Annotated in this window: 49 protein-coding genes and 1 tRNA gene (2 of these 50 running past the window's edge); 22 read left to right on the top strand and 28 right to left on the bottom strand. The window is 62.4% G+C overall.

The genetic code is table 11. The features are described from left to right. The 19 genes from THPRO_RS03360 to ispG all read right to left on the bottom strand — a co-directional run. Positions 1-71: the 5' end (the start) of a DegQ family serine endoprotease gene (locus THPRO_RS03360; RefSeq protein WP_082954402.1), read on the bottom strand. It extends 1,432 nt beyond the left edge of the window; 71 of the gene's 1,503 nt are visible here — the first part of the coding sequence; the start codon lies at positions 69-71; its stop codon lies beyond the left edge, outside the window. 398 nt (positions 72-469) lie between these two features. Next, positions 470-682, bottom strand: a complete 213-nt coding sequence (locus THPRO_RS16595; RefSeq protein WP_145930678.1) for a hypothetical protein — start codon at positions 680-682, stop codon at positions 470-472. Beyond that, positions 655-861: a hypothetical protein gene (locus THPRO_RS03355; RefSeq protein ID WP_038086646.1), complete on the bottom strand. Its 207-nt coding sequence runs from the start codon at positions 859-861 to the stop codon at positions 655-657. Before THPRO_RS03355 ends, THPRO_RS16595 begins: the two co-directional genes overlap by 28 nt. A 65-nt stretch (positions 862-926) precedes the next feature. Next, the gene (locus THPRO_RS03350; RefSeq protein WP_038086645.1) at positions 927-1,247 is read right to left on the bottom strand and encodes a DUF883 family protein; all 321 of its coding nucleotides are present in this window, start codon (positions 1,245-1,247) and stop codon (positions 927-929) included. 111 nt (positions 1,248-1,358) lie between these two features. Continuing rightward, positions 1,359-3,080 carry a thiol reductant ABC exporter subunit CydC gene (cydC, locus tag THPRO_RS03345; RefSeq protein ID WP_052064013.1) on the bottom strand — a complete coding sequence of 574 codons (1,722 nt, stop codon included), beginning with the start codon at positions 3,078-3,080 and terminating at the stop codon, positions 1,359-1,361. Next, on the bottom strand, positions 3,077-4,849 hold the full coding sequence (cydD, locus tag THPRO_RS03340) for a thiol reductant ABC exporter subunit CydD (RefSeq protein ID WP_038086643.1): 1,773 nt from the start codon (positions 4,847-4,849) through the stop codon (positions 3,077-3,079). Before cydD ends, cydC begins: the two co-directional genes overlap by 4 nt. Before the next feature lie 18 nt (positions 4,850-4,867). Further along, on the bottom strand, positions 4,868-6,295 hold the full coding sequence (locus THPRO_RS03335) for a sigma-54-dependent transcriptional regulator (protein ID WP_330219978.1): 1,428 nt from the start codon (positions 6,293-6,295) through the stop codon (positions 4,868-4,870). 36 nt (positions 6,296-6,331) lie between these two features. Then, on the bottom strand, positions 6,332-7,726 hold the full coding sequence (locus THPRO_RS03330) for a sensor histidine kinase (RefSeq protein WP_161489923.1): 1,395 nt from the start codon (positions 7,724-7,726) through the stop codon (positions 6,332-6,334). 152 nt (positions 7,727-7,878) lie between these two features. Then, a complete protein-coding gene (locus THPRO_RS03325) occupies positions 7,879-8,124 on the bottom strand; it encodes a hypothetical protein (protein WP_145930677.1) in 246 nt (81 codons plus the stop codon). Positions 8,125-8,187: 63 nt separating this feature from the next. After that, entirely contained in the window at positions 8,188-9,225 is a 1,038-nt protein-coding gene (locus THPRO_RS03320) for a cytochrome d ubiquinol oxidase subunit II (RefSeq protein ID WP_038086640.1), read from the bottom strand. A gap of 32 nt (positions 9,226-9,257) precedes the next feature. Continuing rightward, positions 9,258-10,700, bottom strand: coding sequence for a cytochrome ubiquinol oxidase subunit I (locus THPRO_RS03315; protein WP_038086975.1), 1,443 nt, complete (start codon positions 10,698-10,700; stop codon positions 9,258-9,260). Between the two features lie 170 nt (positions 10,701-10,870). Further along, entirely contained in the window at positions 10,871-11,818 is a 948-nt protein-coding gene (locus THPRO_RS03310; protein WP_038086639.1) for a heme o synthase, read from the bottom strand. An 85-nt stretch (positions 11,819-11,903) separates the two neighbouring features. Continuing rightward, complete coding sequence (locus tag THPRO_RS03305) at positions 11,904-12,836, bottom strand: COX15/CtaA family protein (RefSeq protein ID WP_038086971.1); 933 nt, start codon at positions 12,834-12,836, stop codon at positions 11,904-11,906. A gap of 51 nt (positions 12,837-12,887) precedes the next feature. Next, entirely contained in the window at positions 12,888-13,238 is a 351-nt protein-coding gene (locus THPRO_RS03300) for a cytochrome o ubiquinol oxidase subunit IV (RefSeq protein WP_038086638.1), read from the bottom strand. After that, the gene (locus THPRO_RS03295; protein WP_065089209.1) at positions 13,238-13,867 is read right to left on the bottom strand and encodes a cytochrome c oxidase subunit 3; all 630 of its coding nucleotides are present in this window, start codon (positions 13,865-13,867) and stop codon (positions 13,238-13,240) included. Before THPRO_RS03295 ends, THPRO_RS03300 begins: the two co-directional genes overlap by 1 nt. Before the next feature lie 81 nt (positions 13,868-13,948). Then, the gene (locus tag THPRO_RS03290; protein ID WP_082954400.1) at positions 13,949-16,063 is read right to left on the bottom strand and encodes a cbb3-type cytochrome c oxidase subunit I; all 2,115 of its coding nucleotides are present in this window, start codon (positions 16,061-16,063) and stop codon (positions 13,949-13,951) included. An 18-nt stretch (positions 16,064-16,081) separates the two neighbouring features. Continuing rightward, the gene (locus THPRO_RS03285) at positions 16,082-17,032 is read right to left on the bottom strand and encodes a cytochrome ubiquinol oxidase subunit II (RefSeq protein ID WP_038086637.1); all 951 of its coding nucleotides are present in this window, start codon (positions 17,030-17,032) and stop codon (positions 16,082-16,084) included. A 437-nt stretch (positions 17,033-17,469) separates the two neighbouring features. After that, the gene (locus THPRO_RS03280; RefSeq protein ID WP_145930676.1) at positions 17,470-18,456 is read right to left on the bottom strand and encodes a hypothetical protein; all 987 of its coding nucleotides are present in this window, start codon (positions 18,454-18,456) and stop codon (positions 17,470-17,472) included. Between the two features lie 110 nt (positions 18,457-18,566). Continuing rightward, entirely contained in the window at positions 18,567-19,832 is a 1,266-nt protein-coding gene (gene ispG, locus THPRO_RS03275; protein ID WP_065089207.1) for a flavodoxin-dependent (E)-4-hydroxy-3-methylbut-2-enyl-diphosphate synthase, read from the bottom strand. 190 nt (positions 19,833-20,022) lie between these two features. Between ispG and THPRO_RS03270 the strand changes: the two genes are divergently transcribed. The 3 genes from THPRO_RS03270 to THPRO_RS03260 all read left to right on the top strand — a co-directional run bounded on the left by THPRO_RS03270 (position 20,023) and on the right by THPRO_RS03260 (position 26,229). After that, positions 20,023-22,359, top strand: a complete 2,337-nt coding sequence (locus tag THPRO_RS03270; RefSeq protein ID WP_038086635.1) for a DUF1631 domain-containing protein — start codon at positions 20,023-20,025, stop codon at positions 22,357-22,359. Continuing rightward, positions 22,360-23,673 (top strand): MFS transporter, encoded by a 1,314-nt coding sequence (locus THPRO_RS03265; RefSeq protein ID WP_330219977.1) that lies wholly within the window; start codon positions 22,360-22,362, stop codon positions 23,671-23,673. It abuts the gene before it with no gap. A 159-nt stretch (positions 23,674-23,832) separates the two neighbouring features. Continuing rightward, on the top strand, positions 23,833-26,229 hold the full coding sequence (locus THPRO_RS03260; protein ID WP_161489922.1) for an EAL domain-containing protein: 2,397 nt from the start codon (positions 23,833-23,835) through the stop codon (positions 26,227-26,229). 4 nt (positions 26,230-26,233) lie between these two features. On the opposite strand, the gene gluQRS is transcribed toward THPRO_RS03260, so the two are convergent. Together gluQRS and dksA are read right to left on the bottom strand one after the other, a co-directional pair. After that, complete coding sequence (gluQRS, locus tag THPRO_RS03255; RefSeq protein WP_236717238.1) at positions 26,234-27,217, bottom strand: tRNA glutamyl-Q(34) synthetase GluQRS; 984 nt, start codon at positions 27,215-27,217, stop codon at positions 26,234-26,236. Further along, positions 27,214-27,663 carry an RNA polymerase-binding protein DksA gene (dksA, locus tag THPRO_RS03250; RefSeq protein WP_038086634.1) on the bottom strand — a complete coding sequence of 150 codons (450 nt, stop codon included), beginning with the start codon at positions 27,661-27,663 and terminating at the stop codon, positions 27,214-27,216. The genes gluQRS and dksA overlap by 4 nt, the downstream gene beginning before the upstream one ends. 226 nt (positions 27,664-27,889) lie before the next feature. Between dksA and THPRO_RS03245 the strand changes: the two genes are divergently transcribed. Beyond that, entirely contained in the window at positions 27,890-28,666 is a 777-nt protein-coding gene (locus tag THPRO_RS03245; protein ID WP_038086633.1) for a TIGR04219 family outer membrane beta-barrel protein, read from the top strand. 79 nt (positions 28,667-28,745) lie between these two features. Then, positions 28,746-29,513 (top strand): HAD family hydrolase, encoded by a 768-nt coding sequence (locus THPRO_RS03240; RefSeq protein WP_038086632.1) that lies wholly within the window; start codon positions 28,746-28,748, stop codon positions 29,511-29,513. Here THPRO_RS03240 and xseA read toward each other — a convergent pair. Further along, positions 29,510-30,862, bottom strand: coding sequence for an exodeoxyribonuclease VII large subunit (gene xseA, locus THPRO_RS03235; protein ID WP_065089204.1), 1,353 nt, complete (start codon positions 30,860-30,862; stop codon positions 29,510-29,512). The genes THPRO_RS03240 and xseA overlap by 4 nt on opposite strands. Before the next feature lie 92 nt (positions 30,863-30,954). Between xseA and guaB the strand changes: the two genes are divergently transcribed. Genes guaB through tadA form a run of 3 tightly spaced genes read left to right on the top strand, consistent with a single transcriptional unit; the run spans position 30,955 to position 34,503 of the window. Next, the gene (guaB, locus tag THPRO_RS03230; protein ID WP_065089203.1) at positions 30,955-32,415 is read left to right on the top strand and encodes an IMP dehydrogenase; all 1,461 of its coding nucleotides are present in this window, start codon (positions 30,955-30,957) and stop codon (positions 32,413-32,415) included. Between the two features lie 40 nt (positions 32,416-32,455). Then, the gene (gene guaA, locus THPRO_RS03225; RefSeq protein ID WP_038086631.1) at positions 32,456-34,033 is read left to right on the top strand and encodes a glutamine-hydrolyzing GMP synthase; all 1,578 of its coding nucleotides are present in this window, start codon (positions 32,456-32,458) and stop codon (positions 34,031-34,033) included. After that, positions 34,030-34,503: a tRNA adenosine(34) deaminase TadA gene (gene tadA, locus THPRO_RS03220; protein ID WP_038086962.1), complete on the top strand. Its 474-nt coding sequence runs from the start codon at positions 34,030-34,032 to the stop codon at positions 34,501-34,503. Before guaA ends, tadA begins: the two co-directional genes overlap by 4 nt. Positions 34,504-34,522: 19 nt before the next feature. Here tadA and mltF read toward each other — a convergent pair whose 3' ends face one another. Further along, positions 34,523-35,983 carry a membrane-bound lytic murein transglycosylase MltF gene (gene mltF / locus THPRO_RS03215; RefSeq protein WP_236717237.1) on the bottom strand — a complete coding sequence of 487 codons (1,461 nt, stop codon included), beginning with the start codon at positions 35,981-35,983 and terminating at the stop codon, positions 34,523-34,525. A gap of 94 nt (positions 35,984-36,077) precedes the next feature. Here mltF and THPRO_RS03210 point away from each other — a divergent pair. After that, positions 36,078-36,170, top strand: a tRNA-Ser gene (locus THPRO_RS03210). 160 nt (positions 36,171-36,330) lie between these two features. Here THPRO_RS03210 and glgB read toward each other — a convergent pair. After that, positions 36,331-38,508, bottom strand: a complete 2,178-nt coding sequence (gene glgB / locus THPRO_RS03205; RefSeq protein WP_065089202.1) for a 1,4-alpha-glucan branching protein GlgB — start codon at positions 38,506-38,508, stop codon at positions 36,331-36,333. Positions 38,509-38,673: 165 nt separating this feature from the next. Here glgB and glgC point away from each other — a divergent pair, with 165 nt between their 5' ends. The 5 genes from glgC (at position 38,674) to THPRO_RS03180 (ending at position 45,296) form a co-directional block, all read left to right on the top strand. Continuing rightward, positions 38,674-39,939, top strand: coding sequence for a glucose-1-phosphate adenylyltransferase (gene glgC / locus THPRO_RS03200; RefSeq protein ID WP_038086630.1), 1,266 nt, complete (start codon positions 38,674-38,676; stop codon positions 39,937-39,939). Beyond that, a complete protein-coding gene (locus THPRO_RS03195; RefSeq protein ID WP_038086629.1) occupies positions 39,929-41,737 on the top strand; it encodes a glycoside hydrolase family 57 protein in 1,809 nt (602 codons plus the stop codon). The genes glgC and THPRO_RS03195 overlap by 11 nt, the downstream gene beginning before the upstream one ends. Further along, positions 41,734-43,218, top strand: a complete 1,485-nt coding sequence (malQ, locus tag THPRO_RS03190) for a 4-alpha-glucanotransferase (protein ID WP_065089201.1) — start codon at positions 41,734-41,736, stop codon at positions 43,216-43,218. Before THPRO_RS03195 ends, malQ begins: the two co-directional genes overlap by 4 nt. Before the next feature lie 158 nt (positions 43,219-43,376). Further along, complete coding sequence (locus THPRO_RS03185) at positions 43,377-44,729, top strand: adenosylmethionine--8-amino-7-oxononanoate transaminase (RefSeq protein ID WP_065089200.1); 1,353 nt, start codon at positions 43,377-43,379, stop codon at positions 44,727-44,729. 84 nt (positions 44,730-44,813) lie between these two features. Beyond that, positions 44,814-45,296 (top strand): low molecular weight protein-tyrosine-phosphatase, encoded by a 483-nt coding sequence (locus tag THPRO_RS03180; RefSeq protein WP_065089199.1) that lies wholly within the window; start codon positions 44,814-44,816, stop codon positions 45,294-45,296. 58 nt (positions 45,297-45,354) lie between these two features. Here THPRO_RS03180 and rne read toward each other — a convergent pair whose 3' ends face one another. Then, positions 45,355-48,144, bottom strand: coding sequence for a ribonuclease E (gene rne, locus THPRO_RS03175; protein ID WP_065089198.1), 2,790 nt, complete (start codon positions 48,142-48,144; stop codon positions 45,355-45,357). Between the two features lie 475 nt (positions 48,145-48,619). Here rne and THPRO_RS03170 point away from each other — a divergent pair, with 475 nt between their 5' ends. Beyond that, entirely contained in the window at positions 48,620-49,582 is a 963-nt protein-coding gene (locus THPRO_RS03170; RefSeq protein WP_038086628.1) for an RluA family pseudouridine synthase, read from the top strand. Continuing rightward, entirely contained in the window at positions 49,579-50,247 is a 669-nt protein-coding gene (locus THPRO_RS03165) for an HAD-IA family hydrolase (protein ID WP_065089197.1), read from the top strand. The genes THPRO_RS03170 and THPRO_RS03165 overlap by 4 nt, the downstream gene beginning before the upstream one ends. Positions 50,248-50,279: 32 nt before the next feature. Here the strand turns inward: THPRO_RS03165 and THPRO_RS03160 are convergent, their stop codons facing one another. The 3 genes from THPRO_RS03160 to THPRO_RS03150 are packed head-to-tail and all read right to left on the bottom strand — an operon-like array spanning position 50,280 to position 54,134. Beyond that, positions 50,280-50,864, bottom strand: a complete 585-nt coding sequence (locus tag THPRO_RS03160; RefSeq protein ID WP_065089196.1) for a Maf family protein — start codon at positions 50,862-50,864, stop codon at positions 50,280-50,282. Beyond that, complete coding sequence (gene oadA, locus THPRO_RS03155; RefSeq protein ID WP_065089195.1) at positions 50,861-52,699, bottom strand: sodium-extruding oxaloacetate decarboxylase subunit alpha; 1,839 nt, start codon at positions 52,697-52,699, stop codon at positions 50,861-50,863. The genes THPRO_RS03160 and oadA overlap by 4 nt, the downstream gene beginning before the upstream one ends. Positions 52,700-52,715: 16 nt before the next feature. Next, entirely contained in the window at positions 52,716-54,134 is a 1,419-nt protein-coding gene (locus THPRO_RS03150) for an acetyl-CoA carboxylase biotin carboxylase subunit (protein ID WP_065089194.1), read from the bottom strand. A 161-nt stretch (positions 54,135-54,295) separates the two neighbouring features. On the opposite strand from THPRO_RS03150, the gene THPRO_RS03145 reads away from it, so the two are divergent. The 6 genes from THPRO_RS03145 to THPRO_RS03120 all read left to right on the top strand — a co-directional run. After that, a complete protein-coding gene (locus THPRO_RS03145) occupies positions 54,296-54,817 on the top strand; it encodes a YceD family protein (protein WP_038086623.1) in 522 nt (173 codons plus the stop codon). Between the two features lie 17 nt (positions 54,818-54,834). Continuing rightward, positions 54,835-55,023, top strand: coding sequence for a 50S ribosomal protein L32 (rpmF, locus tag THPRO_RS03140; protein ID WP_038086619.1), 189 nt, complete (start codon positions 54,835-54,837; stop codon positions 55,021-55,023). A gap of 71 nt (positions 55,024-55,094) precedes the next feature. Next, positions 55,095-56,123 carry a phosphate acyltransferase PlsX gene (gene plsX, locus THPRO_RS03135; RefSeq protein ID WP_038086616.1) on the top strand — a complete coding sequence of 343 codons (1,029 nt, stop codon included), beginning with the start codon at positions 55,095-55,097 and terminating at the stop codon, positions 56,121-56,123. Continuing rightward, entirely contained in the window at positions 56,120-57,094 is a 975-nt protein-coding gene (locus THPRO_RS03130; protein WP_038086613.1) for a beta-ketoacyl-ACP synthase III, read from the top strand. The genes plsX and THPRO_RS03130 overlap by 4 nt, the downstream gene beginning before the upstream one ends. Before the next feature lie 64 nt (positions 57,095-57,158). Then, on the top strand, positions 57,159-57,650 hold the full coding sequence (locus tag THPRO_RS03125) for a CYTH domain-containing protein (RefSeq protein ID WP_065089193.1): 492 nt from the start codon (positions 57,159-57,161) through the stop codon (positions 57,648-57,650). Further along, a protein-coding gene (locus tag THPRO_RS03120; RefSeq protein ID WP_407922436.1) for a uracil-DNA glycosylase crosses the window boundary here: on the top strand, positions 57,647-57,671 show its 5' end (the start). 620 nt of this gene lie beyond the right edge of the window; 25 of the gene's 645 nt are visible here — the first part of the coding sequence; the start codon lies at positions 57,647-57,649; its stop codon lies beyond the right edge, outside the window. The genes THPRO_RS03125 and THPRO_RS03120 overlap by 4 nt, the downstream gene beginning before the upstream one ends.

Below are 57,671 nucleotides of genomic sequence, written 5' to 3'. Positions count from 1 at the left end.
GTGAGCGCGAGCAATGCGACGAACGAAAGGGAGAGCCAGCGGCGTGTCTGATGGATAAGCGTGCGATTCATGAGCGACTTCCGTTTCCTTGCGGTCAAGGTCCTGCCAGTCAGGGCGATAGCAAGCACATAATTATGAAATGTGGTAGCGATCCTTGCCTGAAAATTTATGACTACCACATCAGGGGCGAGTTCCTGAGCCCGTTGACAGGATAGCCCATCTGGTGGCCGCCCTGCACATATCGGAGGTGCCGGTGGGCTGCAGCGCGGTGGGGTTCGTCCACTTGTGTTAAGCCGGCGTGAAGGTGTCGCAAACCGGCATTGGGCCCGGTTCCCGATATGCGGTCGGATGAGGCTCGCGGAGGGCGGTTGGTGCCGGTTTTCCCCGCGCTCAAGGCCAGGAATCCTGGCGCCGTGGCGCAGGCGGACACGGCAGGCGGGTTATGGGGTAAAAATATGTAAAAGCGGGTTCAGCGTGGTGGCGGCGCGATGGCGCGTGCCAGGCGGCGGCGCAGCCAATGACGTGCGGGGTCGAAGCCGCCCAGCGCGAGTCCGCCGAAGAAGGCGAGCAGCAGCGGTCTGGACGATGGTTCGAGCAAGCGCAGCGGCCAGGGTTCACGACGGGCCAATGCCCGCAGCCGACCGCGAGCCCTGGTCAGCGAATCCGGCGGCTGGCCAGCCATCCGATGCCTCCGGCCGAAAGCAGCAGGGTACCTCCCGTCAGCAGCAGGGAGGCAACGGGTCCGAGATGGGCGCTCAGCCAGCGTTCGAAGCCCCAGGCGAGCAGCAGCAGACCGGCGAGCAGCAGGCCCGCCGCGACCAGGGCAAGCCACAGGGCAACGCCCAGGCGTAGGATCGACACCCGGAGGGACTGGCCCTCCAGATGCAGGAGATCGAGCAGCGCCAGCAGCCATTCGGTGAGATAGTTCAGCGGCGCCCTCCGAGATCGACCAGCTTGGCGAGCACGAAACCGATGCCGAAGGATATGAGCAGGCTGGTCAGCGGGCGCTCGCTGACTTGTTTTTCGATGGCATCGTAGTATTCGCGACCTTGCTCCCCGGCCTGGCTGGCCTGCTGTTTGAGGCGTTCGCGCGCTTCCGCTACGCCTGCCTTGACCTGTGCGCGGGCGTCGTCGGCGCGACTTGCAGCCACATCCTTGAGCGCGCGGGTGAGTTCGGCGACGTCCTGCCGAAGTTTGCCGAGGTCTTCCCGTATGACGTTGATTTCGTCCTTGGGACTGTCTGCCATGTCTTGGCCTCCTGCGTGATGGGGGCGGGTGCAGGCCGCCTGTCGGCGTTGCAATAGCGCTCAGCCCTGATGAGCCTAGCGCAATTGCATCGATGCTGGAATCGATCCAGATCAACCCAGTTGCGAATAGGCGGCAAAGGCCGGCATTTCGGCCAATGATGCGGGAGCCCCGTGCGCCACGACGCGGCCCTGCTCAAGTATATAGACTTCGTGCATGTGCCGGAGGGCGCGCGGCCGGTGTGTGATCAGCAAGACGCTGCGCCCCTGCATTGCGGATTCGATGGCCGCCATGACCAGGCGTTCGGCATCGGCGTCCAAGCCTTCGGTGGGTTCATCGAGGATCAGCAATGGCGTGTTTTTGAGCAGCGCGCGGGCGATGGCGACCCGGCGTGCCTGACCGCCTGACAGGCGCACGCCGGCTTCGCCGACGAAGGTGTCGTAGCCATCGGGGAAGCGCATGATCTCGTCGTGTATGCGAGCCTGTCGCGCGGCTGCGATGAGGTCTTGTTCGCCGGCATCCGGGCGGGCGAGCAGCAGGTTGGCGCGGATGGTGGTGTTGAACAGGTGAGTGCGCTGCGAGACCACGGCGCTGAAGGCGCGCAGATCCTCCCCGGTGTATTCGCGTAGTTCGCGGCCGTCGAGTTCGATACGGCCTTGCTGGTAGTCCCAGAAGCGCATCAGCACATTGATCAGCGTCGATTTGCCTGAGCCGGTGGCACCGATCAGTGCGACACGATGGCCGGCCGGCAGGTCGAGATCGAGGCCGTCCAGCGCCCAGTGTGCGTCGTCTGCGTAACGCATACGAAGCCCTCGGCAATGCAGCGCCGGCAATGCGGGCGGCGGTGCCGGATGGGCGGGGTCTTCGACCTGCGGTCGGGTGTCGATGATCTCGAAGATGCGGCCGGCTGCGGCGAGCGTTTCGCCCAGGCTCTGAAAGGCCAGCGGCAATCCGCTGACGGATTCGAAACTGGCCATCACGAACAGGGCGATCATGGCCAGGTCGGGGCCGTCGAGTGCATGGCGCGTGACCAGCGGGATTGCGATCAGCAGGGCCAGCCAGATGGACAGCTGGGTGGTCAGACTGCTGCCGGCGGCCGACAGGCCGGCTATGCGGCTGAGCCGGGCTTGTTCGCGGATCAGTGCATCGGTCAGCGTACCGATGCGTTCGATCTGCCGTGGTGCGGCACCATAGATGCGTAACTCCGCCTGCCCTTGGATACCGTCCACTACCGTGGACCGAAGCGCGGCGCGGGTTTCGACGGCTTGCAGTCCTGGGCGCCGGCCGGCGCGGTGGGCCAGATAGGGGATGGCCACGCCTGCGACGGCAAGCCCGCCGAGGTTGATCAGCGCGACGGCCGGGCTGAACAGGCTCATGAAACCGGACAGCAGGGCCACGCCGACGAAGGCTGCGACGCTGGGCGCCACGACCCGGAGATAGAAATTGTCGAGAGTGTCGATGTCCGCGCGGATGCGACTGAGCAGATCGCCGCCACGGTAGTATTGCAGACGTGCCGGCGCGAGCGGCTCCAGGTGCTGATAGAACCACACGCGCAGACGGGAGAGCAGCCGCAGGGTGGCTTCGTGAGTGACCAGACGCTCTAGATAGCGCCCGCCGGTGCGCAGGATCGCCAGCCCGCGGATGCCCGCCGCGGGCGTGAAGTAGTCCATGCTCGTATGCGCAAGGCCCGCCAATGCCATGGCCGTGATGAACCAGCCGGACAGGGCGAGCAGGCCGATGTTGGCCAGGACGACCACCAGTGTCAGCGCAATGCCACCCAGCATCCAGCGCGTATAGGGTGCGAACAGTGCCAGCAGGCGACGCAGATCCTTCATGCGGCCTCCCCGCGGTAGGCGTTGCACAGGCGGGCGTAAAGCCCGTCCGCCGCAACGAGTTGAGCGTGCGCGCCGCTTTCGACCACGCGCCCGCCGTCAAGCACCAGGATGCGGTCGGCGCGGCGGACGGTCTCCAGCCGGTGCGCCACCGTCAGGACGGTGCGCCCTTCGGCCAGACGCTCGACCGCATCGGTGATCAGGCGTTCGCTCTCGGGGTCCAGGCTGGCGGTCGGCTCGTCGAGAATCAGCAGCGGCGCATCCTTGAGGAATGCGCGCGCCAGCGCAATACGCTGCAATTGCCCGCCAGACAGCCCTTGCCCGCGATCGCCGAGCATGGTGTCGTAAGCTTGGGGGAGTCGGGCGATGAAATCGTCGGCATGCGCACGCCGTGCGGCCTCGCGTATGGCCTGCGCATCCGCAGCCGTGTGGCCGAGGCGGATGTTGTCGATCACGCTGCCATGGAACAGGGTGGGGCGTTGCGGAACCCAGGCGAGGTGGCGTAGCCAGTCCTCGGGGTCGAGCGTGTCGAGCGCGCTACCGTTGATGCGGATGATGCCGGTATCAGGTCGCAGAAAACCGAGCACGAGCTGGAGGACGGTCGTCTTGCCGGCTCCGCTGGGTCCGACCAACGCAACGCGTTCGCCTGCATTCAGCTCGAAATCGAGCGCTTGCAGTACGGGTGCGCCGCCTGGATAGCCGAACGTCACCCGCTCGAAACTCAGCGAAATCGACGCGGCCATCAGCGACTGCGCTGCATCTTCTGAAGTCGGCGCCGGCGGTTTCGCTTCCATCAGCTCGACCATGCGCTCGGCGGCGCCGATGGCCTCCATGCGGGCGTGGTATTGGGTGCCCATGTTGCGCAGCGGTAGATAGAACTCCGGCGCTAGCAGCAGCACGAAAAAACCGGGCAGATAATGGATGTCGCCGTAGAGCAGGCGGAAGCCGATGAATACCGCGACCATCGCGATGCTGAGCGTGGCCAGAAATTCCAGCGCCAGCGATGACAGGAAGGCGATCCGCAACACGGCCATGGTGCTGCGCCGGTACTGATCCGAGATGCGGGCGATGACCTCGGCTTCGGCCCGGCTGGCATTGAACAGCTTGAGGGTGGTCAGTCCCTCGATCATGTCGAGAAAATGCGCGCTCATGCGCGCGAGCCGGCGCCATTGACGCTGGTTGAGGCGTTCCGCGCCCTTGCCGATGAGGATCATGAACGCCGGAATCAAGGGCGCCGTGAGCACCATGATCAGTCCCGATACCCAGTCGGCAGGGAATACGAAGACGAGAATCGACAACGGGATCAGGGCCGCCAGCGCCGATTGCGGCAGGTAGAGCGCGTAGTATTTTTCCAAGGACTCGATGCCGTCGACCAGGGTGTTGGCCAAGTCGCCGCTGCGTTGTGTGCGCGTCCAGGCTGGACCCAGCGCTTCGACGCGCGCGTAGAGCATCGATCGGAGATGGCGTTTGATGCGCGCCGCGATCGCAAAGGCAGCAGACTCGGAAAACACGGCGAACAGTGCTCGCAGCGCGAATACGCCGAGCAGGAATCCAAGCAGTGGCGCGACCCCATCCAGTGTCTGGCCACGGATCGCGACGGCGTCGACGATCCGCGCAAGCAGCCAGGCTTGGAGGATGATCAGAAAGCCGGTGGCGAGGCCGAGCCCGGCGGTCAGCGTCACCGGCAGCCTGACCAGCGGGGCATACTGCCGGAGCCAGCGGTCCAGCGCCTTGCCGGCTTCGCGCGATCTGGGTGCTTGCGAGTTGCTCATGGGGCCCGTTCCCGGCCGTCAGCCGGATTGTCGTTGAAGTTGGTATTTCTGCATGCGGTAACGCAGTGTCTCACGCGTCGTGCGTAATGCGCGCGCGGTCGCGGAGACATTGTAGTCGTGCTGTTCCAGTGCGGCCTGGATGACGCGGCGATCGATGTCCTCGAGTGCCAGCGTGCCGTCCAGGGGCAAACAGATGCACGGCGCCGCGGTGTCCGCGTGCGGCTGGGGTTCCGTCTCCTGCGGCCGGCCCAGTTGCAGCCATTGCGCCGACAGCGTGTCGTGCTCGCTGAGCAGTACGCTGCGTTCGATGGCATTGCGCAACTCGCGCACGTTGCCGGGCCAGTCGTGGGCCTTGAGGCGCGCCATGATGGCCGGCGGGATTTTGCGGACCTGTCGTCCGGCCTTGGCGTTGAATTCGGCGACGAAGGCCGGTACCAGTTCGTCCAGGTCCTGCAGCCGTTCGCGCAATGGCGGCAGCTCGATCTGGAATACGCTCAGTCGATGATAGAGATCGGCGCGAAAAAGGCCGTCGGCTACCCGTTCGGCGAGGTTGCGATGGCTGGCCGCGATGACCTGCACGTCGATGCCGATCTCGCGGTCGCCCCCTAGACGGCGGATGCGGCGTTCCTCGATGGCGGTCAACAGCTTGGCCTGCAGGTCGATATCAAGCTCGCCGATTTCGTCGAGAAACAGGGTGCCCCCGCTGGCCTGCTCGAACAGCCCGCGATGGCGACCGCGTGCGCCGGTGAATGCGCCGGCCTCATGCCCGAACAGTTCGGATTCGAGCAGTTCGCGCGGTAGCGCGGCGCAGTTGAGTTGGACCATGGGGCCGTCCGCACGCGCGCCGACGTGATGCAGGATGCGGGCGGCGAGGCCTTTGCCGGTGCCGGTTTCGCCGAGGATCAGTAGGCTGCTGAAGGGCACGCGGGCAAGCCGTTCGAGCAGTGCCCGCACGCGCCGATTGGCTTCGCTGTTGCCGTACATGGCGGAAGGCTTGAAGCGTGCCGAGCCTTCCATCTGCTGCTGGTTCAGACGTCGCTGCGCCCGTGCGCTGCGCGCGGCGCCCGAGATCACCAGGTCGAGCCGGTCGCGATCGCAGGGCTTCTCGAGAAATTCGTGAGCGCCCAGATGTAGCGCGCGGACCGAGTCGGGCACACTGCCGTAGCCGGTCAGCAGCACCCATTCGGCGCGGTTGCCGGCCTCGCGCGCGTCGGCCAGCAGATCCAGTCCACTGCCGTCGGGCAAGCTCATGTCGGACAGTACCACCAGCGGGTCGAGCTGGCTGTCGAACAGCCAGTGGCGCGCGTCCTCCAGGGTCGTTGCCAATGTCACCTCCCATTGCTCGCGCTGGAAATGGCGCGCCAGCTCGTTACCGAGCAGGGTTTCATCCTCGATGATCAGCAAGGAGTCCGACATGGTATGGCTGCGTTCGGTTTGGGCGAGCATTATCCCTCGTGCGACGGGTTTCGTGGGGCTGGACGTTCAATCGAGTGCGCCCGGCGGCCTGCAGGGCAGGGTGAGGCGGGCGCGGGCGCCGCCTTCCGGGCGGTTGCTCAGATGCAACTGGCCGCCGCAATCGAGCGCGAAACGGCGTGCGGTGGCGAGTCCCAGGCCGGTGCCCGAGGGTTTGTCCGAGGCGAAGGCGCGAGGACCGCTGCGTAGCAGCGATGCCGGGAAACCCGGGCCGTCGTCGTCGATGACGATCGCGATCGATCCTCCGGTGCGGTGCACGCGTGCCACGACCTGACGTCCGTCGCTGGCCTCGCAGGCGTTGCTCAGCAGATTGAGCAAGGTGTGCCGGAAGGCGGTTTCCGGCAACGGACAGATCATGCCCGCTTCGGCCTCGATGACCAGGCGCAGGCTTGAGCCGTATCGAAAACGCAGCAGAGTTACGAGGCCGTGCAGCGTTTCGCCGATATCGACGCGGCGCGTCGGTTCGGGGCGATGCCGGACACGCGAGAGGTGGGTGTTGAGAGTGGTGACCAGGCGATCGATTTCACCCCCGATCAGGGTGATGCGCTCGCGGAATTCGACATCCTCGCATTCGGTTTCCAGATTGCTCAGGGCCAGTCGAATACCGGCCAGCGGGTTGCGCAGGTCGTGCGCCAGGCTGGCCGCCACTTCGCCGGCCGCGGCGAGGCGCTCCGCGCGGGTGAGGGCGGCCTGGGTGAGAAAGAGCGAGCGCGTGGCCTCGTCGATGGCTTCCGAGAGCGCCTGTTCGCGCAACGCGTGCTGATCCTCCAGCAATCGTAGCCGGGCGACCAGCTGGTTGTAGCTCGCGAACAGCGGGCGCAGCACCGGCGCGATGCCGGTCTCGTCCAGCGGTCGGTATTCGCGCCCCGCAAGTGCGGTCAGCAGGTCTGCCAGGCGGCTGAGCGGGGCGACCAGCCGGCCCTGCAATGCGCTGAGCAGCGCGATGACCAGCAGCGGAAAGGCGGTGAGCAGGGCCAGCGCCAGTTGCAGCGCGCGGCCGGCGTCCTCGCTGACCAGTTTGAGCATGGGCACGCGGGCCTGATCCTCGGCCGAGGCCGCGCGATGCAGGGTCGCGAGCGCCTGCCTGAGGCCGCTGGCCGCTGCCTGCGGCGCGGCGAGCTGGTGCAATGCGATCCGCAGGCGTCCGGGGGTGCTCTTCGCCAGCCATTCGTGACGAGCCGCCAGCGCTGCCAACCGTTCGCGCAGCTTCGGCGTGATGGCATGCCCACGTGCCAGATCTTCACCCAGCACGCTTGAGATGGCCTGCAGCGCGGCAAGGTTGCGAGCCTGTTCGTAGAGCGGGTCGAAGCGCGTCAGGCCATGGTGTATCAGGAATACCAGTATGGCCATGGCACAGACGAACAACGTGGTCGACAGTGTCACGGGGAGCCACAGTGGCTGCATGACCAGTCGCCGGAGCGCATGGCTGGGGCTGCGGATGAGCATGAAGCGTGGAGCCGGTCGGAGATGGGAATCGGATAACCGGCTGACAGCAGGCAGCGGGGGGAGTTCCCGAGGCCAGTCCGCCGCTGGCTGGCACGGGGGCACAGCGTCGCTCATCGGCGGGTGTGGCTGTGGTCGCGGCGGCGGCGCAGGGACAGCCACAGCAGCGACGACAGACTGAGAGCGAAAACGCCGCCGGCGAGCAGGATCAGGCCGGGCGGGAGGCCGAATATGGTCGCGACCAGAAGTATGCCGGCGAGCGGTCCGGCGAGAAACAGTGCGGGTAGCCCGAGAGGCGCCAGCGTGCGCAGGGACGGCAAGCGGCTTGGGCGGCGCGCGGGGGAAGAGAGGTGGCGCATGTTGTCTCGCATCATTGAACGGGGCGGCCGCAGGCCTGCGGCGCGCGGCCGCCCCGAAAGGTTTTAGTGGGCGTAGGCCGCCAGCTTGTTGATGCGCGCGCGGAAGACCCAGAATTGATACCAGTTGTACATCAGCATCACCGGGATGAACCCGCCCACCGCGAGGGTGAACGCAACTAGCGAGTTGGAGGGGTTGGCGCCGTCGTAGAGGGTCCAGGTGCCGGGGACCAGCCAGGGGTACATCGTGGCCATCATCCCGCCCCACATCAGGACGACGACGGCGGAAAGCCAGAGCATGGCCGTCATGTCCTGCTGGCGCGCCGATGCCAGGCGCATCTTCACGGCGGCGAATACGATGATGGCACCGAGCAGCAGCCAGATCCAGGCGTCGGGGCCGGTCCATTTGGAGGCCGCCCATGGGAACGCGAACAGACTCCAGATCAGAGTGACCACGACGGCCGCCAGTGCGAGGTAGAAATTGGCGGCGACCCAGTTGCCGGCCTGCTCGTACAGCGGGCAGCGACGCTCGAAGCGCGCGCGCAGGTAGAGACCACCGGCGAGCGAGGCGGCGACCACTGCTCCGACGCCGGTCCACAGGCTGAAGGCGCTGAGAAAGCGCAGGTCGCCGCCCTCGTAGTTGGGCAATACGCCGTGACTCAGGGGGAAGCCCTTGAGCACCGCACCCAGCGCCATGCCGGCGAAGAACGTCGCGCTCAGACTGCCGAGGCCGAATCCCCAGTCCCAGAAACGCTTGCTGGAATCTGAGTGCACACGGAACTCCAGGGCCACGGCGCGGATGATGATACTCAGCAAGGTGAACATGAGCGGGATCATCAGATAATGAAAGGCGGACCCGTAAACCATCGGGAAACTGCCGAACATGATGCCTCCGGCGACCACCAGCCAGGTTTCGTTGGCATCCCACGTGCCGGCCATGGAGGCCATGATCGCACCGCGTTCGTCCTCGTCGCGCACGAACAGGGAAAATATGCCGGCGCCGAGATCGGAGCCGTCCAGCACGATGTAGAGCATGAAGCTCAATCCCAGGGCAATCCACCAGATGAAGGAAAGCTCGTTTTGAATGACGGACAGACTTTGCATGACTCGATTCCTGCGTTCGGTTGACGGGGCGCTCAATAGGCGGGACGCGGGTATTCCGGCTGCTCCTGGCCTTCGTGCGGCGGTTCGAGGTGGCCGAGATGTTCGTGGCCGCCTTCGATCACCGGACTGTCCATGTCGGGTCCCTTGCGCACCACCTTGGCGAAGAAATACCAGGCGCCGCCCCACACGATCATTTCGAAGATGATGAATCCGATCAGCCATAACACCTCGGCACCGACGCTCATCTTGCTGACGCCGGCCGAGGTCCGCATGAGTCCGTAGACTACCCAGGGCTGGCGCGCGATTTCGCGTGTCCACCACCCGGTCCACACCGCGGCATACGGCAGGAAGGCGCTGAACACCGTGACTCGCAGGAAGGTGCGCGGCAGTTGCGCGCCCTGGCTGCCCAGGCGGCCTTTGAGCGCCAGGTAGGCACCCCACAGGGCGACCGCGAACAGGAAGAAGCCGATCGCCACCATAAGGCGGAAGGCGTAGAACGGAATCAGCACGGGCGGGCGGTCATCGGCTTTGAAGTGATCAAGTCCCGTGACCTTGCCGTTGAGGGTGTGCGTTTCCAGCAGGCTGAGCACGTGCGGCAGCGTGATGGCGAAGTCGTTCCTGCCCGCGGTATCGTTGGGCCAGGCGACGATGTGCCAGCCGCTGTTGACGGAACCATCCGGATTGTAGGTGTGGTAATGGCCTTCCAGGGCCGCCAGTGCGGCCGGTTGATCACGCGCGACCACGCGGCCGAGTCCGTCGCCGAGATATATCTGCAGCGGGGCCACGACCACCAGCGCGAACAGCGCATATTTGAGTGCGCGCTGGAACAGCGCGACGTGCCGCTGCTTGAGCAGATACCAGGCCGAAATGCCGGCGACGAAAAACAGCGCGAGTTCGAGCGCCGCGATCCACATGTGCGGGAAGGCCAGCAGAAAGTCCGGGTTCAGGATCGCCTTGACCCAGTTGTCGACCATGAAGATGCCGTTTTTCAGCGTGACTCCGGTCGGGGTCTGCATCCAGGAATTGGCGACCAGGATCCACATCGCCGACAGGCTCGAGGAAAGCATGACGTTGAAGGTCGCGAACAGGTGCATGCGCTTGCCGATCTTGCCCCAGCCGAAAATCATCAGTCCGACGAAGCCGGCCTCGTACATGAACGCCGTGATGGTCTCGTAGCCGAGAATGTTGCCGAAGAAGGGACCGGCGGCCTGCGAGAAGGGTCCGTAAAGGATGCCGAAGGCCATTTCCATGGTGACGCCGGTGGCGACGCCGGCGCCGAAATTGATGATGAACAGCTTTTCGAAGAAGCGCGTGAGACGGTACCAGTGCTCCTCTCCGCTTCCGACCCATCGCCATTCGGCGACGAACAGCAACAGCGAAAGACCGATGGTCAGTGGCGGATACAGGATATGCATGCTGGTGATCCATGCGAAATCCAGTCTGCTCAGCAAAACCGAGAGCGAGTTTTCGAGCATTGTTTGCGACTCCATGGCTTGACGGTGCCTGCTGAGGAGCAAGGGCCATGCCATGGCGCTGGCCCACGCCGCATCGCGGCGCAGGGCGTGTTGACCGGGGGAGATCGGTTGCAAGGGTGGTGGATATCACCCAGGCCGGGGGATATCCACCACCGCAGGCGAGTGTGGCATCAGAACAGCGACAGGCCTGCCATCTGCAGCAGGTGATCGCCGATCAGTGCGGCATAGAGGATGAACAGATAGCTGATCGAGGCGCTGAACACGCGGCGCGCGAAACGGTCCATTTCGCCGTCTACCGGCATCCGCTTGAGGCGGATGGTGAGGCCGGTGTACCAGAAACCGCTGATGGCGGCCACGGCGGCATACGCCAGACCGGCGCCGAAGAAGGCGGGCAGCAGGCTGACGACGATGGTGGCCACGGCGTATTTGACGATTTCGACGCGCGTGCGTTCGACCCCGTGGGTGACCGGGAGCATGGGGATGCAGGCCTTGGCGTAATCTTCGCGGAAATACAGCGCTAGCGGCCAGAAATGCGCCGGTGTCCAGACGAAGATCAGGGCGACCAGCAACCAGGGCAGCGGAGCGGTGATCGAAGCACCGACCGCAGTCCAGCCGATCAACGGGGGCAGCGCGCCTGCGAGCCCGCCCCAGACGATGTTCCAGGGTGTGCTGGGTTTCAGATACAGCGTGTAGATCACGCCGTAGCCGACGGTTCCGAACAGGGTGAGGATCAGCGTGGCGGGATTTGTCCAAATGGCAAGGATGGTCACGGCGCCGGCAAACAGTGCCGCGGCATATACGATGGCGCCGTTTCTCGTGATCCTGCCGTTGACCAGCGGCCGGCGTCGTGTGCGGCGCATATGCTGGTCCAGCGAGGGTTCTACCAGCTGGTTGAGGACGCCGCCCGCGCCGCCGGCTAGGGCGATGCCGGCCAGACCCGCCAAGGCGCCGCTCCAGTGCCGCCAGAACTCGGGGGCGAGCAGTTCGCCGACGATGGCGGTGAAAACCAGCAGGGATACCACCCTGGCCTTGGCCAGGGTGAGCAGGTCGCCGATCAGGCTGGGTTTGGCGCCGGGCAGGCCGGACTGTGCGCCAGTATCAAGTTCGACTTCGTTCATGGTGAATGGACCGTTCGGGTAGGCCCGGGGTGACGTCGCCGCCCCGGACTGCGCGGCCCTTTCGGGCCGTCACAGCGGTTGAGAGTCAGTAATGCCACTGCAACACGATGGCGCTGGTGATGAGTAACACCATCATCTGGTGGAAGGCGACGATCGCACCGGGCGTCTTGGGTTTCAGGTTGACGGCATGGAACAGGAAGAATCCGACAGCTGCCTGGAATACCGCCAGACCGAAGGCGACGGGGTAGGCCGCGCTCATCCAGCCGAGGGTTCCCAGTACCAACATCGCCGCGAAGCCATGGACGACGAAGATCCAGTGCGCCGTCTTCCTGGGGTGTAGAAAGGGTTCGATGGCCTGCCCGAAGCCACGTTGGCCGGTGACCATGCCGCCCATAAAAATCGTGAACAGCAGGGCGTGCAGCGCGACGGTGGCGTTTACGTAGGCAAACAAGTCGATCCCCGGATAGGCGAGTCCGACCAGGTAGTTGAGGAATACCAGGTAGGCGAGCATGCCGTGGGTGCCGTGGACGAAGGCCGGTGCCCGCCCGGCGAGGACGTACAGCGTACCCATGCCGAACAGGGCGGTGATCACGATCAGGCCGACGCCGGTAAAGGTCATCTTGTCGGGGTGCAGGACGGCGAGCGCCACTGCCGTCAGTCCAACCGCCGTGGCCAGTACGCGATGGGCGGCCTCGGGGTCGCCGCGCAGCATCAGGATGACGATATTGCGGGTATATGGCCAGCGGGTGCCCAGCGAAAGCCCGTAACCGAAACCCTCTACGATGCTGCCGAGCAGGATCAGCGCGATGGCGAAGATGACCTCCGACAGCATCAGGCCGTCGACGATCGCGCCCTTGAGTGGCAGGGGGCTTTCCAGCCCCCGCCAGATGCCCAGCACAATGGCCAACAGCACCAGACTGCCGATGCCGAGTCCGATGATGCGCACCGTGAGGGTCATTTCCCCCTCGACGACATGTTTCGGATCGGCGGCTGGCTGCGTTTCGGTCGGATTGCTCATGACGTGGTAGTCCATCGGTTAAAACCGACGATTCTACAACCAGTGCGCGCGTTACCCCAGCCCCGGGATCATCGTCCGCATGTGCAGCGTGTAGAACATCCAGATCGTGAGGCCGACAGCCATGATGAACAATGGCACGGTCATCACCAGGGCGACCGTGTGCCAGATCTGGGTTTCCGACAGATCCAGGTGGAACAGGAAGTACAGCTGCGCCAGGATCACCACCAGGGCGATGATCGAGAGCACGGTCATGAGCCCCGCCGGCGGCAGCGCATGGCTTTTTACCAGCCCCAGAGAAAGGATCATCATCGCCAGTGCGAAAACATAACCGACAAGGTAGCCGCGCGGGCTGGCCAGCTGGACCTCGGGATGATCGAGCGGATTGTCGTGTCCGTGCGACATCAGAGCACCCCCTTCAGATAAACGAACGTGAAGACGCAGACCCAGATGATGGCCTGAAAGTGCCAGAACAGGCGCAGGTTGATCAGTCGGTAGACCACGTTCTGGGTGAAGCCCTCGCGCATGACCTGGAACAGCATGACGAGCATCCACAGCAGGCCGAAGATCATGTGCAGGCCGTGGGTCAGCACGATGGTCCAGTAGGCCGACAGGAAGCCGCTGCGCTGCGGCACGGCGCCGTCCGCGATGAGGTCGGCAAATTCCTTGTATTCCATGCCCAGGAATACAAGGCCGAGCGCGAAGGCCGCCAGTAGGCCGTTGATGACGCCGGCGCGATTGCCTTTCTTGAGCGCTGCCATGCCGAGGCCATAGGCGAACACGCTGGTGAAGACCACCACGCTTTCCCACATGGCGTAGATGGGGTGGATGATGTCGGCTTCGGTGGGGCCGCCGGCGGCATTGCGCACATAGACGCCGTAGGCGGCAAACAGCGCCGCGAAGATCATGGCATCGCTGAGCATGTACAGCCAGAAACCGAGGGTCCGGGTCGAGATCGGATCGTGGCCGTGATGCTCGTAATCCCAAAGCGAGACCTTGCCGGGATCGACACTCTCAGCGGAATGTGAACTCATGAATCGATACTCCTAGCGAAAAACGTTCGTTTGGATTCGGGCGGTCGGTCGACGCCCAAGGCGCCGACCGGGTTTCCCGCATCAGTCGCCTTGGTGACGCTTAGAGGGTGCCTGTGGCGAGGCATAGGCTCCGCCGGCAGCGCCGCCGGGCGCCGGCGCATTTCCCTCGACACGCTCGGCACGCGCCAGCATCTCCTTTTCCATCCGCTCCACGTCGGACGCCGGAATGATGTAGTCCGTGTCCTTGTCGAAGGAGCGATAGATGATCACCAGGAGCATGGCGATCGCGCTGATCGCGGCCAGCCACCAGATGCGCCAGACCATGGCGAAACCGAAGGCCAGCGACAGCACGCCCAGCACCAGCGGCACCGCGGTGTTTTTAGGCATGTGGATGTCGACGTAGCGATCCGGTTTCAGGCTGGTCAGCCCATGCTTGCGACGCCAGGCCCATTCGTCACGGTCATGGATGATCGGCGTGACCGCGAAGTTGTAGTACGGCACCGGCGAATGGGTGGCCCATTCCAGCGTGCGCGAGGTGCCCCAGGCGTCGGCGCCGACCGCATTCTTCTCGCGATCGCGGATGCTGACCGCAAGCTGCATGACGAAGCAGGCGATGGAGATCGCGTACAGGCCGATACCCACCATTTCGGCGTTGAGCAGCGGCCACCAGGCGGTGTGGCTGACGTAGTCCAGGCGACGGGTCATTCCCATGAAACCGAGGGTGTACATGGGAATGAACACCATCAGCGTGCCGGCGGTGAAGAACCAGAAGAAACGCTTGCCCCAGCGCTCGTCGAGCGTGAAGCCGAATACCTTCGGGAACCAGTACGTCACCGCACCAAACGCCGCATAGACAATCAGCAGGAACATGTTGTGGAAGTGCGCGATCACGAACACGCTGTTGTGTACGATGTAGTTGATCGCGGGCACCGCCAGCATCATGCCGGTCATGCCGCCGGAGATCAGCAGGAACACGGAGCCGATCGCCCACAGCATGGGGGTGTCGAAGCGCATCCGCGAGCGGTACATGGTGAATGCCCAGTTGAACACCTTCACGCCGGTCGGGATGCCCACAAGCATGGTGGCGATGCTGAAGTAAGCGTTGACGTTGGGACCGGCACCCATGGTGAAGAAGTGGTGCAGCCACACGCTCCACGAAACCGCCGCGATGGCCATCGACGCAATCACCATGGTGACGTAGCCGAACAGCGGTTTTTCGGAAAACGTCGGGATGATCTCCGAAAGCATGCCGAAGGCCGGCAGGACCACGAAGTAGACCTCCGGATGGCCCCAGATCCAGAACAGGTTGGTGTACATCATCAGGTCGCCGCCCAGTCCCACGGTGAAGAAGTGGGTGCCGAGGTAGCGGTCGAAGGTCAGGAGGGCCAGCGTCACGCCGAGGACCGGGAACGAGGTCAGGGCGATGATGTTGGAGGCCATCGAGGTCCAGGTGAACACCGGGATGCGGCCCCAGGTCATGCCCGGCGCGCGCATCTTGATGATGGTTGCGATCAGGTTGATGGCACCCATGGTCGTGCCGACACTGCCGATCTGTATGGACCAGATCCAGTAGTCGACGCCGACGCCCGGGCTATACGGCAGCTCGGTCAATGGCGCGAGGCCCACCCAACCGGCATGCGAGAAGTCGCCGATGAACAGCGCGATCATGACCAGGGCCGCGCTGACCACGGTCAGCCACAGGCCGAGCGCGTTCAGGTAGGGGTAGGCCATGTCGCGGGCGCCGATCTGCAGCGGCACGATGATATTCATCATGCCGACGAGGATCGGGGTCGCCGCGACTAGGATCATGATCATGCCGTGGGCGGTGAATACCTGATCGAAGTGGTAGGGCGGCAGGTAACCGTGTGCCGCGCCCAGCACGCCGGGTGAATCGGGTCCGACGGCAATGGCCTGCTGCGAACGGATCATCAGGGCGTCGAAGAAGCCGCGGAACATCATCACGAGTCCGACGACGATGTACATCACGCCGATTTTCTTGTGATCGACGGTGGTGAGCCATTCGCGCCAGATATAACCCCATTTGCGCGCACAGGTTGCCCAGAACAGGAGAATCACGCCGACAACGACCGACAGCTCAAACGCGAAGAAGAGGACCGGGTTGTTGTAGTGAACCTCGAGCAGCAAGCCCAGGCGCCCGAATAACGGGTTCCATGGTCCTTGTAGATCGACAAGCATTACGGAGATCCTCCTGACTTAGTTGGAGTGCTTCAAGAATTCTTCTGACTGCATGTTTTCAGTCAGTGCATTGGGCGTCGGGTAGACCTTGCCCGCCTTGGCTGCCTTGATGACCTGCGTGAACAGACCCGGCTCCACATTGGAGAAATACGTCGTCTTGCCGCCGATGTTGACCGTGGGGCGGGCGAATTTCTCGAAGTCGGCATAGCTCATATGCGTATCGCTTTGCTGGACCTTTGCGACCCAGGTGTCAAAGTCCGATTGGCTGACGGCCTTGGTCTTGAAGTTCATCCAGGCGAATCCGCCGCCGCTCAGCGAGGCCGAGAAGCCGTGATATTCGCCGGCGTGTTCGGCGAGCAGGCTCTGCTTGGTCCGCATGCCGGGCATGATGTAGATCTGGCCGACAAGCTGCGGTATGAAGAAGTTGTTGGTCACCGAAGTGGAGGTCAGGCGGAAATCGACTTTGGTATGGGTCGGGATGACCAGCTCATTGGAAACCGCGATGTGCTGTTTGGGGTAGATGAACAGCCATTGCCAGTCGGTGGTGACGACATCGATTTCTAGCGGGTCTGCACCCGACTGTGCCTTGGAGGCGAGGATCGTGGGGTTGTAGGGATTGACCTCGTGAATGCCGACATAGGAGTAGTATCCCAGGATCGCCACGATTACTACCGGCACGCCCCAGACAATCACCTCGAGTATGTTGGAGTGAGTCCAGTTGGGATCGTAGGCAGCCTGGGTCTTGGCATTTTTGCGATAGCGCCAGAGAAACCAGATCACCATCAATGTCGTCGGAATGATGATGACGAGCATGACGGCGACATCGAGGATCAGGTAGTGCAATTCCGTTTCGCTGATCGGCCCTTTGGGGTTGAACAGCCAGAAGTGTTGGGTACTGCACCCCCCCAGGAACAGGAGCGGCATCAGCGCTAGGTAGCGAAGTGCGCCTGGGAATTTCTCTCGGGACATCTTTTGATCCTCTCTCCCTGCACGAGTGAATGGACGGACGCTCGCACCGGCGATGCTCCGCCGGCGTCTGAATCGACAACCTGACCGCATGTGCGGCGAGTTGCCTTGGTGACGACTCGACATCCTGCGGCGTCCTACCTAAACGTGTTAGACCCGCGTCGCGGGTCTAACACATCGACATCAGAACCCTCAGCGAGGCTCTATCGATTACGGTTCTGCGCTTATAAGTACGATATATAGACTTATCCTTATATTGTAATATACAAGGACGAGATTTCACCAGCCGTAAGTGCATGGGCGCGTGCAATTCGGCGCGGTCATGCGACCATGTTGGGTGGATTTTGATCTGCTGATAAAGCAGGGTTCCTAGACCATTTTTTGCTGCGGCGCCAATAATCGCAGGCTATGGCGCGGGCCGCCGTGCCATCGTCCCGGCTTCAGCCCGCGGATGCGGTGCCGACATGCTGCGACAAAGCGTCGCGGGAGCGGTGGATGCCCAAGGCCAGTTGATGCTGCAGGTGCGCTATGTCAGATAACGACAGCGGATGTTCATCTGCGACCTTGCGGAAGCGGTCGGCCAATCTGCGCATGGCTGATACGTGCTGCAGATACCAGCTCGCCTGGCCGAGCGAGCGGCGGGCATCGTACTGCCGAGGCCATTCCGCATAGGCGGCGACCGCGGCGTCGTAGGCGCGGATCATGTCGCGACCGGCGGGGCGAATCAGCCACTGCGTGTCGTGGATCGCGCGCTTGATGGCCTGGCTCGCCCCTTGCCAGTGCGGACCGCCGTGGGAAGCCGCATCGACGGCCGAGCGGACTTCCCGGCGCAGCCGTACGATGGGGAACACGTGGGCGGTGATCTCGATTTCAGAAATAAGCCGATGAATACGCAAGCGCGCGGCCTTGAACCGACCGGCTTCGGCCAGGGCCTGCCCCCGTCCCGCCGTTGACAGAAGTCGTTTGCGGGCCGAACGGTCGGCATTGGGCATGGGGAGGCGACGGATTGATTGGATCAGCGGCGCCCAGGGTAGGGCGGCATGGCCGGCGGCGGCGCGCCTTAGCCCGTCCGACACGCTGACGATGTGGTCGCGCAGGCTGGCCAGGGCGGGCGGCGTGGCCATCTGCAGCAAGTGGCCGTTCGCATCCGCGAGCGCAATTCGCAGGCGCAGGGTATCGCGGCGCCGTGCGGCGCGGCGGGCCGCCAGCAGATCCTGATACACCAGCATATCCGTATCGATCAGATGGGCGCTGAAGCCGGGGATCAGATAGTGATCGTGATCGAAGTGTCGATCGGACGGGGTGCTGCCGGCCGCGAAGGCCGCCTGGCCGGCTAGCATGCAGCACAGCGTGCCGCACAACGTCATTCGCTGCGCGTGTTTGCGGGTCGATCGGTAGCGGGCAGTTAAGCCTGGAATGAATGCCATGTTTTCCTGGAGTCGCTGCCCAGCAGCATTGTCTATCCGTTACGAGGCGACTCTAGGACCATTCGCGGCACGGAAAATTCCACTCGCATGCGGACCGTTGGCGGCAAACGCTAGCGTGTCGAGGCGGGTGCGCAAAGAGGGTCTTCGGATGGCGATGCCTGCGGGTAGCGCGTCTGGACGTATTCCGTGACCAGAGCCTGGAATTCCTCGGCGATACGCTCCCCCTTGAGGGTCACGGTTTTCTCGCCGTCCACATAAACCGGGGCGACGGGCGTCTCGCCGGTGCCGGGCAGGCTGATGCCGATGTTCGCATGCCGACTTTCGCCGGGTCCGTTGACCACGCAGCCCATTACCGCGACCGACATGGATTCGACTCCTGGATGACGCGACCTCCAGCCCGGCATTTGCTCGCGCAGATAGGCCTGAATGGATTCGGCCAGTTCCTGAAAATAACTGCTCGAAGTGCGCCCACAGCCGGGGCAGGCGACGACTCGCGGCGAAAACGCGCGTAGCCCGAGGGACTGCAGTATCTCCTGGGCGACGATGACTTCTTCTGTGCGCTCGCCACCCGGTGCGGGCGTGAGGGAGATGCGGATGGTGTCGCCGATGCCTTCGGCGAGCAGAATCGAGAGCGCGGCCGTTGAGGCCACCACGCCCTTGGTGCCCATGCCGGCTTCGGTAAGGCCCATGTGAAGCGGATAATCGCAGCGTCCGGCCAGATCGCGATAGGCGCGTATCAGATCCGGCACGCCGGAGAGCTTGCAGGAAAGAATGATGCGGTCGTGCGCAAGCCCCAGCGCCTCTGCGCGCGCAGCACTGTCGAGCGCGGAGGCGAGGAGGGCCTCGTGGGTGATGGTTTCGAGGGGCAGCGGGCGCGCAAGCCGGGCGTTTTCGTCCAGCTTGCGCGCCAGCAGATCCTGGTCGAGCGATCCCCAGTTGACGCCGATGCGAACCGGCTTGTCATATCGACAGGCGAGTTCGATCATCTGTGCGAATTGCGTGTCGCGCTTGCTGCCACGCCCGACGTTGCCTGGGTTGATACGATATTTTGCCAGCGTGGCGGCGCAATCCGGATATTTGGACAGCAGTTTATGCCCATTGAAATGGAAGTCGCCCACGAGGGGGACGTCGATGCCCATGGCGTCGAGCCGGTTGCGTATGTCAGGAACGGCGGCAGCGGCTTCCTCGGTATTCACGGTGATGCGTACGAGCTCCGAGCCGGCACGCGCCAGTTCGGCCACCTGAATGGCCGTGCGTACCGGGTCGGCCGTATCCGTATTGGTCATGGACTGCACCGCCACGGGCGCGTCACCGCCGATGGTGACGTTGCCGATTATGACGGGTGTGCTGCGTCGACGAACTGGGAACACGGACATCGATGAAACTCGTTTGGATTTGGGCTGGCGGCGATTCTAACGCGTTTGTCGACCCGCGAGCAGGGGCAGCCGCTGGTCGGCTCCCGGCAGCAGTCCGTCGGATGTGCAAGGGTTGGTGATGGGGGCAACCGATAGTCTTATATGCCAGACCTCGGCAGCCGTTCGCTTGATGCGACGGAATAGGTGGACCATGAGCCAATCTCGATCCGAGAACGTCGTTTCACTGGACCCGCAGCGGAACAGGCTGGGCGCGGTTGAACGCAGCCAATTGGCGGCCAGGATCAGGGAACAGATCCGCAAGGGGCTGACGCAGCGCCTGCATGTCATGCTCGAACAGGTGGACGATGCGCTGTTCGCGCGTGCAGACCGAGCCGAAAGCAACCAGCAGCAGGCCACCTTCTTCGACGCCATGCGCGAGATTCGCCTCAAGCGCCCGACGCTGGAGGCGGATTTCGCCGCGCTGATTCTCAAGCGTTTCGATCAGGCATTGAACGATCGCAGGCCGCCACCGCCACAAGCGCAGCGCAATGCGCAGGACGCCGAATTGAGCCTGATCGAGACCGACGAGCTTGAGGAGCGTTTGGCCGTAGACGCCATGGTAACCAAGGCCCGTCGGCTTTACGCTGAGGCGCTCTACCTGATCGGCCAGCGTCTTGCAGCGATGGCCGGCACGTCCGCGCCTGCGGTCGACGAAGTGGCCGCCATCGGGCCGGATGTGATCTGCGGCGCCTTCCAGGAAGCCGCGTCTGCTCTCGAAATCGATATCCATACGCGCCTGCTGCTGTACAAGCTTTTCGATCAGGATGTGATCAATACGCTGGGCGATTTCTATGCCGGAATCAATGTCATTCTGCGTGAAAACGGCATCCTGCCGACCCTGAGCAGCGCAGATGCAGGCCATGGCCAGGCGCGTCGCCCGCGGAATGCCCGGGGGGGTGCCGCGCCGAATGCGGAGGTCGGATCCGGTGAAGCAATCGATCAAGGCGCCGAGCGCGAGGACGAAATAGCGCAGGCGCTGCGCAATTTCCTGTACGGCAATGGGGTACGCGCCACGGCTTCCTACCCGGCCGCGGGTCCGGCGGGTGGCGGGCAAGGCGGCGTAGGCTATGCCCCGCGATTGCCGGTGGTGGAGGCTTTGTCCCGACTGCAGGTGGCGCCTGCGGTAGGACAGTACTTCGTCGATGGCGGTTTGTCGCTCAACACCGAGGCGCTCAAGCGCGGGCTGATCGAAAGCGGTACCGCGGCTGGCATGGCAACGGTGATACGGCCGATGGAGGACAAGACCATCGATGTCGTCGCCATGCTGTTCGATTTCCTGTTCGAAGATCCGGACCTGCCGGGAGAGATAAAGGGTGCCGTTGCGAGACTTCAGATCCCGGTGCTCAAGGCGGCGCTTATCGATGCGGAGTTCTTCACGCGTCGGCAGCACCCGGTCAGACGTCTGCTCAATCAGATGGCGCGCGCCGCCGTCGGTTGGTCTCCAGAGGCAGACGATCCGGATGACGGCCTGTTGCCCTGCATCCAGCGTCTGGTGGACCGCGTCATCGACGAGTTCGAGGACAATGTGCAGGTGTTTTCGGATGTGCTCGAGACATTCGAGGACTGGCTGCAACAATCGGAACATCGTTCATCTGTTCGTGAAGAAGAGGCCGTTGGGGAGGCCCGCCAGGCGGAATCGCGTGCGGTCGCCAAGGCTGCAGCCGCGACCGCTATCGATGAAACCATCGGTGAAGCGATCTTGCCGGAGCCGGCCGCGGCCTTTCTTAAAGGCCCTTGGTCGAATCTGTTGGCGGGCATCTATCGTTTGGAGGGTGCCGGTTCTCCAACCTGGGATCGCGTGCTGAATGTGGCTTCGACCCTGGTCTGGAGCCTGATGCCCAAGGAGTCTGAAGCGGCACGCCGGCAGCTGCTCGAGACATTGCCCGCACTGCTGCGGGCCCTGCGTGACGGCATGGAGCGCCTGCGTCTGCCGCCGGCGGGGCGCGAGCGCCTGTTGAACTGTCTGGCGGTGGAGCACACCCGCCTGGCGCGTGCTCACAGGCCGACACCGACGACTCCGCCCGAGGTGTCCAGCGAGACGCAAGGCGTGGCAACAGAAGCGAAGGAAGACCACCCGACGGATGCGCATCAGGAAGAATTGCCCGATGCGCAATCGTTCATGGCGCGCAAGGCTGCTCAAATCAACCGGATGATCGACGAAGGCCGCTTCCTGGGCAGCGTCATGCCGAGACTGACCGAAGAGGGTCCGCTGGATCATTTTTATGACCGCGCCGAGTCCATGGGGGAGGGCACCTGGCTGGACTGGACCGATCGCGAAGGCCGCGAACTCCGCATCAAACTCTCCTGGAAAAGTGTGATTAGTGGAAAGTATTTCTTCGTCAATCGTCAGGGCGTGAAGGTTGCGGAGATGAATACACACGGGCTTGCGCACGAAATACGCGAGGGTAGAGCGCGCGTCATCGAGGACGCCTCTATGGTGGACCGCGCACTGCTTTCGGTGCTCGGCAACCTCCAGCAAGGCATGTGAGTGCCTGGCAGGGTGGATCTTCCCGAGGGGAGAGGCATTGTCGCTTGGGCGCTCTATGATTGGGCCAATTCGGCGTTCGCCACGGTCGTCATGGCTGGTTTTTTCCCCATTTTTTTCCGTGAATACTGGAGCCGAGGGCAGCCCTCGGAAACGATCACCTTCCATTTGGGAGTGGTCAATTCGACAGCCAGCCTGCTGATCGCATTGCTGGCCCCGGTACTCGGCGCCATGGCGGACCGCGGGCGTACCAAGAAGCGATTCCTTGCACTGTTCACGCTGCTGGGCATCGCGGGTACGGCTTCGATGTTTCTCTTGGGCGGCGGGCATTGGCAGTATGCCGCCGTGTTGTATACCGTTGCCGTCATCGGCTACATGGGCGCCAATATCTTCTACGATGCCCTGCTCGTGGCCGTGGCCAAGCCGCGGGACTACGATCGCGTCTCCTCGCTCGGATACGGGCTTGGCTATCTCGGCGGCGGAGGGCTGTTCGCGGTTTGTGTCGCATTGACACTTTGGCCGAGCCGGTTCGGGCTGAGTGATGCGGCGGAGGCGGTGAAGGGTGCGTTCCTGTTGACGGCTGTTTGGTGGGGCGTATTCAGCATGCCGTTGTTGCTTCGCGTGCCCGAACCCGATGGAGGCAGCCCCGTCGCGGGCTGGGGGAAAGTCGCCCGGGCGGGATGGCGACAGTTGCTGGAAACACTGCGCCATATCCGCAGCCTCAAACTGGTCGGCGGTTTCCTGCTGGCCTATTGGTTGTACATCGACGGCGTCAATACCGTGATCCGCATGGCGGTCAATTATGCGATGTCGTTGGGATTCGGCAGTCAGCAACTGATCGCCGCGCTGTTGCTGACGCAGTTCGTCGGAATTCCCGCCGCCATTGCCTTCGGTTATCTCGGCGAGCGCATCGGCACCCGTACCGCGATCTTGTTCGGGATAGGCGTCTATGTGCTGGCGACCCTATGGGCCGCCGTTATGCACAGCACTTGGGAGTTTTATGCCATTGCTGCCGTGATAGGTCTCGTACAGGGTGGCGTACAGGGTCTTAGCCGGGCGCTGTACGCGCGCCTGATCCCAAGCGAGAAATCCGGGGAATTTTTCGGCTTCTACAATATGCTCGGCAAGTTTGCCGCGGTCATCGGCCCCTTGCTGATGGGGGTGACCGCACTTGTGAGCGATGATCCCCGTCTTTCGATACTTTCGATCTTGATACTGTTCCTGTCCGGCGCGATCCTGCTGTGGCGCCTACCCATGCACGGTATTGGTGCGAACTGGTCCGATAGCGCGCGCGCCAGGAGGAGGCGAATCGATTGATGAGGTCGATCGGCGCGCCACGCACCCCTATGGGGCGCGCGCAGGGCGGTCATGCGGGCTGGTATAAATAATGCCTTTATTTTTGCGTCATCGATATCACGGGCTGTCATGAAACATCGTAGCCGGGCTCATTTGCTGGTCAGGGCGGGAGACCGATCCGTGCCCGGTGAGTGGCATGCCTGGGGCGAGCCGTTGGACGACGATGCCGGTATATGGATATTCGATCATGCGGCGGACGATCTGGCGGATCTTCTCGATCGATTGTTGTTGACGCTGCCCGAGACAGCCCGCGCCGGCGTTCTGGCGCTCGAGCTGGACGACCCGACGGCAGCCTTGCCCATGGTGGAGCTGCTGCGCAGGCTCACGCCCATGGAGGCCTTGCATGCACGTATCCATCATTCTTGGATCAATGGCGAACTCAATGACGGTATCTGCAGCGACATCCAGCCGATCGTCGACCTCAACCAGACAGGCAGGATATTCGCTTATGAGGCCTTGTGCCGTGTCGATCTTGGCGCGGCCGGCCGCCTGGGCGGTGGCGAGGCGTTTTCCATCGCACGTCGTGCCGGGCGTCTGACCGATTTCGACTTGGTCTGCCAGGCCAGCGCGCTTTCCGTCAAGAAAAGGCTATTGCCGCAGGGCATGCCGATCTTCATCAACGCCATGCCGAACAGTCTGCTGCAAAGCGATTTCGCGGCTCATCCATCTTTCGGGCTGATGCAGGATCTCGGTGTACCGCCGCATGAGGTAGTCATCGAGGTCGTGGAGAGCGAGCAGGTGGAAGACCCAGAGGCGCTGGCGACCGCCTGCGACCGTCTCAAGGCGATGGGTTTCAGAATCGCCCTGGACGATATCGGATCGGGTTACAGCGGCCTCAACCTGTTGGCGACGTTGCGTCCCGATTTCGTCAAGATCGACCGAGCCTTGGTGCACGGCGTGCACAACAGCCGAATGCGCGTTGGCGTACTTGAGGCGCTGATATCGATGGCGCAACGGTTGGGTTGTGTTTCCATCGCCGAGGGCCTTGAGAACGTCGAGGATGTCGAGCTGTGCCGCGATCTTGGGGTCGGGTATGCCCAAGGCTACTATTTTGCGCGCCCGATGCCGGGCTTGGCGGATGCGGCGGCGCTACCTGTCCTGTCTCAGGGGCGCAACCGCCAAATGCGGCCTCTGGTGCGACTGGGCGATTTCCTGAGCCATGGCGAGACGGTGTCGATCGGTGCCGAGATGGTGGCGGCACGGCAGGCATTTATGCGCAATACCGCGCTCGAACATATCATCGTGCTGGAGCAGGGCCGGCCTCTGGGTTTTCTTTCCAGGCGCATTCTGACGGCACCGGCCTGGGAGGCGGTCGGGCGGCATATCCATCCGCTCGAACAGATATTGAGCGCCCGCGTGAATGCGCACAGCCTGCTGAGGCGGCTCTACGAGACGGGGGGGCGCGCGCAACCCTGGGTCGTGGTGGACGACAATGGCCGTTACATGGGTACCCTGGTTTTGCTTGGTGTGCTTGACCATTTGCTGAACGTCCGGCTGCCACCCAGCGTACACCCATTGAGTGGCCTGCCGACCGGGCCAGTATTGCGTAGCCTGATAGAACAGCGGCTCGCCGGTGGCGAGGCCTTGCAGTTGGTATATCTGGACCTCGATCATTTCAAGGCGTTCAACGACCGCTACGGCTTCGTCCGCGGGGACGCCATGATCAAGGTGCTTGCCGAAATCCTGCGCAAGGGATTCGACGGCTTGCCGGAAGCGGAGCTGGGGCATATTGGCGGCGACGACTTTCTGTTGGTTGCGCCCGCCAGGGCGCCGGGGCTTGATGCGCGTCTGCGCTGGCTGATCGACCGTTTCCATGAACTTGCCCCCCATCTGTATGACGAAAGCGATCTTGATCTAGGTTATTTCGGTACCCAGGACGGACAGTACCACCCCGTGGCCACCTTATCGGTCGTCGTGGTAAACGGCCGGACCGGACCAATGAGCGATAGCGTGATGGCGAGTACCCGTGCCGCCCAACTCAAACGCGCCGCCAAGGATCGTCTTGGCAGCGTGATCGTGACAGAAGGCACGCCGCCGGTCGTGACTGAAATGCCGCGTGTACTCGGGCTTGCAGCCTGGCGTCACGCGCTCGAGAACGCCTTGGCCACATTCCCGCATACAGGCGATGCCGACGCCGTGGATCAATGGTTCGGACGCTATTCGGCTTTCGAACTGGTGTTCCGCCTCGATGCGCGCGGCATCCAGCAGGGTGCGAACTGGCTCAACCCCGGCATGCGCGGGTTGATCAAGCGCGGCGGGGAAGGAATGAATCGGGCCGATCGAACCTATTTCCGGGAATTGCGCCGCGGGCAACGCAGTTATCTTTCGAGCATCTATGTTTCGCGCGCGACCGAGGACTTCTGCATATCACTGGCCTTGCCGCGATGGCACGCCAATGGCACCCTCGCCGAAGTCATGGTCGGCGATATCAACTTGGTGTCGTTGGTAGGGCTCGCCGCCGAATCGCACGATGGCGGTGGACCGCTGCCGATAATGGGATCCGAGACCACGGCCTGATCTGCTATTGGTTCGGGTGAATGGGCGCCGAGCACGTGGTTACGCCGCGCAACGCATCGAGTGCCCAATGTTCGCCTGCCCAGGCCCAGAGGTCGCGAGGTTCACCCGTCCGCAACTCCCGTGGCGGCTGTTGACCCAAGGCCCACAGCGCTCGCCAGAGGTTCTCCCCTGGGCACCCTGTATCGAGTGCCGCCGCGCCGGCCGACTTGCTCAGCTTGGTGCCCTCCCGGCCGACGACAAGCGGTAGGTGCGCATAGCGAGGCGCCAGCAAGCCCAGGCAATCCTGCAGATGGCGTTGGCGCGGCGTCGATTCGAGGAGATCGATGCCCCGCACCACGTCGCTGATACCTTGCCAGGCATCATCGACGACTACGGCGAGCTGGTAGGCGTAATAGCCGTCTGCCCGCTTGATCACGAAGTCTCCACCCTCCGATTCCAGATACGCAGCGTGCCAACCCTGTAGCCGGTCGTCGAAGCCGATCGGCCGATCATGCGTCAGCACCCGCAGCGCGCGCGCGCGGCGGCCCGGTGGCAGGCCTGTGCGGCAGGTGCCGGGGTAGTGCGGCAGACCCTGGTGGTTGCGGATCAGATCGCGCCGGGTGCAGGCGCAGGGATAGGCAAGCCGCTCGGAAAGCAGGCATTCGGCGGCATCTGCGTAGGCGGACGTGCGGTCGCGCTGGTACACGACGGGCCCATCCCAGGCAAATCCATGCTGTTCCAAGGTGCGCAGTATTGCGCTGGCGGCACCGGGCACTTCGCGCGGCGGATCGATGTTCTCAATGCGCAGCAGCCACTCCCCCTGGTGCCTGATGGCTTCAAGACGGCTTGCCAGGGCCGTGGCGAGGGATCCGAGATGCAAGGGACCGCTGGGCGAGGGCGCGAACCGGCCGCGGTAGGCGCGGGGGCGGGCCGGTTCGCTCGTGTGGTTGATCGAGGCTTCGGCGCGGGCGGCGCGATTGCCGGGCGCGCCCGCATCCGGACTCGTCACGCCATTTGCTTTTCCTTGATCTCCTGCAGGGTTTTGCATTCGATGCACAGCGTGGCGGTGGGGCGGGCCTCAAGGCGCCGGATGCCGATTTCCGAGCCGCAGGACTTGCAGTAACCGTATTCCCCCTGATCGAGGTCGTCGAGAGCCTCGGATATTTTCTTGAGCAGTTTGCGTTCGCGGTCGCGGGTGCGCAGCTCCAGGCTGAATTCCTCTTCCTGGGTCGCACGGTCGGCCGGGTCGGCGAAGTTGGCGGCTTCACTTTTCATGTGCTCGACGGTGCGGTCGACTTCTTCCATCAACTCTTGCCGCCAGGCGCGCAAGATATGGCGAAAGTGTTCGCGCTGCGCGTCATTCATGTACTCCTCGCCCTCTTTGAGCTCATAAGGCGCGATACCCGCGACAGGTGAGCGGACGGGGGTGTTGGCATTCTGGTCGCTAGCGGCCATGGTCTACTCCAGCTGGGACATAACAACCCGTATTCTACACCGGGCGCGAAAAGGCGATTTTAGTAGCAGATGTCCGGGCGACATGCAAGCCGCGAGCGCGGTCCATGCCTCCTGGATCATGCCGCATGTTAGAATCCATGGGTCGGCGGCGCTTTGGTCTGCGCGCGGCCGTCCTGGCAAGCTCCATCCGATACGAACTATAGATCACGCAAGGAGTATTCAAGACATGGCAATCCGACATGCGCTTGCCGCCCTCGGCGGTTGCACGCTAGGCCTGTGCTCGATGGGCTCGGCACACGCGGCGCTCGGCTTCAACGTGAGCCTTGGAGCCGGCATCTGGTCGCAGCAGCCCAGTGGTTATGTTCATTATACGACCGGCGGTCAGTCGTCCAGCAACGTCAATCTCAAGAGCGATCTCGGTCTGAGCAGCAAGAGTCAGGGCTACGCTTGGGTCGATATCCAGCACCCGATCCCGGTGCTGCCGGATGTCGAGGTTCGCTATTCGCGTATCGATACCAGTGGCAGCCAGGTGTTGTCGCGGACGATCACTTATGGCGGGCAGACCTATACCGCCAACCAGCAGGTCAGCAGCCAGCTCAAGCTGACGCAGACCGACTTCATTTTCTACTATCAGCCCATCAACAATATCGTGCAGCTCCGTCTGGGTCTCGACGTCAAGGCGATGAGCCTGAGCGCCGACCTCAAGAGCGGCAATCAATCGAGCTCGGCCAGCGGCTCGGTGGCGGTGCCGATGCTTTATGCCGGCCTGCATGCGGACCTGCCGCTGACCGGGTTGAGCGCGGCGGTCGATGGTAGCTACATAGGCAATGGCACGAACTATTTCGCCGACTACCAGGCGAAAATCGCCTATGAAACGCCCATCGGCCTGGGTCTGCAGGCCGGTTATCGTCAAATGGAGTTGAAGGTCGCCAGCAGCAATATCGACCCCAACGGCGACATCAAATTCAAAGGCGCGTTCGCAGGCATCTTCTACCACTTCTGAGCTTGTGCCGCCCCGCCTGGCACCTGCCGGCGCCAGGCGGGGCGGCGCGACGCCAGTCCGACGACCCAAGCAGACGATCATGAGTAGTATCAAGGCCCTGATTTTCGATGTGGACGGTACATTGGCCGATACCGAGCGGGACGGCCATCGGCCGGCCTTCAACCGCAGTTTCGCCGATGCCGGTCTCGACTGGGAGTGGACGCCGGCCCTGTACGGCGAGTTGCTGGCGGTGACTGGCGGCAAGGAGCGTATCGCTCATTACATACAGCGGCACCGCCCCGATTTCAAGCCTGCGGAGGGTGCGCTTGAGGACTTCATCGCTGGGCTGCACCGCAACAAGACGCGCCACTATCTCGAATTGCTTGGGCAAGGCGAAATACCGCTGCGTCCCGGTGTCGAACGGTTGCTTCGGGAGGCTCGGGATACCGGCATGACACTGGCCATTGCGACCACCACCACACCTGAAAACGTGACCGGCTTGCTGCGTTCGACGCTTGGGGACGAGTCGGTGGGGTGGTTCGGTGTGATTGCGGCCGGGGATGTCGTGCCGGCCAAGAAGCCGGCTCCGGATATCTTCACCCATGCGTTGTCGCAGCTCGGACTCGCAGCCGACGACTGTCTGGCGATCGAGGATTCGGAAAACGGACTGCTCGCAGCCCGTGGTGCAGGACTGCGAACTTTGGTGACGGTCAACGACTACACGCGCGATCATGATTTCGACGGTGCATGCGCGGTGCTCGACCATCTTGGCGATGCCCACAACCCCTGCCGCGTGCTGCACGGCGGATGTGCCGGCCTGGCGCCGATGGTGACGCTGCCTGCGTTGCGGGGCTGTCTCGACCGCTAGTCGTTACCTGTCGGCGTCGCGAGTACCCGGCAGCGTAGTCGCCCGTGAGCGATGCGCGCCTCGATTTCACTGCCGGGAGGCGCCTGCGCCGTTTCGCGCACCGCCCGTCCCCGTTCGTCGAGGAGGATTGCGTAACCTCGTCCAAGCGTCGCCAACGGGCTCACGGCCTCCAGCGTGCGGACCAGGCCGGCGAGCCGTTCGCCAGCGGCTTGAAGGCGTGCGCCCGTGGCGGCAGGCAGGGCTTGACGCGCACGTGCGAGCCTCGTTCCGTCCAGCGCCAGCCGTTTAGCCGGGGAGCTTGCCCGCAGCCGGAATCGACTGGCCTGCAGCGCGGCTTGCAGGCGTTGCAGATGACGATGTTGAGCCTGGCGAAGCCGGCCTTCCAGTTCATCCAGCCGCTGACTTTGCTGTTGCAGCCGGCTCAGAGGGTGTCGACGGGCAAGGCGCCCAGACAACGAATCGATCTGCAGCAAGGCCGCGCCGAGCGGCCTGCGTATGGCCGCCCGGAGGCGCAAGGCGTCATGGCGCAGGCGTGCAACGAGCGCCTCCCGGTCCGGGCTGGCCAGTTCCGCGGCTGCCGAAGGCGTGGGAGCGCGGACGTCGGCTGCGAAATCGGCGATCGTCACATCGGTTTCGTGCCCGACCGCGCTGATCACGGGGATACGCGATGCCGCGATCGCGCGGGCCACGGTTTCCTCGTTGAAGGCCCACAAGTCCTCCAGCGAGCCGCCGCCTCGGCTCACGATGAGGACGTCGCAGCGAGAGTCGTGATTGGCTTGCTTGAGAGCCGCCACGAGGCTGGGAGCTGCTTCCCGGCCCTGTACCGTGGCCGGATAGACGAGAACGGGAATCGCCGGGAAGCGTCGGCGTAGCACGCTCAAAATGTCGCGCAGGGCCGCCCCGGTGGGCGAAGTGATGATGCCGATGTGATTCGGATAGGTCGGCAGGGGGCGTTTGTTGGCTGGGTCGAAGAGACCTTCCGCGGCAAGCTTGAGGCGCAGTGCGTCGAAGGCCCTGCGCAGGGCGCCTTCGCCGGCCTCTTCCATGTGCTCCACGATCAGTTGGTAGTCGCCCCTGGCTTCGTACAGGCTGACGCGACCGCGTACCAGCACCTGTTGGCCGGCGAGCGGCGCGAAGCGCAGGAGCTGATTGCGATTGCGAAACATGGCGGCTCGTATCTGTGCGCCGCCGTCTTTGAGAGTGAAATACAGATGCCCGGAGGCCGGCCGGGAAAGATTGGACAGCTCGCCTTCGACCCAGGTCAGGCCAAAAGCACCTTCCAGCAATTGACGTGCGCTGGCGTTGAGCTGCGAAACGCTGAGTATTTCGTGCGCTGTGGGTTCGGTCATGGGCATATGGCCTGGATGCAATCCCGAAGTTTACCTAACTACCCGCAAAATCTATAATGGCCGGTTTAATTAAGCCAGCCCGGGGTCACGCCATGCGAATCGTTCAGGAAGCCCTCACCTTTGACGACGTCCTGCTGCTGCCGGCGCACAGCCGGGTCATGCCGCGCGATGTCGATCTGCAAACCCGCCTGACGCGCGAGATCCGTCTTAACATCCCCGTGGTTTCCGCGGCGATGGATACGGTGACCGAGGCCCGTTTGGCCATCGCGCTGGCCCAGGAGGGCGGCATCGGCATCATCCACAAGAACATGACGGTGGATCAGCAGGCGCTCCAGGTCCGACAGGTCAAGAAATACGAGAGTGGCGTGATCACGCAGCCGATCACGGTCACGCCCGACATCAGTATCCGCGAACTGCAGGCGCTGACGCGAGCGCACAACATTTCCGGTGTGCCGGTGGTCAATGGCCAGGACCTCGTCGGCATCGTGACCAGCCGGGACATGCGGTTTCAAGAAAACCTGGATGCGCCGGTACAGAGCATCATGACGCCGCGCGACCGCCTGGTGACCGTGCGCGAGGGGGCGGGTCTCGATGAAATTCGCGGTTTGCTGCACAAACACCGCATCGAGAAGGTGCTGGTGGTTAACGACGATTTCCAATTGCGCGGCATGGTAACGGTCAAGGATATCCAGAAATCCAGCGATTATCCGAACGCCTGCAAGGATGGCGAGGGTCGGCTGCGGGCCGGCGCTGCGGTCGGTACCGGCGAGGGGACCGAGGCGCGCGTCGAGGCGCTCGTCGAGGCGGGCGTCGATGTGTTGATCGTCGACACCGCCCACGGCCATTCGCAAGGCGTTATCGACCGCGTGGCCTGGGTCAAGCGTAACTTTCCCCTGTTGCAGGTCATCGGCGGCAACATTGCCACCGGTGCCGCCGCCTCTGCGCTGGTCGATGTCGGTGCGGATGCGGTCAAGGTCGGCATCGGTCCGGGGTCGATCTGCACCACGCGAATCGTGGCCGGGGTCGGCGTGCCGCAGATCAGCGCCATCGACAACGTCTATCAAGCGCTCAAGGACACGGATGTGCCCCTCATCGCCGACGGTGGTATCCGCTTTTCCGGCGACATCGCCAAGGCCATCGCCGCCGGCGCACACTGCGTCATGATCGGCAGCATGTTTGCCGGAACCGAGGAGGCGCCCGGAGAGGTCGAACTCTACCAGGGACGATCCTACAAATCCTATCGCGGCATGGGGTCGCTCGGCGCGATGCAGAAGGGTTCCTCAGACCGTTATTTCCAGGAAGAGGGCTCGGCGGTCGAGAAGATGGTGCCGGAAGGCATCGAGGGGCGCGTGCCCTATAAAGGCTCGATTTCGGGGATCATTCACCAGTTGCTGGGCGGGCTGCGTTCCAGCATGGGTTACGTCGGAGCGCCCGATATCGACGCCATGCGTACCAAGCCCGAATTCGTCCGCGTGACCAACGCCGGGATGCGCGAGAGCCATGTGCACGACGTCGCGATCACCAAGGAAGCGCCGAATTACCGTATCGATTGATCAGACCCCTACGCATCAAACTGAGCCAGGCCTGGAGCCGATGACCGATAACATCCATTCTGACAAGATCCTGATCGTCGATTTCGGCTCGCAGTACACACAGCTGATCGCCCGGCGTGTGCGTGAGGCTGGGGTCTACAGTGAAATCCACCCCTGGGACATGACATCCCAGGCGGTGCGCGAATTTGCCCCTGCGGGCATCATTCTGTCCGGCAGCCCGGAATCGACCGTGGGCGAAGCCGCGCCACACGCACCCAACGCTGTTTTCGAACTGGGCGTGCCAGTGCTCGGCATCTGCTACGGCATGCAGACCATGGCGGCACAGCTTGGCGGCGAAGTCGAGGTGAGCGCGCATCGCGAATACGGCTATGCCCGCGTGCGCGCGCGCGGGCATAGCGCGCTGCTGCGTGACATCGAGGACGAGATCTCCCCGGAGGGCTATGGTCTGCTCGACGTGTGGATGTCGCATGGAGATCGCGTATGCGCGCTACCCCCGGGGTTCAAGCTGATGGCGAGCACGGACAGTGCGCCGCTTGCGGGGATGGCCGATGAGGACCGGCATTATTATGGCGTCCAGTTCCACCCGGAGGTCACCCATACCCGCCAGGGCGCGCGTATCCTTCAGCGCTTTGTGATCGACATTTGCGGCTGCCGCCCGCTGTGGACGGCTTCCAACATCATCGACGACGCCATGGCGCGCGTACGCGAGCAGGTCGGTCGCGACCGCGTGATACTCGGTCTTTCCGGCGGCGTGGACTCGTCGGTGGTGGCCGCGCTGCTGCACAGGGCGTTGGGCGATCAACTGACCTGCGTGTTCGTCGATCACGGTCTGTTACGGTTGCACGAAGGCGATCAGGTCATGAAAACCTTCGCCGACCATATGGGCGTGGAAGTCATCCGCGTCGATGCCGCCGCCCGCTTCCTGGGGGCGCTGGCCGGCGTGACGGACCCGGAGGAAAAGCGCCGGACGATAGGGCGTCTGTTCATCGAAATCTTCGACGAAGAAGCGTCCAAAATCGCCGATGCACGATGGTTGGCCCAGGGCACCATCTATCCCGACGTGATCGAATCGGCCGGCAGCAAGACCGGCAAGGCGCATGTGATCAAATCGCATCACAATGTCGGGGGGCTGCCGGAGGACATGAAGCTCGGTCTCGTGGAACCTTTGCGCGAATTGTTTAAGGACGAAGTGCGCCGGATCGGGCTTGAGCTTGGGCTGCCACACGAAATGGTGTACCGCCATCCGTTCCCAGGCCCTGGACTGGGTGTGCGCATTCTCGGAGAAGTCGTGCCCGCTTACGTTGAGCTGCTGCGGCGTGCGGATGCCATTTTCATCGAAGAACTACGCACTTATGGGTTTTATGACAAGGTGTCTCAGGCCTTCGCGGTATTCCTGCCCGTCAAGGCAGTCGGCGTCATGGGCGACGGCCGTCGCTACGATTACGTCGTTGCGCTGCGGGCGGTGGAAACCGTCGACTTCATGACCGCGCGTTGGGCGCATCTGCCCTACGAATTCCTAGATCACGTATCGCGGCGTATCGTCAACGAGATCGACGGCATCACCCGTGTGGTCTATGACGTGACCGGCAAACCGCCCGGCACCATCGAGTGGGAATAGCACCTCAAGGCACGCCGCCAGAGGCCGATCGCGAATGGATGCGACGTGCGCTGTCTCTGGCCGACAGGGCGGCCGCGGATGGCGAGGTGCCGGTAGGTGCGTTGGTGGTGCGCGAAGGCGGGGTGCTGGGCCAGGGGTGGAATCGTCCGGTGGCGAGCAACGATCCGACCGCACATGCCGAGATACTCGCGCTGCGCGAGGCAGCCGAAACCATTGGCAATTACCGATTGGCGGGGTGCACGCTTTACGTCACGCTCGAACCATGCCCGATGTGTGCCGGCGCGATGCTGCATTCGCGCCTGGATCGCGTCGTTTTCGCCGCCTATGACCCTCGCACTGGCGCGGCGGGCAGCGTGTTCGATATTCTGCAATCACCGCACAATCTCCATCGGGTGCAGGTCAGGGGTGGCGTGCTTGGCGAGATTGCTGGCGAGCGACTGCGGACATTCTTTAGAGCGCGGCGAGGATAGAGGTAGTGCGGCATTCGCCTTACAGGCTCGGTGGCGTATTCAGCAACGAGCTTGGCAGTGGCGTATTCAAATTCTGGCCTTTCTGATTGTGGTCGCGGAGCCAGATCAAAATATCGAAATAACTGCGAATATTTTGCACGTATTGGACCGGTTCGCGGCCCCGCGCGTAACCGAATTTGGTCTGTCGGTACCAGCGTCTCTGGCTCAATAAAGGGAGTATCTGCTTCACGTCTGGCCAGCTGTTCGGATTTTTGCCGAACCTGACGGCCAAACGTCGCGCATCCATGACGTGGCCAAGGCCTATGTTGTATGCGGCCAGGGCGAACCAAGTGCGGTCGGGTTCCTTGATGCTGGCAGGTAGTTCGCGTCGCAGTTTGAGAAAATAGCGGGTCCCGCCCATGATGCTCTGTTCCGGATTTAGGCGGTTTTCAACATCAAGATGCTCGGCGGTCGGGCGCGTCAGCATCATCAGTCCTCGCACCCCGGTGGGCGAAGTGGCATTAGGATTCCAGTGGGATTCCTGGTAACTGATGGCCGCCAGCAACCGCCAGCTGATGTGGTATTTCTTGGCCGCGGCCTTGAACAGCGGAATCAGCGGCGGTAGGCGTTGAGCGACATGCTTCATGAAAGTGAATGTGCCCACATAATCAAAGCTTCGGGCATGACCGTAGTAACGCTCGGTAATCCGGTGCAGTTCGCCATTTTTCTCGATTTTGGCAAAAAATGCTTTGGCTGCATGATAAAGGCTGCTGTCGTCATCGCGTCGGAACGCCCATGCCAGTTTCTGGGGGGAGCCTATGCTGAAGGCAACCGCGATCTGGGGATAGAATCTGCGGTTTAGCGTAACGTCGTTGGAGTCGTCCAGCGTGTAATCGAGCTTGCCCGTCGCGACCTGGTACAACAGCTCCTCGATATCGGTATCCGATTCCGCCTGCCAGCCAAGTTGAGGATATTTTTTCTTGAGCTGCCGCAGCCTGGTCTCGAAACTGCTGCCTGCGATCACAGCCAAGCGCTTGCCGATCAAGTCGGATACGCTGCGTGGGCGCGGTTCACCGGCGCGGTAGATGACCTCCTGTCGTATGGTTTGATAGGCGGGGCCGAACCGTACACGTTCGGCGCGTCCGGGCGTGATCGCGATCCCCGCAGCTACCATGTCGACTCGGCCCGATTCGACCATGGGCAAGAGGTCGGAGAAATTGTCGGGGAAAACCCATTTGACCTTGACGCCCAGTTCGTGAGCGAAGGCTTCCACGAGATCGTAATCGAAGCCGGTTGGGCCATCGGGGCCTTGGTAGTAGGTGGTGGGGCCGTTGCGTGTCGCCACAACCAGCACGCCGCTGGCCTTGATCCGATCCAGCAAGGTATCCGGTGTGCGTGAGAGGACATAGACGAGCGTCGTGCTCATCAGCGCGATGAAGGCGGCGATTTCGGCGATTCGAATCAGTTGGCGGCGTCCGCGACGCGTCTTCAGATTGATCAAGCGGTCACCCGTCAAGTGAGTGGAGGGGGGCGATGCATCTCATGCCCGATTTCGCTTCCTCTAGCGGTCGTGGGTTGTTACAATCCGCGCCCTTGGAGAGGTACCGAAGCGGTCACACCGGCACCGACTCGAAATCGGTTGGGGGCTTTACCGCCCCACGTGGGTTCGAATCCCACCCTCTCCGCCATTTTTCGCCAGCCACCGGTTGCCTTGTTCCCAGGCCGGCCTGATACGCACAGGGCGCGCCGGGGGCGCGCCCAGCCGCAGTGTTGGCTTCGCGCGGCGGCGATCATATCAGTTCGGCTCGGCGAGTCCACCCCACGGCCCCTTGCCGACTTGCCGATCGTTCAGTCGGCAGGCTCAAGCACCAGCAGACCGAGCGGAGGCAACTGTAGCGAAAGCGAACGCTCACGCCCCATCCAGGGGGTCGGTTCGGTCTGCATCAGCGGTGGATTGCCAGTATTCGTGCCGCCATAATAGGTGGAGTCGGAATTGAATTTTTCGCGGTAAACGCCGTGGTGTGGCGTGCCCAGTCGGTATTGCTGTCGTGGAATCGGCGTGAAATTGCATACGACCAGGAGATGCCTGCCGGCATCATCCTTGCGCATGAAGCTGATCACCGACTGGGCCGCGTCGTGGCAATCTATCCATTCGAAGCCCTGCCATTCGAAATCCTGGCGATGCAGGGGCGCATTGTCTCGATAAAGGCGATTGAGATCGCTCACCAGCGCGCGAACGCCTTGATGATGCGCGTATTGCGTGACATACCAGTCGAGCTGAGCATCAAAGTTCCATTCGCTCCCTTGTCCGAATTCACATCCCATGAAAAGTAATTTTTTCCCTGGGTAGGTGTACATGAATGCGTAAAGCAGGCGCAGATTGGCAAAACGCTGCCACTCGTCCCCAGGCATTCGGTAAAGTAGCGACCGTTTGCCATGCACCACTTCGTCGTGCGAGAACGGCAATACGAAATTTTCCGTGAACGCGTAGAGCAGGCCGAAAGTCAGCTGGTCGTGATGAAAGTGGCGGTGTATCGGATCCTTGCCGAAATATTGCAGGATGTCGTGCATCCACCCCATATTCCATTTCATTGCAAAGCCCAGGCCACCGAGATCGGGGGGGCGAGTTACCTGGGGCCAGGCGGTGGATTCCTCGGCGGTGATCAGTACGCCGGGGTGGTTGCCTTGAACGGTGGCGTTGAGCTCTCTCAGAAAATCGAGGGCTTCGAGGTTTTCATTGCCGCCGAATTTATTAGGTAGCCAGTCGCCGGCTTCGCGTGAATAGTCCAGATAGAGCATCGATGCCACTGCATCGACGCGCAGCCCGTCGATGTGAAACTCCTCGACCCAGAACATGGCGCTGGAGATCAGGAAATTGCGTACTTCATTTCGACCATAGTTAAAGATATAGGTGCCCCAGTCCCTGTGTTCTCCGAGACGCGGGTCGGCGTGTTCGTACAAAGGCGTGCCGTCGAAGCGGGCAAGTGCATGCTCATCCCGCGGGAAATGCCCTGGCACCCAGTCGAGCAGTACGCCGATGCCTGCCTGATGCAGCCGGTCGACAAGATAGCGGAAGTCGTCTGGCGCACCGAACCGGCTGGTTGGCGCGAAATACCCGGTGGTCTGATAACCCCATGAGGCATCGAGCGGATGTTCGGTGATCGGCAGCAGTTCCACATGGGTGAAACCGAGTTCGCGGACATAGGCCGTGAGGCGGTCCGCGATCGTGCGATAGTCCAGGAAATGCCCCTGGTCGTCGCGCTGCCATGAGCCCAGATGCACTTCGAAGACGGACATGGGGGCATGTAGCCAATCGCTGGATTTGCGTGCCTCCAGCCAGTCATGGTCTTGCCATTCATAGGTGCTGTCGGCGATGGCGATGCAGGCGGTTTGCGGCCGCAGCTCGAATTGACGGGCGTAGGGATCGATTTTGGTGACGATCTGGCCACTGTGCCGATTGCGCAATTCGAATTTATACAGACACCCGATCGCGATATCCGGTAGGAACAGCTCCCAGATACCGGTGCCGCCACGTACGCGCATGGGGTGGCAGCGTCCGTCCCAGTGGTTGAAGTCGCCAATCACGCTGACACGTTCGGCATTCGGAGCCCAGACCGCGAACCGAACGCCAGCCACGCCGTCGACTTGCCACGTATGTGCGCCGAGAATGCGGTAGGCATGCCAGTGCTTGCCAGTGTTGATCAGCTGTAGGTCAAACTCGCTGAGTTGCGGCATGAAGCTGTAAGGGTCATGCCGCTCATGGGCGTCGCCGTTGCTTTCCGTCCAGTGCACGAGCGGATGTGCCGGCAAGACGTCGGCGGACCCACGCCACTCGAACAGGCCTGCGGCCTGTTCGAGTGGCGTCATCGGCAATCGGTCAGCGCCTATCCAGGCCTCGACGGCGTGCGGTAGATACGCCCTCGCGATCGAACCGCCTGCTTCGGCGTGCAAGCCCAGAAAGCCGAAGGGATCATGGTGTCTGGCCTCCAGGATGCGGCCGAGATCACCGGAAAGTGCGTTCGTCATGCCAGCTTGTCCTTGCCTTGTCTTGATTGACGTGCCAGATTGTAAGCGGGCGTCGATTTCCAGTACGCTTTCGACGTCAGCAGTCTAGCACGAGCATCCTGGGTTAACCTGGGGCCGCGACAGTGTTTGTAAGCTCCCATCCGTCAAGTGATAGGAACCGGCAACATGAAAGTGCAGTCGCAACGCTTCGTCAGCCGTCTGACCAGAGACACCCTGGCACTGGTTCTGGCAGGCGGACGCGGAGCTCGGCTAAAGGACCTGACCGCCTGGCGAGCCAAGCCAGCCGTCCCTTTCGGCGGCAAATTCCGTATCATCGATTTCCCGCTTGCCAACTGTATCAATTCGGGCATTCGTCGCATTGCGGTATTGACTCAATATAAAGCCCACTCGCTGATTCAACACGTGCAGAAAGGTTGGGGCTTTCTACGCGGCGAATTCAACGAATTTGTGGAGATATGGCCGGCGCAACAGCGTGTGGATACCTCGTGGTATGCCGGTACCGCGGACGCCGTCTATCAAAATCTCGATATCATCCGCGAGCATGACCCGGAATACATTCTGGTACTCGCTGGAGATCATATCTACAAAATGGACTATGGCGACATGATCGCCTATCACGTGGATACCAATGCGGATATGACCGTGGCCTGTCTCGAGGTGGATTTGGACACGGCCAAGGCTTTCGGCGTGATGGCCTGCGATCAAACGGGGCAGGTTTATGAATTTCAGGAAAAGCCGGCGGATCCATCGCCGATGCCGGGCAAGTCAGATCGCGCACTGGCATCGATGGGCGTGTACGTTTTCAACGCCTCGTTTCTATATGAGCAATTGGTGCGCGATGCCGATGTGTCCAAGTCGAATCATGATTTTGGGCAGGATATCATCCCGCATATCGTGGGGCGGTATCGCGTGATGGCGTTCCCTTATAGGGACACCCAGACGGATACGCAGGCTTATTGGCGGGATGTCGGTACCGTGGATGCCTACTGGGCCGCCAACCTCGAATTGATCGGCGTTACGCCCGAGCTCAATCTCTACGATCAGGATTGGCCGATTTGGACCTATCAGGAACAATTGCCGCCAGCGAAATTCGTGTTCGACGACGATGATCGTCGAGGCATGGCAGTGGATTCAATGGTGTCCGGCGGTTGCATCATTTCGGGAGCCTTGGTGCGTCATTCTCTCCTGTTTTCCAATGTGGAAGTCGACGCCCATGCATTGATAGAGGATTCCGTGATTTTGCCGGACGTGCATGTCGGTAAGAATTGCCGCATCAAACGTGCCGTCGTTGACAAAGGATGTCATGTGCCTGAAGGCATGGTGATCGGCGAAAATCTGGAAGAGGATGCCCGGCGCTTTCATGTCTCACCGGGCGGTGTGGTACTGGTCACTTCAGACATGCTGGGAGCTCCGCGTCGCCGTGCCCGATAAACTAAAGCCGATTCAATTGGTGCTTTGCTGGCACATGCACCAGCCTGAATATCGCGATCATGCCAGCGGCGTATTTCAACTCCCCTGGACCTACTTGCACGCGATCAAGGATTACACGGACATGGTGGCGCATCTCGAGTCCGAGCCCGATGCGCGTGCCGTGGTCAATTTCGCACCGATCCTGCTGGAGCAGATCGAGGATTACGCCATTCAGATCGAGACATGGCTCGAGCGGGGAGAGGCGATTCGAGACCCACTGCTGGCGGCGCTAGGGGCGGAGGACATGCCGCAAAGCGCCGAGCAGCGTCTTTGGCTCGCGCAGTCATGTCTTAAGGCAAACCGTACGCATATGGTCGAGCCCTGGCCCATCTTCAAGGGGCTTGTCGACATGGTCGCCTGGATGCAGCACCAGGACCATACGATCGACTACGTATCCGATCAGTTTCTCGTGGATCTGCTCGTCTGGTATCACCTGGCCTGGATGGGGGAAACCCTGAGGCGCAGTGACCTTCGCATCAAACATCTCATCGAACAGGGTACGCACTTCTCGATGCGCGACCGGCGCGTGTTGATCGAAGTCATCGGCGAAAACCTGACACGACTGTTGGACCGTTACCGTTTGCTCGCGAAACAGGAAAGGATCGAACTGTCGCTGACGCCGTATGGCCATCCGATCATGCCGCTCATGATAGATCTGTCCAGTGCGCGTGAAGCTTGGCCCGAGGTCGTGTTGCCCGAGGAGCCCAAGGGATACCCGGATGGCGTCAGACGGGTGAGTTGGCATCTCGAACATGGGCAGGCGGTATTCAAGCGTGTCTTCGGAATGTCCGCGAAGGGATGCTGGCCATCGGAGGGCAGCATCAGCGGACCGACACTGGATATGCTGGGGCAAGCCGGGTTCCGCTGGGCAGCCAGCGGAGAAACGGTATTGGCCAACAGCCTGAAGGCATCCGGTCGAAAACTAATGGAATCGCGAGACTGGCTCTATACGCCGTATCGTTATGGCGACAGTGGGGTTCGGTGTTTTTTTCGCGATGACAAATTATCCGACGCCATCGGGTTCACTTATTCGACTTGGCATGGGGATGACGCTGCGGCTAATTTCGTGCATGAACTCGAAACCATGGCCGTCAGCCAAGAGGAAGGACACGCCGCGCCCAAGATCGTGTCCGTGATCCTCGATGGCGAGAATGCCTGGGAATACTACCCGGCCAATGGATATTATTTTCTCTCCAGACTTTACAGCCTGCTGGCTGAACACCCCATGATCCAGATGACGACATTTTCGGAAGCACTCACGCTCGTGGATTCGGTAGGGGAGGGCATGCAAGGCGTAGCCTTGGCACAGGAAATGACCACAAAATCTTCCGCCCGCCAGACAACACCCGCACAGCCACCAACAGACAGGCTCAGGCGCATTGTTTCGGGCAGCTGGGTTTATGGCACATTTTCCACCTGGATCGGCGACCATGACAAGAATCAGGGCTGGTCGATGCTCATCGCGGCGAAGCAGGCATACGATAATGCGCTTGCCGAGCATAAACTGAGCGAAGACAGCCTGCATCGCGCAAGTGAGCAGCTGGCCATTTGCGAGGGTTCCGACTGGTGCTGGTGGTTCGGAGACTACAACCCATCGGGATCGGTCAGCGATTTCGACCGGCTTTACCGCCTCCACCTGACGAACCTTTATCGTTTTCTGGAACTTGATCCTCCCGACTATCTTAGCCATGCCTTCACTTATGGTGGCGGGGACCCCGTGACGGGAGGGACAATGCGCCGAGGGCAGGATCCAGCGTGACGCACGCGAGTGATCATGCCGGCGGCCGCGCTCCCTCGGTACTGGGCAGGCGCAGCGCTGGCGTTCTATTGCACCCGACGTCATTGCCAGGGGAGGGCGCCAACGGGACGTTCGGGCGCGAGGCTTACCATTTCGTCGATTTTCTCCATGCAGCCGGTGCCCATGTCTGGCAAGTCCTGCCGCTCAACGAAGTGCACGCGGAGGGCTCACCTTACCAATGTCAGTCTGCGCACGCCGGCGACACCCGGCTTATCAACCTGGCCGATGTCTGTGCGGAATACGGTATCGACCCGAGCGGTGCAGCGCTGGAAAGCCTGTTCGATCAGGTGCGACAGGGGCAGGGGGGGCATTCGGGCGACTGGTGGGCGCGGTTTGCTGACTTCAAGGGCCACAATGCGCATTGGCTTGATGATTTCGCGCTTTACCGCGTACTCAAACATGTACACGGCGAACAACCCTGGTGGGCCTGGTCTGTGCCGTTGCGGGACCGCCAGGAAGCCGCGATGGCTGAAGCTCATGCACATTTCGCACTGAACATCGAGCGCGTGCGATTCAACCAGTTTCTTTTTTTCGAGCAGTGGCAGCGCCTGCGCCATTACGCCAACGGATGCGGCATCCGTGTTTTCGGTGACATGCCGATATTTGTCGCCCATGACAGCGCGGATGTATGGGTGCATCGTGACTTGTTCGACCTGGACGATCAGGGGCATGCCCTATCCAGATCTGGCGTGCCCCCGGATTATTTTTCCGCCACGGGGCAACTGTGGGGTAATCCGCTCTATCGTTGGGAACGGATGATCGATAATGGATTTTCCTGGTGGAAAAAACGATTTGAAACCCAGTTGGAATTGTACGATTTCCTGCGGGTAGATCACTTTCGCGGGTTCGAGTCCTGCTGGTCGGTGCCGATGGGCGAGGAAACGGCCATGAATGGCCATTGGGTCGAGGTTCCGGGGCGCCTGCTGTTTTCCAGCCTGATCGATCACTTCGGGCAGTTGCCCATCGTTGCGGAGGATCTTGGCGTCATCACCGAGCCGGTAGAGGCCTTGCGTGATGATTATGGGTTGCCTGGCATGCGTATCCTGCAGTTTGCATTCGATGGTGACGCCAGCAATCCCTATCTGCCGCACAATCACGTGCGCAATTGCGTCGTGTACACCGGCACCCACGACAACGACACCACACTGGGCTGGTTCGAGGCCTGCTCGGATGAATTGCGTGCCCGCATCATGGCCTATCTGGGCGAGCCTGCGGGCGGTATGCCGATGGCACTCATCCGCAGCGCACTGGTTTCGGTGGCGACTTTGGCCGTTCTTCCGATGCAGGATTTACTGGGTTTGGGGGGGCGGCATCGGATGAATACACCCGGTACCTGTTCCGACGCCAATTGGCGCTGGCGCTTTGACTGGTCGATGTGCCCCGACTCGCTGGCAGCCGATTTCCGGGCGCAGTGCTCGCTTTACGGGCGTCTGGCCTACTGAATCGGGTTGACTGGCCTGTACTTGGCAACGGCTGCTAGACTGCCCGCCTGATCACTTCCTCCCGCCTGCGAGCTGGAGGCCTCGTTCCATCAAGACCCGGCGCCTCGATCGCGGCACCGTGCGGTGAGTCGCCGAGTCTCGATTCTCCGGATACCCGCATGCAAGACAATCAGAATCTGCACGATCGCGATCTGGCGGTGCTCTGGCACCCCTGCACGCAAATGAAAGACCATGAAACTCTGCCGCTGGTACCCATACGCCGAGGCGATGGCGTATGGCTCGAGGATTTCGAGGGCAAACGCTATCTCGACGCGGTGAGTTCTTGGTGGGTCAATATCTTCGGTCACGTCAATCCGCGTATCAACGCGGCCGTCAAAGCCCAGCTTGACACCCTCGAACATGTCATTCTGGCCGGTTTTTCACACGAGCCGGCAGTCAGGCTCGCCGAACGCCTGGTTGACATCACGCCACCGGGACTCAGCCGTTGCTTTTATGCCGATAATGGTTCGGCAGCGGTCGAGGTTGCATTGAAGATGAGTTTTCATTACTGGCGCAATCTCGGGCAGTCCGGGAAAACGAGATTTATCTGCCTGTCCAACAGCTACCATGGCGAGACCCTGGGGGCGTTATCCGTCGGCGACGTTTCTCTGTACAAGGAAACGTATGCCCCCTTGCTGATGGAGTCGATCGTGGTGCCTGGCCCGGATTGTTATGCCCGTGAACCCGGCGAGTCGTGTGCCGATGTAGCGCGCCGGCAGTTCGCGCACATGGAGGCGGCGCTTTCGCGCCACGCACATGAAACCTGTGCCGTTATCGTCGAGCCTTTGATTCAGTGCGCCGGCAGTATGCGCATGTACGATCCTGAATATCTGCGTTTACTGCGCGCGGCCTGCGACCGACAGGGCGTGCACCTGATCGCCGATGAAATTGCCGTTGGCTTCGGCCGCACCGGTACATTGTTCGCTTGCGAGCAGGCCGGCATCAGCCCGGATTTCATGTGCCTTTCCAAGGGGCTGACGGCAGGGTACCTGCCACTTGCCGCGGTGATGACGCATGATCGGATCTATCAGGCATTTTACGATGATTACGAACGCATGACGGCATTTTTGCATTCGCATTCGTATACCGGCAATCCGCTTGCCTGCAGCGCCGCACTGGCCACGCTCGATATCTTCGAGTCGGATGATGTCATCGCCCGGAATCGCGAACTGGCGACCCATATGGGACAAGCAGTCGCGCATTTGAAGGATCATCCGCATGTGGCCGAAATCCGTCAGACGGGAATGGTGCTGGCCATCGAGATGGTGGCGGACAAGGCTAGACGTGTGCCCTATCCCTGGCAGGAACGGCGCGGTCTGCGTGTCTACCAGCACGCGCTCACGCGCGGCGCGTTGCTGCGACCACTGGGTAATGTGGTGTATTTCATGCCACCTTACGTCATCACACCGGATCAGATCGACTTTCTGGCTACGGTCGCGACCGAAGGTATCGATCTGGCCACGCGCGATTAAATGGCCGGACATGATGGACATGGAGTTTGCGTTTGCCATGAGTCATGGGTATCCAACCCGTTTCAATATCGGTAGGAAGTAAAGATGCAGGATATCGGGGTGCTATTTGTATGCATGGGCAACATCTGCCGATCGCCTGCAGCGCAGGGCGTATTCGAGCGCCAACTCGAACGGGCTGGACTTGCAGGCCGTGTGCGCGTGGATTCGGCGGGCACGCATGCCTACCATGTCGGCGAGCCGCCAGACAGGCGGATGCAGGCGGCAGCCCGAAGGCGCGGATACGATCTGTCGTCGCAGCGGGCACGTCGTATCGAGTCAGCCGATCTGACGCGTTTCGCCCATGTTTTGGTTATGGATCAGGCCAACTTGGATGCCTTGCGCGATCAGGGACTTGGCTTGCAATCGCTGCCATCGGTGCAGTTGCTGATGAGCTTTGCGCCGGAACTTGGCGTTATCGAAGTGCCGGATCCGTATTACGGGGGGGGCGAAGGGTTTGAGCGTGTGCTGGACATGGTCGAGGCAGCTGGAGAGGGCCTGATTGCCGAGATACGCCGGCAGTTAGGCTGAGACGTCGCAAGATTAAGAGGCCGTTCCGTCCATGCTTAGGGCGGAACGGCCTGGACCGTCAGCCTTCGGCCGTCTTATTTGAGGTCGAGGCGGGCGACTCGGGGCGTTCCGCAGCGGCGACTTCTTTCGAGAGATCGGCCGGCTTGACGCTCGGTGCGTGTCTGGACGCAGGCTCACGGCTTTCCGTCGCCGGCGCGGTCTCGGGCTTGGAGGCCGGCGGCCGATCGCCGCCACTAGTCTCGGGGCGGTCTTGCGCCGCTGGGCGTTCTGCGGGAGCGGTCTGTGGCGGTATGTTGGCCGCGGCAGGCTGCGCCGCCACCTGCGGCTTCGACTCCGCCGAGGAGCCCGGAGCTGCCGTTGGCTTGGAGTTGCGGCTGGTTTCACCACCTTCGTCTGCGTGCCTGGACTCGGGGGGTGTGGTCGTCATCGAGACATTCGGAGCGGAGCTTTCCGCGGACGTGGAAGGGCGTTGTTGTGCCGTTTGGGGCCGCTCTGCCTCCGTCTGTTGCGGAGACGCCGCGACTGCAGCCGTATCTGCATCAGGTGAGCGTCGCTGGCCGCCGCGCCGGCGACGATTGCGACTGCGTCCCGTGTTCGGCGAACCGTCGTCGCGCGCGCCTTCATCGTCGCCTGCCGGCCTGTCCGCGGCAGCGGGCGCATCCGTGTTCTGCGAAACGTGTTCCGATGCGTCTGCCTGCTGCCCATTTTCGGCTGCTTCGCTTCGATCACCCGACTCCCTGTTGCGTCCGCGGCGGCGATTGGAACGGCGGCGGCTGGAGCGAGAGCGGGGTGCCTGAGATTCGTCCCCGGTATTTGCGGTTTCGACGCGCGAGCCGGTTTCTCCATCGGGCGTGTTCGACTTGCGCGCAGCTTCCGTATCCTTGGCGTTCTCTGGCCTTTCGCCGTTTCGTGCCTGCCCGGTCGCCGCGCGCCGTCCGTCTGCGCGGGCTTCCCCACGACGCTGGTCTTCGGTGCGCGCCGGCTTGTCTCGTCGCGCGCGAGGCTTTTCCTGCTGCGGGTCGGTGGTGCCGCCAGAGGAAGGCGTGATTCGCGCCTGTGGGCGAGGGCGCTGGATGCGCTCTTCGGTCTGACGTGCGTCGCCACCGGACTCGGGCATCGGCGCGAACAGGCTGTGCCAGATGCGCGTGATCAGCCCCGGCTTGATGCCATCCCCGGACGGGGCCGGCGCTCCGGTTTCGGTGGTCGGCGTGGGCATTGCCGTCGGCGGCGGCGCAACCATGGAAACGGCGGGAGCCTGCGGCTGCGAAGCGCCGCCCGCTTTGGCGGTGGCCTGCACGCTCGGCTCGGGCGGAGTGTCGATTAGTTTGTAGCTGTGTTGCGTGGCGGCTTCGCTATCCCCGTCCTTGGTCTTGCCGTCATCGCGTATCCGTTCCAGTTCGAAGTGCGGCGTTTCCAGCGAGGGTGTCGGCACGACTACGATACGCACCTGGTGGCGCTGCTCGATATCGGTCAGCGTGCTGCGCTTCTCGTTGAGTAGGAACGTACCCACTTCAACCGGTACCTTGGTGAGCAGCTGGGAGGTCTTGTCCTTGATCGCTTCTTCTTCCATCAGGCGAATGACCGCAAGCGCAAGGGACTCCACGTCGCGGATGGTGCCGTGACCGCTACATCTGGGGCACACGATGTGGCTCGATTCGCCCAAGGAGGGGCGCAGTCGCTGACGCGACATTTCCAGCAAGCCAAAACGGGAGATGCGACCGATCTGAACGCGTGCGCGATCGAGCTTGAGCGCGTCGCGCAGGCGATTTTCGACTTCGCGCTGATGCTTGCTTGGCGCCATGTCGATGAAATCGATCACCACGAGACCGCCGAGATCACGCAGACGTAGCTGACGTGCGACCTCGTCCGCTGCTTCGAGATTGGTGTTGAGCGCTGTTTCCTCTATGTCGCCACCCTTGGTTGCGCGCGCCGAGTTCACGTCGATCGACACCAGTGCTTCGGTGTGGTCGACGACGATGGCGCCACCGGACGGCAGCCTGACCTCGCGCTCGAATGCGCTTTCGATCTGATTTTCGATCTGGTAGCGGTTGAACAGGGGCACGCGGTCCTCATAGAGCTTCAGTTTCCGCGCGCTCTGGGGCATGACCTGGCGAACGAAGTCGAGTGCCTGCTCGTAGATTTTGGCGTCGTCGATGATCACTTCCGAGATGTCGTTGCGGAAGTGATCGCGAAGCGCCCGAATGATGACGTTGCTTTCCTGGTAGATCAGGCAAGGGGGCTTGCGTTCGGACGAAGCCGTGCGGATCGCCTCCCACAACACCATCAGGTAGTCGAGATCCCACTGCAGTTCTTCGGCCGATCGCCCGACGCCAGCGGTACGCGCGATCAAGCCCATGCCCTCGGGCACCTCCAACTGACTCATCGCATCGCGCAGCTCGCTGCGGTCATCACCTTCGATACGGCGCGAGACGCCACCGGCACGGGGATTGTTCGGCATCAGGACGAGATAGCGTCCTGCGAGGCTTATGAACGTGGTGAGGGCCGCGCCCTTGGTGCCGCGTTCTTCCTTTTCGACCTGCACGAGCAGCGTCTGGCCTTCGCGCAGCGCCTCCTTGATGGTCGGTCGCGAGGCCCCGTCCCTTACCGCCTCGGCGTAATATTCGCGTGCGACTTCCTTGAACGGCAGAAAGCCGTGACGTTCGCTGCCGAAATTGACGAAGGCGGCTTCCAGGCTGGGTTCAACCCGGGTGATGATGCCTGTGTAGACGTTGGACTTCTTCTGTTCGCGCGAGGGAACTTCGATGTCTAGGTCGTACAGCTTTTGGCCGTCGACCATGGCCACGCGCAGCTCTTCCGGCTGGGTGGCATTGATCAGAATGCGTTTCATGGATTGGCGTGTCTCTGAAGGAGAGCCCGGGCGCCAGGACCCGGGGCTGACCGGGTGCATGGTGATCCGCGTGGAACAGGCTGCCGAAGTACAGGGTCAGCCAGTCGCGGATCAACCGTTGTGTCTGGGTCGGCCAGTCGTGGCGACGCGAGGCTCTAAGTGTTGTCATGCCGTTTTTGTGCCCTGCATGGCGCCGGGTGGCCGGCCGACCCATGCACGACGATACGGGAAGCGAGATTCGTCCGCCGTATGTGAGAGTCGTGCAGAAGCCATCCATGAACAAGGTCAAACGGTACCTTACGTATTGGGGTCTCTCCGATCCGGAGACGACCCTGGAGTGATCCGGGCCTGGCCCGATCACGGGGAAATCACTGCTGTATGGGGCTTTTGTGTTGCGTATCGCTAATGCCCCTTGCAAATATAGCAAGGATGCGCGTGCGCATCAAAGCCGGTTGTGTGCTGATATCATGGATTTATGAAAACGACTTCGCAAAACGATTCACCTCGGGTGCGGCAGCTGGTGATCGACGAACGCCATGCGGGGCAGCGACTGGACAACTTCCTGCTGCGCGAACTCAAGGGTGTATCCCGAAGCTTGATATATCGCATCGTCCGACGTGGCGAGGTTCGGGTCAACGGCGGTCGGGTCAAGCCCATGCACCGTCTCGAGCAGGGTGATACCGTGCGGGTGCCGCCGGTTTCCGTGCAGCCGTCGATTGGCGCGGCGGAGGATGTTCCGGAAGCGTTGCTGGCCCGGATCGAAGCCGCGATCATGCACGAGGATAACGATCTGATCGCGCTGGACAAACCGGCCGGCCTCGCGGTGCATGGCGGCAGCGGGCTGCGCTTCGGTCTGATCGAGGCGCTGCGTGCCGCCCGACCCCATGCGCCGTTTCTGGAGTTGGCGCATCGTCTTGACCGCGAAACCAGTGGCCTTTTGCTGATCGCGAAGTCGCGGGAGTGCCTGACGCGTCTGCATACCCTGCTGCGCGGCGACGGAATGGACAAACGCTATCTGGCTCTGGTGCACGGTGCCTGGCAAGGCGGTGCAAGGCAGGTCGATCTGCCGCTGATCCGAGAAGGAGAGCGAGGAGGCAGACGCAATGTCAGCGTTGATGATCACGGCATCGAGGCGCATAGCGAGTTCAAGCCGATGCGCAGATTGCCCGAGCATACCCTGATGGAGGTGCGCATCGGCACCGGCCGCACACATCAGATCCGCGTGCATGCAGCCCATATCGGTCATCCGGTCGTGGGCGATGCCCGCTACGGCGACTTCGGCGCCGATCGAGGCAATCGCGCGCTGGGGCTCAGGCGCCAGTTTCTGCACGCAGCCGAATTGCGCTTTCAAATGCCTGTCACCGGTCGTCGTTACCATTTCAAATCCGACCTGCCGCCCGATCTGCAAGGCTGCCTGGACAGCCTGGAGTCCGCATGAAACGAGAATTTTCCTTACTGGTGTTCGACTGGGATGGCACGCTGATGGATTCGGAGGCGAGAATAGTCGCCAGCATGCAGCGTGCGATGCGTACGCTCGCGCTCGACCCGCTGCCAGCGCCCGCCATCCGCCGCATCATCGGGTTGGGTATCCAAGAGGCGGTATGCAGCTTGTACGAAGGTGCCGATCATGACTTCGTCGCGCGTTTCGCGGCTGCTTATCGCGAGGCATTCATGCACGGCGAGAACGTGGCCCAGCAGTTGTTTCCCGGAGTGGGCGATGTGCTGGACGAACTTGAGCGCGACGGCTATCTGCTCGCGGTTGCCACGGGCAAGGGCAGGGCCGGTCTGGATCGCGGACTGGAGGCGACCGGCTTGGCGCCACGCTTCCATGCGACGCGTTGCGCCGATGAAAGCCGGTCGAAACCCCATCCGGCCATGCTTGAGGAATTGATATCGGTCTGTGGCGTGACGCCCACGGCAACCTTGATGATCGGCGATACCACCTTCGATCTGGAGATGGCCCGCAACGCCGGTGCGGCAGCGATCGGTGTGAGCTATGGCGTCCATCCCGAGGCCCATCTGCAGGCCCTGTCGCCTCTGACGATTCTCGACCGCATCACCGATCTGCCGGCTTGGCTTCGTGATTACCGTGCCGCCGCCTGAGCCGGCATGACCGTTGCGCGGCGACCGCCTGGCTACGCAGGTACCTGGATGCCCGCCGCACGCAACATATCGCACAGCCGTATCAAGGGTAGCCCGACCAGGGCACTCGGATCGTCCCCGCGCATGTGCCTGAGCAGGGATACGCCCAACCCCTCGGACTTGACGCTGCCGGCGCAGTCGTAAGGGCGCTCGGCTTGCAGATAACGTTCTATTTCATCCGCATCGAGTTCCCTGAATTCGATCTCGTAACTCACCACATCCTCCCAGCGGACGCCGGTGGCGGCGTCCAGCAGGCATAGCCCGGTATGGACGGCTACGCTTCGTCCCGAAGCCGCCAGCAGCTGGGATCTTGCCTGTTCGTGCGTGCCTGGCTTGCCGACGATTCGGTCATCGAGCACGACGCATTGATCGGAGCCGATCAGCAGGGCATGCGGGAAGCGCGGACGCAAGGCGCCGGCCTTGTCGCGGGATAGGCGTTCAACCAGTGCGCGGGGCGGTTCATCCGGTGCTGGCGTTTCGTCGATGGCTGGCGCGGCCGTTTCGAAGGGGAGTTCAAGCCGGGCGAGCAGCTCGCGTCGGTAGGGGGAGGACGACGCCAGTATCAGCTGCCGGCTCATGGCGCAATTTCAACCAGGGTTTCGTCCGGATTCACGCTGTCTCCCTTGACCACGTGAATAGTCTGCACCGTACCGCCGATGGCGGCCTGTATCTCGGTTTCCATTTTCATCGCTTCGATGATGAGCAGCGGGTCGCCGGCCTTGACGGTTTGTCCGATTTCGACCAGCACTTCGATGACGGTGCCCGGCATCGTGGTGGAAATCTGTCCCGGGCGCGTGGCGCGCGGGCGAAGGCTGCCGCCCGCGCGGGTGCGTTGCGCAGCTTCGCCGCCTTCTCCGCCGAGTTCGGCTTCGTCCAGGACCTCGAGCATGATTTCCTCGGGGATGCCGTCGACGGTGACATAAAACGGCCTGATGTCATCGCGTCGATGCCCGCTGCCGGTGACCTTTATATGGTAGGTTTCGCCATGCAGGGTGGCATTGAACTCCAGCGGCGCGGCACGGGGCGCGGCCGCTTCCCTCTGCGGTGGCGCGGGTGGGAGCAGAGGCTCCGGTTGCAGCGTGGATTCGGCGCGCTGCTTGAGGAACTCGGCCCCGATTTCGGGGAACATGGCGACGGTCAGCACATCTTCTTCCGTATGCGCGAACTCGCCGGCCTCCCGGCGCAGCCGATCCATTTCCGGGGGGAGCAGGTCGGCAGGGCGCTGCGTGATGGTTTCCTGGTTGCCGATCGCCTGGCGGCGCACGACCGGATTGACCCGGCCGGGTGCGCGGCCGTATCGCCCCTGGAAATACATCTTCACCTCGTTGGTGATGGTTTTGTAGCGCTCGCCGGTGATGACATTGAGTACGGCCTGGGTACCCACGATCTGCGAACTCGGCGTGACCAGCGGCGGATAGCCAAGATCCTCGCGGACGCGCGGGATTTCGGCAAGTACCGCGCCAAAACGGTCGAGCGCCCCCTGCTCGCGGAGCTGGTTGACCAGATTGGAGATCATGCCCCCAGGCAATTGGCTACTGAGCACGCGGGTGTCGACACCGGTGTACTCGCTTTCGAACTGGTGGTATTTCTTGCGCACCTCGCGGAAATAGAAGCCAATTTCCTGAATCAAGCCGAGATCCAGCCCGGTGTCGTACGGCGTGTTGGCCAGGGCCGCAACCATGGCTTCGGTGGGCGCATGGCTGGTGCCTCCGGCGAAGGCCGAGATGGCGGTGTCGATATGGCGGCAGCCGTTTTCGATGGCCTTGAGGTGGCACATCTCGGCTTGCCCCGAGGTGGCGTGTGTGTGCAGGTGGACCGGACAGTCGACGGCATCGGTGAGTGCCGCAAACAGCTCGGCCGTATTGAAAGGCGTCAGCAGGCCGGCCATGTCCTTGACGACGAGGCTGTCGCAACCCAGCTTGCGCAGCTGCTTGGCCTGGCGTACGAACTGTTCGACGGTATGCACGGGGCTTTGGGTGTATGAAATCGCGCCCTGGGCATGTTTGCCCGCGTGCTTGACCGCTTCGATGGCCGTCTTCACGTTGCGCAGGTCATTGAGCGCATCGAAGATGCGGAACACGTCGATGCCGTTGCCGGCGGCGCAGGCCACGAAATCGCGCACTACGTCGTCGGCATAGTGGCGGTAGCCGAGCAGGTTCTGTCCGCGTAGCAACATCTGCAACCGCGTGTTCGGCAGGGCTTCGCGCAGCTTGCGCAGACGTTCCCATGGATCTTCCTTGAGAAAGCGCAGGCAGGCGTCGAAGGTGGCGCCGCCCCAGACTTCGAGCGACCAGTAGCCGGCCCGATCCAGCCGTTCGCAGGCCGGGATCATGTCCTCCGTCCGCAAGCGCGTGGCAATCAGGCTCTGGTGGGCATCCCGGAGAATGGTGTCGGTGATGTGTACCTGTGTCATGGTCTGTCCCGCTGGGTCATAGGCCGTGATGGGCCGCAAGCGCGGCGGCGATGGCGGCGGCCACCTCGCGCGATGAGCGTTTGAGCGAGTATTCGGTCAATTCGGGATGCGCCTCGACGAAGCCGGTGTCGAAGCGCCCCTCGGCAAATGCCGGCATGTTGAGAATTTGCAGGTGGTAGGGGATCGTGGTCTTGACGCCGTACACGCCGATATCGTGCAAGGTGCGGCGCGCACGTCTCAACAGACCGTCCCAGTCGGGCGCCCAAACGATCAGTTTGGCCAGCATCGAATCGTAGTGCGGCGGTATGTAATAGCCGGTATAGATGGCGCCATCCGTACGCACGCCGGGCCCGCCCGGCGCGAAATAGCGCGTGATGCGGCCGAAGCTCGGCAGGAAGTCGTTTTGCGGATCCTCCGCATTGATCCGGAATTCGATCGCATAACCGTTACGTGCGATGTCCGCTTGTGTGTAACCGAGCGGCAAGCCGGCGGCCACGTTGATCTGAGATTGCACCAGGTCGACACCGGTGATCATTTCCGTGACGGGATGCTCGACCTGCAGTCGCGTGTTCATTTCCATGAAATAGAAGCTGCCGTCGCGGTCCAGCAGAAATTCGACTGTCCCGGCGTTGGTGTAGTCTACTGCCTGCGCGGCTCGCACCGCGAGTTCGCCGACGTATGCGCGCTGCTTGTCGTCGAGTTGTGGCGAGGGCGCGATTTCGAGCAGTTTTTGGTGCCTGCGCTGTATCGAGCAGTCACGTTCAAATAGGTGTACGACTTGACCGTGCGTGTCGCCCAACACCTGGACTTCGATATGCCGCGGATCGACTACGGCCTTTTCCATGAATATCTCGGCCGAGCCGAAGGCCTTGGTCGCTTCGGAGAGGACGCGGTCATAGTGGCGCCGAAGATCGTCAGGGCTGTCGCAACGGCGGATGCCGCGACCACCGCCTCCGGTGGTGGCCTTGAGCATGACCGGATAGCCGATCCCATCCGCCAGGGACAGCGCCTCTTCGATGCTGGTGAGATTGCCTTCGCTGCCGGGGACGACGGGAACTCCCGCGGCGATCATGGCCGCGCGCGCGGCCAGTTTGTCGCCCATGCGTTCGATGACTGCGGCGCTGGGGCCGATAAAAGCGATGCCGCGCGCCTCGCACTGGCGCGCAAAGGCGGCGTTCTCGGACAGGAAGCCGTAGCCCGGGTGGATGGCGTCGCAGCCCGAAGCGCGAGCCAGGTTTACCATGCGGTGCACGCTCAGGTAGCCGGACTGACTGTCAGGGCCGATGTAGTACGCTTCGTCGGCTTTCTTGACATGCAGTCCGTGCCGGTCCGCGTCGGTGTAGACTGCGACGGATGTGATGCCAAGCTCGGCGCATGCGCGGATGATGCGCACGGCGATCTCGCCACGATTGGCAATAAGGATTTTCTTGATCATGGCGTTATTATGGCCGCTGCGTGGTCGCTCGGGGGGGTGTCGGCGCTGGCGCCCGCGAAAGTATCCCAGCAAGACCGTGTGCGGGCAACCGCGCAACGCAGGTCGCGCGCCCTTGGCAGGCTTTGACAGAGCCCTCATAAAGCCAGTAAAATTGACGGCTTATGTCTGACAAGCTGCCTCAGCGTATCGACCCGATCAGGGCGGCGGAGCAAGGCCGGGTGTTGCGAGGGCGGGTGCCCGTCCGGCAACTGCCGCGGCTGTTCGAGGTCGTCGTGGCCGAAGGCGACCCTATCGAGGTTGAATTTCGCTTCGAGCGGGATATCGATCGGCGGCCTTTCGTCGCCCTCGATTGTCGAGCCGAGCTGCTGCTGCGCTGCGAGCGCTGTTTGGGCGAGGTCCGCTTCGAACTCGACCAGCGGCAGCGTCTGGAACTGATCGATGGTTCGGTCGGTACGGTCGAGCCAGGTCCGGAGAGCTTGGTGGTGGGCGAAGACGGACTGTATTTGCGGGATCTGCTGGAGGATGAGGTTTTGCTTGCCCTGCCGCTGATCCCGCGACACGGCTCGCGCGAAGCATGCGACCAGGAAAATCTGGTCTGGCTGGCCGGACCCGAAGTTGACGAGAAGCCGAAGCCCGAGCAGGCGGCCAATCCGTTCGACGTGTTGCGAACATTGAAAGACTGATAACTGGAGAGAAACACATGGCTGTTCAGCAAGGACGTACCACCCCGTCACGCCGCGGCATGCGCCGCTCGCACGACGCCCTCAAGCCGCCGGCGCTTTCCGTCGACCCGACTACGGGCGAGACGCACCGCCGTCATCACATCACGCCTGACGGCTTCTACCGCGGTCGTCAAGTAATCAAGCCGGAAGCCGTTTCCGAGGAATAAGCTCGCAAATCCCATCCGGATTTGTCGGTTATGACAGAGGCGCCGCGATCCTTGCGGCGCCGGAGGCTTGCATGACGCGCATCATCACGATCGCCCTGGACGCCATGGGTGGCGACATCGGGCCCTCCGTGACGGTTCCAGCGGCCGTCGAGTCGGTCCGTGAACACAGCGATCTCAGCCTGGTTCTGGTTGGCGACGAACAGGTCATACGAGCCGAACTGTCGCGCCTGGGCGCCAGCGAAGGCGAGCGCCTGAGCGTGCTACACACCACCCAGACCGTCGGCATGGACGAGCCGCCCGCACAGGCACTGCGCGGCAAAAAGGATTCGTCCATGCGTGTCTCGATCAATCTCGTCAAGCAGGGCAATGCGCAGGCTTGCGTCAGCGGCGGCAACACCGGCGCGCTGATGGCCACCGCCAAATACGTGCTCAAGACCTTGCCGGGTATCGATAGGCCCGCGATCTGCACCACGATTCCCGCGATCAAGGGGCATACTTATGTGCTGGATCTCGGGGCCAATGTCGATTGTTCGGCCGAACAGTTGTACCAGTTCGCGGTGATGGGGTCGGTACTGGTCAGTGCCGTCGACAATCAGGCGAGTCCGCGCGTCGGCCTGCTCAACATCGGCCAGGAAGACATCAAGGGCAACGACCAGGTTCGCGGCGCCGCGCAATTGCTCGAAAACAGCGATCTCAACTACATCGGCTTCGTGGAAGGCAATGACATCTTCCTCGGCGAGGTCGACGTGGTGGTGTGCGACGGATTCGCAGGCAATGTCGCGCTCAAGACCATGGAGGGTACCTCCAAGACCATTGCGCATTTTCTGCGCGAGGAATTCAGCCGTTCCTGGATGACCCGGCTCGCGGCCTTGTGCGCCGCACCGGTGCTCGGTGCGCTCAAACGCCGGATAGATCCGCGCAAATATAATGGTGCCAGCTTTCTGGGCCTCGGCGGTATCGTGGTCAAAAGCCATGGCTCCTCCGACAGCGTGGCCCTGCGCACCGCCATCGAGGTGGCGCGACTGGAGGTTGAAAAGGCCGTGCCGGCCCGCATCGACAGCCAGCTGGAGGCATTACTGGCCAGGCGCGCGAGCGCATGAGCATCTACGCGCGGATCGCGGGAACAGGCGGCTATCTGCCGGAGAGAATCCTGAGCAACCAGGATCTCGAGCGCATGGTGGAAACCAGCGATCAGTGGATCACCGAACGGACAGGTATCAAGAAGCGTCATATCGCGGCAGAGGGGGAAGCCACCTGCGATTTGGCCGAGGCCGCTTCGCGCCGCGCACTGGAAATGGCGGGGCGTCGCGCCGACGAGATCGATCTGATCGTGGTCGCAACGACGACGCCCGATCGCATCTTCCCGAGCACGGCGTGCCTGCTCCAGGCGCGTCTGGGCGCCGCGGCTGGGTGCCCTGCCTTCGACATCCAGGCCGTCTGCACCGGCTTTGTCTACGCCCTTGGCGTGGCAGACAAATTCATCCGTGCCGGCAGCGCGCGCTGCGCCCTGGTGGTGGGCGCCGAAACCTTTTCGCGCATTCTCGACTGGAGCGACCGCTCCACCTGCGTGCTGTTCGGCGACGGCGCCGGCGCCGTCATACTGGAGGCGAGCGAAACGCCGGGCATTCTATCCACGCATCTGCATGCCGACGGTCGCTACGAATCGCTGCTCAATGTGCCGTACGGAGTCTCTGAAGGGCACGAACACCTGGAGGCCGGCGAAGCCAAGGTCAAGATGCGCGGCAACGAAGTATTCAAGATTGCGGTCAACACGCTCGGTCGCATCGTCGACGAGACGCTGGCAGAGAATGGCATGAGCAAGTCGGACGTCGACTGGCTGGTGCCGCATCAGGCCAATATCCGCATTATCAATGCCACTGCACGCAAGCTCAGCATGCCGATGGAGCGCGTGGTAGTGACCGTGGATCAGCACGGCAATACCTCAGCCGCTTCGGTGCCGCTGGCGCTGGATGTCGCCGTTCGCGACGGGCGTATCCGCCGGGGCGAAACCGTGCTCATGGAGGCCTTTGGCGGCGGCTTTACCTGGGGATCGGCGATCCTGAAATTCTGAAGCCGCTGCGATACGCGCTGCCACCTTCGGCGCGCGTGCGTGCCGTGGGTCCGAGGGAGAATCGATGCCTACCGAAATAGAGCGCAAATTCCTGGTGACTTCCGATGCCTGGCGGCATCAGGCGTCGCGCAGCATCCGCTACCGGCAGGGCTATCTCGGGCCGGCCGAAACCAGTTCGGTGCGGGTTCGGGTGTCCGATAGTGCGGCATACCTCAACATCAAAGGGGCTACGCTGGGCGTCTCTCGCCTGGAATACGAGTACCCGATCCCGCTCGATGACGCACATGAAATGCTCGATCGACTTTGCCGGAAGCCCTTGATAGAGAAGACTCGCCATATCGTCGAACATGCCGGTCACCACTGGGAAATCGATGTCTTCGAGGGCGACAATGAGGGCCTGATCGTGGCCGAAATCGAGCTGGCGTCGGAAGACGAGTCGTTTGCTCGGCCGCCATGGCTGGGCACGGAAGTATCCGATGACGTCCGTTACTACAACGTCAGCCTGGTCGCTCACCCCTTCAAGGCCTGGGGGGCGTCCCGGGGCAGCTGCCCGTGAGCACGCAGGATTTCGATGCGG

The sequence above is a fragment of the Acidihalobacter prosperus genome (assembly GCF_000754095.2).
GTDB lineage: Bacteria > Pseudomonadota > Gammaproteobacteria > DSM-5130 > Acidihalobacteraceae > Acidihalobacter > Acidihalobacter prosperus.
The sequence above is the reverse complement of the archived record's forward strand: the minus strand, read 5'-3'. Positions and strand labels throughout refer to the sequence as shown.

Excerpts from the sequence above, each read along its gene's own strand:
- rne (WP_065089198.1), bottom strand. The coding sequence starts at position 48,144 with ATGAAACGCATTCTGATCAATGCCACCCAGCCGGAAGAGCTGCGCGTG.
- glgC (WP_038086630.1), top strand. The coding sequence starts at position 38,674 with ATGAAAGTGCAGTCGCAACGCTTCGTCAGCCGTCTGACCAGAGACACC.
- ispG (WP_065089207.1), bottom strand. The coding sequence starts at position 19,832 with ATGTCCGTGTTCCCAGTTCGTCGACGCAGCACACCCGTCATAATCGGC.
- cydD (WP_038086643.1), bottom strand. The coding sequence starts at position 4,849 with ATGAGCAACTCGCAAGCACCCAGATCGCGCGAAGCCGGCAAGGCGCTG.
- THPRO_RS03150 (WP_065089194.1), bottom strand. The coding sequence starts at position 54,134 with ATGATCAAGAAAATCCTTATTGCCAATCGTGGCGAGATCGCCGTGCGC.
- THPRO_RS03170 (WP_038086628.1), top strand. The coding sequence starts at position 48,620 with ATGAAAACGACTTCGCAAAACGATTCACCTCGGGTGCGGCAGCTGGTG.
- THPRO_RS03180 (WP_065089199.1), top strand. The coding sequence starts at position 44,814 with ATGCAGGATATCGGGGTGCTATTTGTATGCATGGGCAACATCTGCCGA.
- THPRO_RS03130 (WP_038086613.1), top strand. The coding sequence starts at position 56,120 with ATGAGCATCTACGCGCGGATCGCGGGAACAGGCGGCTATCTGCCGGAG.
- THPRO_RS03325 (WP_145930677.1), bottom strand. The coding sequence starts at position 8,124 with ATGCGCCACCTCTCTTCCCCCGCGCGCCGCCCAAGCCGCTTGCCGTCC.
- THPRO_RS03330 (WP_161489923.1), bottom strand. The coding sequence starts at position 7,726 with ATGCAGCCACTGTGGCTCCCCGTGACACTGTCGACCACGTTGTTCGTC.
- THPRO_RS16595 (WP_145930678.1), bottom strand. The coding sequence starts at position 682 with ATGGCTGGCCAGCCGCCGGATTCGCTGACCAGGGCTCGCGGTCGGCTG.
- THPRO_RS03350 (WP_038086645.1), bottom strand. The coding sequence starts at position 1,247 with ATGGCAGACAGTCCCAAGGACGAAATCAACGTCATACGGGAAGACCTC.
- xseA (WP_065089204.1), bottom strand. The coding sequence starts at position 30,862 with ATGACCGAACCCACAGCGCACGAAATACTCAGCGTTTCGCAGCTCAAC.
- THPRO_RS03290 (WP_082954400.1), bottom strand. The coding sequence starts at position 16,063 with ATGCTTGTCGATCTACAAGGACCATGGAACCCGTTATTCGGGCGCCTG.
- rpmF (WP_038086619.1), top strand. The coding sequence starts at position 54,835 with ATGGCTGTTCAGCAAGGACGTACCACCCCGTCACGCCGCGGCATGCGC.
- glgB (WP_065089202.1), bottom strand. The coding sequence starts at position 38,508 with ATGACGAACGCACTTTCCGGTGATCTCGGCCGCATCCTGGAGGCCAGA.
- cydC (WP_052064013.1), bottom strand. The coding sequence starts at position 3,080 with ATGAAGGATCTGCGTCGCCTGCTGGCACTGTTCGCACCCTATACGCGC.
- THPRO_RS03160 (WP_065089196.1), bottom strand. The coding sequence starts at position 50,864 with ATGAGCCGGCAGCTGATACTGGCGTCGTCCTCCCCCTACCGACGCGAG.
- THPRO_RS03300 (WP_038086638.1), bottom strand. The coding sequence starts at position 13,238 with ATGTCGCACGGACACGACAATCCGCTCGATCATCCCGAGGTCCAGCTG.
- THPRO_RS03240 (WP_038086632.1), top strand. The coding sequence starts at position 28,746 with ATGAGTAGTATCAAGGCCCTGATTTTCGATGTGGACGGTACATTGGCC.
- THPRO_RS03320 (WP_038086640.1), bottom strand. The coding sequence starts at position 9,225 with ATGCAAAGTCTGTCCGTCATTCAAAACGAGCTTTCCTTCATCTGGTGG.
- THPRO_RS03125 (WP_065089193.1), top strand. The coding sequence starts at position 57,159 with ATGCCTACCGAAATAGAGCGCAAATTCCTGGTGACTTCCGATGCCTGG.
- THPRO_RS03245 (WP_038086633.1), top strand. The coding sequence starts at position 27,890 with ATGGCAATCCGACATGCGCTTGCCGCCCTCGGCGGTTGCACGCTAGGC.
- THPRO_RS03310 (WP_038086639.1), bottom strand. The coding sequence starts at position 11,818 with ATGAACGAAGTCGAACTTGATACTGGCGCACAGTCCGGCCTGCCCGGC.
- THPRO_RS03280 (WP_145930676.1), bottom strand. The coding sequence starts at position 18,456 with ATGGCATTCATTCCAGGCTTAACTGCCCGCTACCGATCGACCCGCAAA.
- THPRO_RS03295 (WP_065089209.1), bottom strand. The coding sequence starts at position 13,867 with ATGAGTTCACATTCCGCTGAGAGTGTCGATCCCGGCAAGGTCTCGCTT.
- plsX (WP_038086616.1), top strand. The coding sequence starts at position 55,095 with ATGACGCGCATCATCACGATCGCCCTGGACGCCATGGGTGGCGACATC.
- guaB (WP_065089203.1), top strand. The coding sequence starts at position 30,955 with ATGCGAATCGTTCAGGAAGCCCTCACCTTTGACGACGTCCTGCTGCTG.
- THPRO_RS03145 (WP_038086623.1), top strand. The coding sequence starts at position 54,296 with ATGTCTGACAAGCTGCCTCAGCGTATCGACCCGATCAGGGCGGCGGAG.
- THPRO_RS03270 (WP_038086635.1), top strand. The coding sequence starts at position 20,023 with ATGAGCCAATCTCGATCCGAGAACGTCGTTTCACTGGACCCGCAGCGG.
- THPRO_RS03165 (WP_065089197.1), top strand. The coding sequence starts at position 49,579 with ATGAAACGAGAATTTTCCTTACTGGTGTTCGACTGGGATGGCACGCTG.
- dksA (WP_038086634.1), bottom strand. The coding sequence starts at position 27,663 with ATGGCCGCTAGCGACCAGAATGCCAACACCCCCGTCCGCTCACCTGTC.
- THPRO_RS03335 (WP_330219978.1), bottom strand. The coding sequence starts at position 6,295 with ATGCTCGCCCAAACCGAACGCAGCCATACCATGTCGGACTCCTTGCTG.
- THPRO_RS03315 (WP_038086975.1), bottom strand. The coding sequence starts at position 10,700 with ATGCTCGAAAACTCGCTCTCGGTTTTGCTGAGCAGACTGGATTTCGCA.
- THPRO_RS03185 (WP_065089200.1), top strand. The coding sequence starts at position 43,377 with ATGCAAGACAATCAGAATCTGCACGATCGCGATCTGGCGGTGCTCTGG.
- THPRO_RS03285 (WP_038086637.1), bottom strand. The coding sequence starts at position 17,032 with ATGTCCCGAGAGAAATTCCCAGGCGCACTTCGCTACCTAGCGCTGATG.
- guaA (WP_038086631.1), top strand. The coding sequence starts at position 32,456 with ATGACCGATAACATCCATTCTGACAAGATCCTGATCGTCGATTTCGGC.
- oadA (WP_065089195.1), bottom strand. The coding sequence starts at position 52,699 with ATGACACAGGTACACATCACCGACACCATTCTCCGGGATGCCCACCAG.
- THPRO_RS03305 (WP_038086971.1), bottom strand. The coding sequence starts at position 12,836 with ATGAGCAATCCGACCGAAACGCAGCCAGCCGCCGATCCGAAACATGTC.